At 68.8% G+C, this 57,077-nt stretch carries 51 protein-coding genes, 2 tRNA genes and 1 other RNA gene (1 of these 54 only partly in view); 34 read left to right on the top strand and 20 right to left on the bottom strand.

The window, feature by feature from the left end; genetic code table 11:
- From ACZ6SD_RS17050 to ACZ6SD_RS17020, 7 genes are all read left to right on the top strand, one after another.
- Positions 1–1,915 carry the 3' portion of an ATP-dependent DNA helicase UvrD2 gene (locus tag ACZ6SD_RS17050; protein WP_465317887.1) on the top strand. Its footprint begins 203 nt before the window's first position, so 1,915 of the gene's 2,118 nt are visible here — the last part of the coding sequence; its start codon lies beyond the left edge, outside the window; its stop codon occupies positions 1,913–1,915.
- Between the two features lie 124 nt (positions 1,916–2,039).
- A complete protein-coding gene (locus ACZ6SD_RS17045; protein ID WP_465317886.1) occupies positions 2,040–2,450 on the top strand; it encodes a hypothetical protein in 411 nt (136 codons plus the stop codon).
- Between the two features lie 131 nt (positions 2,451–2,581).
- Positions 2,582–2,971 carry a WhiB family transcriptional regulator gene (locus tag ACZ6SD_RS17040; RefSeq protein ID WP_091457060.1) on the top strand — a complete coding sequence of 130 codons (390 nt, stop codon included), beginning with the start codon at positions 2,582–2,584 and terminating at the stop codon, positions 2,969–2,971.
- Entirely contained in the window at positions 2,968–3,183 is a 216-nt protein-coding gene (locus ACZ6SD_RS17035; RefSeq protein WP_465317885.1) for a hypothetical protein, read from the top strand. Before ACZ6SD_RS17040 ends, ACZ6SD_RS17035 begins: the two co-directional genes overlap by 4 nt.
- Positions 3,184–3,351: 168 nt before the next feature.
- Positions 3,352–4,215 carry a DUF742 domain-containing protein gene (locus ACZ6SD_RS17030; RefSeq protein WP_465317884.1) on the top strand — a complete coding sequence of 288 codons (864 nt, stop codon included), beginning with the start codon at positions 3,352–3,354 and terminating at the stop codon, positions 4,213–4,215.
- Between the two features lie 68 nt (positions 4,216–4,283).
- Positions 4,284–5,153: a class I SAM-dependent methyltransferase gene (locus ACZ6SD_RS17025; protein WP_465317883.1), complete on the top strand. Its 870-nt coding sequence runs from the start codon at positions 4,284–4,286 to the stop codon at positions 5,151–5,153.
- 11 nt (positions 5,154–5,164) lie between these two features.
- Positions 5,165–5,353 carry a hypothetical protein gene (locus ACZ6SD_RS17020; protein ID WP_465317882.1) on the top strand — a complete coding sequence of 63 codons (189 nt, stop codon included), beginning with the start codon at positions 5,165–5,167 and terminating at the stop codon, positions 5,351–5,353.
- Here the strand turns inward: ACZ6SD_RS17020 and ACZ6SD_RS17015 are convergent.
- Positions 5,338–5,733, bottom strand: a complete 396-nt coding sequence (locus ACZ6SD_RS17015; RefSeq protein ID WP_465317881.1) for a winged helix-turn-helix transcriptional regulator — start codon at positions 5,731–5,733, stop codon at positions 5,338–5,340. The genes ACZ6SD_RS17020 and ACZ6SD_RS17015 overlap by 16 nt on opposite strands.
- A gap of 105 nt (positions 5,734–5,838) precedes the next feature.
- On the opposite strand from ACZ6SD_RS17015, the gene ACZ6SD_RS17010 reads away from it, so the two are divergent.
- Entirely contained in the window at positions 5,839–6,660 is an 822-nt protein-coding gene (locus ACZ6SD_RS17010; RefSeq protein ID WP_465317880.1) for an NADP-dependent oxidoreductase, read from the top strand.
- Positions 6,661–7,490: 830 nt separating this feature from the next.
- Here ACZ6SD_RS17010 and ACZ6SD_RS17005 read toward each other — a convergent pair.
- The gene (locus ACZ6SD_RS17005) at positions 7,491–8,798 is read right to left on the bottom strand and encodes an ABC1 kinase family protein (protein ID WP_465317906.1); all 1,308 of its coding nucleotides are present in this window, start codon (positions 8,796–8,798) and stop codon (positions 7,491–7,493) included.
- Positions 8,799–9,152: 354 nt separating this feature from the next.
- Positions 9,153–10,208 carry a hypothetical protein gene (locus ACZ6SD_RS17000; RefSeq protein WP_465317879.1) on the bottom strand — a complete coding sequence of 352 codons (1,056 nt, stop codon included), beginning with the start codon at positions 10,206–10,208 and terminating at the stop codon, positions 9,153–9,155.
- A gap of 110 nt (positions 10,209–10,318) precedes the next feature.
- Here ACZ6SD_RS17000 and ACZ6SD_RS16995 point away from each other — a divergent pair, with 110 nt between their 5' ends.
- The gene (locus ACZ6SD_RS16995) at positions 10,319–10,849 is read left to right on the top strand and encodes a SprT-like domain-containing protein (RefSeq protein ID WP_465317878.1); all 531 of its coding nucleotides are present in this window, start codon (positions 10,319–10,321) and stop codon (positions 10,847–10,849) included.
- A 658-nt stretch (positions 10,850–11,507) separates the two neighbouring features.
- Here the strand turns inward: ACZ6SD_RS16995 and ACZ6SD_RS16990 are convergent.
- Positions 11,508–12,842, bottom strand: coding sequence for a zinc-dependent metalloprotease (locus ACZ6SD_RS16990; protein ID WP_465317877.1), 1,335 nt, complete (start codon positions 12,840–12,842; stop codon positions 11,508–11,510).
- 133 nt (positions 12,843–12,975) lie between these two features.
- Between ACZ6SD_RS16990 and ACZ6SD_RS16985 the strand changes: the two genes are divergently transcribed.
- Complete coding sequence (locus ACZ6SD_RS16985; RefSeq protein WP_465317876.1) at positions 12,976–14,022, top strand: YlbL family protein; 1,047 nt, start codon at positions 12,976–12,978, stop codon at positions 14,020–14,022.
- A 9-nt stretch (positions 14,023–14,031) separates the two neighbouring features.
- Here ACZ6SD_RS16985 and ACZ6SD_RS16980 read toward each other — a convergent pair whose 3' ends face one another.
- Entirely contained in the window at positions 14,032–14,550 is a 519-nt protein-coding gene (locus tag ACZ6SD_RS16980) for a PPA1309 family protein (protein ID WP_465317875.1), read from the bottom strand.
- Positions 14,551–14,804: 254 nt separating this feature from the next.
- On the opposite strand from ACZ6SD_RS16980, the gene ACZ6SD_RS16975 reads away from it, so the two are divergent.
- The 3 genes from ACZ6SD_RS16975 to ACZ6SD_RS16965 all read left to right on the top strand — a co-directional run bounded on the left by ACZ6SD_RS16975 (position 14,805) and on the right by ACZ6SD_RS16965 (position 18,489).
- Positions 14,805–17,828, top strand: a complete 3,024-nt coding sequence (locus tag ACZ6SD_RS16975) for a UPF0182 family protein (protein ID WP_465317874.1) — start codon at positions 14,805–14,807, stop codon at positions 17,826–17,828.
- 68 nt (positions 17,829–17,896) lie between these two features.
- A tRNA-Met gene (locus ACZ6SD_RS16970) sits at positions 17,897–17,970 on the top strand.
- A 445-nt stretch (positions 17,971–18,415) separates the two neighbouring features.
- Positions 18,416–18,489: transfer RNA gene (locus tag ACZ6SD_RS16965), tRNA-Met, on the top strand.
- Between the two features lie 79 nt (positions 18,490–18,568).
- Here the strand turns inward: ACZ6SD_RS16965 and ACZ6SD_RS16960 are convergent.
- Positions 18,569–19,195, bottom strand: coding sequence for an NADPH-dependent FMN reductase (locus ACZ6SD_RS16960; protein ID WP_465317873.1), 627 nt, complete (start codon positions 19,193–19,195; stop codon positions 18,569–18,571).
- Positions 19,196–19,947: 752 nt separating this feature from the next.
- Between ACZ6SD_RS16960 and ACZ6SD_RS16955 the strand changes: the two genes are divergently transcribed.
- From ACZ6SD_RS16955 to ACZ6SD_RS16930, 6 genes are all read left to right on the top strand, one after another.
- Positions 19,948–20,448 (top strand): PadR family transcriptional regulator, encoded by a 501-nt coding sequence (locus tag ACZ6SD_RS16955; protein WP_465317872.1) that lies wholly within the window; start codon positions 19,948–19,950, stop codon positions 20,446–20,448.
- A 228-nt stretch (positions 20,449–20,676) separates the two neighbouring features.
- The gene (gene prfB / locus ACZ6SD_RS16950; protein ID WP_465317871.1) at positions 20,677–21,777 is read left to right on the top strand and encodes a peptide chain release factor 2; all 1,101 of its coding nucleotides are present in this window, start codon (positions 20,677–20,679) and stop codon (positions 21,775–21,777) included.
- A gap of 90 nt (positions 21,778–21,867) precedes the next feature.
- Positions 21,868–22,557 (top strand): cell division ATP-binding protein FtsE, encoded by a 690-nt coding sequence (gene ftsE / locus ACZ6SD_RS16945; protein WP_091457092.1) that lies wholly within the window; start codon positions 21,868–21,870, stop codon positions 22,555–22,557.
- Between the two features lie 41 nt (positions 22,558–22,598).
- Positions 22,599–23,501 carry a permease-like cell division protein FtsX gene (ftsX, locus tag ACZ6SD_RS16940; RefSeq protein WP_465317870.1) on the top strand — a complete coding sequence of 301 codons (903 nt, stop codon included), beginning with the start codon at positions 22,599–22,601 and terminating at the stop codon, positions 23,499–23,501.
- 45 nt (positions 23,502–23,546) lie between these two features.
- Entirely contained in the window at positions 23,547–24,023 is a 477-nt protein-coding gene (gene smpB / locus ACZ6SD_RS16935; RefSeq protein ID WP_465317869.1) for an SsrA-binding protein SmpB, read from the top strand.
- Entirely contained in the window at positions 24,020–24,937 is a 918-nt protein-coding gene (locus tag ACZ6SD_RS16930; RefSeq protein ID WP_465317868.1) for an amidohydrolase family protein, read from the top strand. The genes smpB and ACZ6SD_RS16930 overlap by 4 nt, the downstream gene beginning before the upstream one ends.
- Here the strand turns inward: ACZ6SD_RS16930 and ACZ6SD_RS16925 are convergent.
- Complete coding sequence (locus ACZ6SD_RS16925) at positions 24,930–25,634, bottom strand: hypothetical protein (protein ID WP_465317867.1); 705 nt, start codon at positions 25,632–25,634, stop codon at positions 24,930–24,932. The two genes, ACZ6SD_RS16930 and ACZ6SD_RS16925, sit on opposite strands and share 8 nt — an antisense overlap.
- 133 nt (positions 25,635–25,767) lie before the next feature.
- Here ACZ6SD_RS16925 and lon point away from each other — a divergent pair, with 133 nt between their 5' ends.
- Positions 25,768–28,131 (top strand): endopeptidase La, encoded by a 2,364-nt coding sequence (lon, locus tag ACZ6SD_RS16920; protein ID WP_465317866.1) that lies wholly within the window; start codon positions 25,768–25,770, stop codon positions 28,129–28,131.
- Positions 28,132–28,164: 33 nt separating this feature from the next.
- On the opposite strand, the gene ACZ6SD_RS16915 is transcribed toward lon, so the two are convergent.
- Genes ACZ6SD_RS16915 through ACZ6SD_RS16905 form a run of 3 tightly spaced genes read right to left on the bottom strand, consistent with a single transcriptional unit; the run spans position 28,165 to position 30,606 of the window.
- On the bottom strand, positions 28,165–28,809 hold the full coding sequence (locus tag ACZ6SD_RS16915; RefSeq protein WP_465317865.1) for a response regulator transcription factor: 645 nt from the start codon (positions 28,807–28,809) through the stop codon (positions 28,165–28,167).
- Positions 28,797–29,915, bottom strand: coding sequence for a sensor histidine kinase (locus tag ACZ6SD_RS16910; protein ID WP_465317864.1), 1,119 nt, complete (start codon positions 29,913–29,915; stop codon positions 28,797–28,799). Before ACZ6SD_RS16910 ends, ACZ6SD_RS16915 begins: the two co-directional genes overlap by 13 nt.
- Positions 29,916–29,922: 7 nt before the next feature.
- Positions 29,923–30,606 carry a sensor domain-containing protein gene (locus ACZ6SD_RS16905; protein WP_465317863.1) on the bottom strand — a complete coding sequence of 228 codons (684 nt, stop codon included), beginning with the start codon at positions 30,604–30,606 and terminating at the stop codon, positions 29,923–29,925.
- Between the two features lie 170 nt (positions 30,607–30,776).
- On the opposite strand from ACZ6SD_RS16905, the gene ssrA reads away from it, so the two are divergent.
- Positions 30,777–31,149, top strand: a transfer-messenger RNA (tmRNA) gene (ssrA, locus tag ACZ6SD_RS16900).
- A gap of 19 nt (positions 31,150–31,168) precedes the next feature.
- Positions 31,169–31,738 carry a hypothetical protein gene (locus ACZ6SD_RS16895; protein WP_465317862.1) on the top strand — a complete coding sequence of 190 codons (570 nt, stop codon included), beginning with the start codon at positions 31,169–31,171 and terminating at the stop codon, positions 31,736–31,738.
- Positions 31,739–31,961: 223 nt separating this feature from the next.
- Here the strand turns inward: ACZ6SD_RS16895 and ACZ6SD_RS16890 are convergent, their stop codons facing one another.
- Together ACZ6SD_RS16890 and ACZ6SD_RS16885 are read right to left on the bottom strand one after the other, a co-directional pair.
- Positions 31,962–32,123 (bottom strand): hypothetical protein, encoded by a 162-nt coding sequence (locus tag ACZ6SD_RS16890; RefSeq protein ID WP_465317861.1) that lies wholly within the window; start codon positions 32,121–32,123, stop codon positions 31,962–31,964.
- 628 nt (positions 32,124–32,751) lie between these two features.
- On the bottom strand, positions 32,752–33,699 hold the full coding sequence (locus ACZ6SD_RS16885; protein ID WP_465317860.1) for an abortive infection family protein: 948 nt from the start codon (positions 33,697–33,699) through the stop codon (positions 32,752–32,754).
- 673 nt (positions 33,700–34,372) lie between these two features.
- On the opposite strand from ACZ6SD_RS16885, the gene ACZ6SD_RS16880 reads away from it, so the two are divergent.
- Positions 34,373–34,498: a hypothetical protein gene (locus ACZ6SD_RS16880; protein WP_465317859.1), complete on the top strand. Its 126-nt coding sequence runs from the start codon at positions 34,373–34,375 to the stop codon at positions 34,496–34,498.
- Positions 34,467–34,853, top strand: a complete 387-nt coding sequence (locus tag ACZ6SD_RS16875; RefSeq protein WP_465317858.1) for a hypothetical protein — start codon at positions 34,467–34,469, stop codon at positions 34,851–34,853. The genes ACZ6SD_RS16880 and ACZ6SD_RS16875 overlap by 32 nt, the downstream gene beginning before the upstream one ends.
- 200 nt (positions 34,854–35,053) lie before the next feature.
- On the opposite strand, the gene ACZ6SD_RS16870 is transcribed toward ACZ6SD_RS16875, so the two are convergent.
- The 4 genes from ACZ6SD_RS16870 to hrpB all read right to left on the bottom strand — a co-directional run bounded on the left by ACZ6SD_RS16870 (position 35,054) and on the right by hrpB (position 41,917).
- The gene (locus tag ACZ6SD_RS16870) at positions 35,054–35,515 is read right to left on the bottom strand and encodes a SixA phosphatase family protein (RefSeq protein ID WP_465317857.1); all 462 of its coding nucleotides are present in this window, start codon (positions 35,513–35,515) and stop codon (positions 35,054–35,056) included.
- A gap of 102 nt (positions 35,516–35,617) precedes the next feature.
- A complete protein-coding gene (locus ACZ6SD_RS16865; RefSeq protein WP_465317856.1) occupies positions 35,618–36,247 on the bottom strand; it encodes a DedA family protein in 630 nt (209 codons plus the stop codon).
- Positions 36,248–36,444: 197 nt separating this feature from the next.
- Positions 36,445–38,697, bottom strand: coding sequence for a hypothetical protein (locus tag ACZ6SD_RS16860; protein ID WP_465317855.1), 2,253 nt, complete (start codon positions 38,695–38,697; stop codon positions 36,445–36,447).
- Positions 38,698–39,490: 793 nt separating this feature from the next.
- Positions 39,491–41,917 (bottom strand): ATP-dependent helicase HrpB, encoded by a 2,427-nt coding sequence (gene hrpB, locus ACZ6SD_RS16855; RefSeq protein WP_465317854.1) that lies wholly within the window; start codon positions 41,915–41,917, stop codon positions 39,491–39,493.
- A 66-nt stretch (positions 41,918–41,983) separates the two neighbouring features.
- On the opposite strand from hrpB, the gene ACZ6SD_RS16850 reads away from it, so the two are divergent.
- Together ACZ6SD_RS16850 and ACZ6SD_RS16845 are read left to right on the top strand one after the other, a co-directional pair.
- Entirely contained in the window at positions 41,984–42,439 is a 456-nt protein-coding gene (locus ACZ6SD_RS16850) for a MauE/DoxX family redox-associated membrane protein (RefSeq protein ID WP_465317905.1), read from the top strand.
- 18 nt (positions 42,440–42,457) lie between these two features.
- Entirely contained in the window at positions 42,458–43,276 is an 819-nt protein-coding gene (locus ACZ6SD_RS16845; RefSeq protein WP_465317853.1) for a DsbA family protein, read from the top strand.
- 470 nt (positions 43,277–43,746) lie between these two features.
- Here the strand turns inward: ACZ6SD_RS16845 and ACZ6SD_RS16840 are convergent, their stop codons facing one another.
- On the bottom strand, positions 43,747–44,994 hold the full coding sequence (locus tag ACZ6SD_RS16840; protein WP_465317852.1) for a serine hydrolase domain-containing protein: 1,248 nt from the start codon (positions 44,992–44,994) through the stop codon (positions 43,747–43,749).
- 1,258 nt (positions 44,995–46,252) lie between these two features.
- On the opposite strand from ACZ6SD_RS16840, the gene ACZ6SD_RS16835 reads away from it, so the two are divergent.
- The 8 genes from ACZ6SD_RS16835 (at position 46,253) to ACZ6SD_RS16800 (ending at position 55,035) form a co-directional block, all read left to right on the top strand.
- The gene (locus ACZ6SD_RS16835; RefSeq protein ID WP_465317851.1) at positions 46,253–46,831 is read left to right on the top strand and encodes a TetR/AcrR family transcriptional regulator; all 579 of its coding nucleotides are present in this window, start codon (positions 46,253–46,255) and stop codon (positions 46,829–46,831) included.
- Positions 46,832–46,921: 90 nt separating this feature from the next.
- Positions 46,922–47,965 carry a medium chain dehydrogenase/reductase family protein gene (locus tag ACZ6SD_RS16830; RefSeq protein WP_465317850.1) on the top strand — a complete coding sequence of 348 codons (1,044 nt, stop codon included), beginning with the start codon at positions 46,922–46,924 and terminating at the stop codon, positions 47,963–47,965.
- 30 nt (positions 47,966–47,995) lie between these two features.
- Positions 47,996–49,330, top strand: coding sequence for a carotenoid oxygenase family protein (locus ACZ6SD_RS16825; RefSeq protein WP_465317849.1), 1,335 nt, complete (start codon positions 47,996–47,998; stop codon positions 49,328–49,330).
- 67 nt (positions 49,331–49,397) lie between these two features.
- Positions 49,398–49,832 carry an SRPBCC family protein gene (locus ACZ6SD_RS16820; protein WP_465317848.1) on the top strand — a complete coding sequence of 145 codons (435 nt, stop codon included), beginning with the start codon at positions 49,398–49,400 and terminating at the stop codon, positions 49,830–49,832.
- Position 49,833: 1 nt separating this feature from the next.
- On the top strand, positions 49,834–51,243 hold the full coding sequence (locus ACZ6SD_RS16815) for an MFS transporter (protein ID WP_465317847.1): 1,410 nt from the start codon (positions 49,834–49,836) through the stop codon (positions 51,241–51,243).
- A gap of 440 nt (positions 51,244–51,683) precedes the next feature.
- The gene (locus tag ACZ6SD_RS16810) at positions 51,684–52,040 is read left to right on the top strand and encodes a helix-turn-helix domain containing protein (protein ID WP_465317846.1); all 357 of its coding nucleotides are present in this window, start codon (positions 51,684–51,686) and stop codon (positions 52,038–52,040) included.
- A gap of 700 nt (positions 52,041–52,740) precedes the next feature.
- The gene (ltrA, locus tag ACZ6SD_RS16805) at positions 52,741–54,228 is read left to right on the top strand and encodes a group II intron reverse transcriptase/maturase (protein WP_465317845.1); all 1,488 of its coding nucleotides are present in this window, start codon (positions 52,741–52,743) and stop codon (positions 54,226–54,228) included.
- A gap of 81 nt (positions 54,229–54,309) precedes the next feature.
- The gene (locus tag ACZ6SD_RS16800) at positions 54,310–55,035 is read left to right on the top strand and encodes a hypothetical protein (RefSeq protein WP_465317904.1); all 726 of its coding nucleotides are present in this window, start codon (positions 54,310–54,312) and stop codon (positions 55,033–55,035) included.
- Positions 55,036–55,105: 70 nt separating this feature from the next.
- Here the strand turns inward: ACZ6SD_RS16800 and ACZ6SD_RS16795 are convergent, their stop codons facing one another.
- Genes ACZ6SD_RS16795 through ACZ6SD_RS16785 form a run of 3 tightly spaced genes read right to left on the bottom strand, consistent with a single transcriptional unit; the run spans position 55,106 to position 56,869 of the window.
- Positions 55,106–55,813, bottom strand: coding sequence for a hypothetical protein (locus tag ACZ6SD_RS16795; protein WP_465317844.1), 708 nt, complete (start codon positions 55,811–55,813; stop codon positions 55,106–55,108).
- Positions 55,810–56,268, bottom strand: coding sequence for a hypothetical protein (locus ACZ6SD_RS16790; RefSeq protein WP_465317843.1), 459 nt, complete (start codon positions 56,266–56,268; stop codon positions 55,810–55,812). Before ACZ6SD_RS16790 ends, ACZ6SD_RS16795 begins: the two co-directional genes overlap by 4 nt.
- A gap of 1 nt (position 56,269) precedes the next feature.
- The gene (locus ACZ6SD_RS16785; RefSeq protein WP_465317842.1) at positions 56,270–56,869 is read right to left on the bottom strand and encodes a hypothetical protein; all 600 of its coding nucleotides are present in this window, start codon (positions 56,867–56,869) and stop codon (positions 56,270–56,272) included.
- Positions 56,870–57,077: the final 208 nt, after the last annotated feature.

The following is a 57,077-nucleotide window of genomic DNA, read 5'->3' as shown; positions in this document are numbered from 1 at the left end:
GTTCACCGCGCGCGCGGCGGGGGAGATGCGGACCCGGTTGCGCGCGCTGGACGTGCACGGCGCGCAGGCCCGCACGTTCCACGCCGCCGCCCTGCGCCAGCTTCGCTATTTCTGGCCGAGGGTGGTCGGCGACCACCAGTGGGACCTGCTTGACGGCAAGCTGCGGCTGGTCGGGCAGGCCGCGCACCGCGCGGGGGTGGGCACCGAGCGGGAGACGCTGCGCGACCTGGCGAGTGAGATCGAGTGGGCCAAGGCGTCGCTGGTGGCCCCGGAGGACTATCCGGCCGCCGTCGCGCGCGCCCGGCGGGAGACGCCGGTAGCCGCCGAGCAGGTAGCCAAGGTCTATGCGGCCTACGAGACGGCTAAGAACGCCGCACGGCAACTCGACTTCGACGACCTCTTGTTGCATACCGCCGCGGCGTTGGAGGAGCACTCCGCGGTCGCGGAAGAGTTCCGGGACCGCTACCGCTGTTTCGTGGTGGACGAGTACCAGGACGTCACCCCGTTGCAGCAGCGCGTGCTCGACGCCTGGCTGGGCCGCCGCGACGACCTGACCGTGGTCGGCGACGCGAACCAGACCATCTATTCCTTCGCGGGCGCCTCCCCGCGGCCGCTGCTCGACTTCACCCGCCGCTTCCCGGAGGCCACCGTCGTCCGCCTTGAGCGCGACTACCGGTCGACGCCGCAGGTCGTGTCGCTGGCCAACCGGGTCATCTCCGCCGCGCGCGACCGCCCGGCAGGCTCGCGGCTGCGGCTCATCGGCCAGCGCCCGAACGGCCCGGAGCCCACCTACGCCGAGCACGACGACGAGCCGACCGAGGCCAAGGCGGTCGCCGCGCGGATCAAGGACCTGGTCGACGCGGGCACCGCGCTCAGCGAGATCGCGGTGCTCTACCGGGTCAACGCGCAGTCCGAGGTCTACGAGCAGGCGTTGGCCGAGGTGGACATCCCTTACCTGGTTCGCGGAGGCGAGCGCTTCTTCGCCCGCCAAGAGGTGCGCCAGGCCATGGCCGCGCTGCGGAAGGCGTGCGGCGACCCGCCCGAGGGGGAGCTGCCCGCTGTCGTGCGCGATCTGCTGGCGCCGTTCGGCCTGACCGCGGAACCGCCGTCGGGCGGCAAGGCCCGCGAGCGGTGGGAATCCCTGCTCGCCTTGGTGGAGTTGGCCGAGGAACTGGTGGCTACCGACGCACAGGCAGACCTACCCCGCTACGCCAACGAGTTGGAGATGCGTGCGCAGGCGCAGCACCCGCCCACCGTCGAGGGCGTCACCCTGGCCTCGCTGCACGCGGCGAAGGGCCTGGAGTGGGACGCGGTGTTCCTCGTCGGCCTGGTGGACGGCACGGTGCCGATCCAGCACGCCGATGGCGACGACGCCGCCATCGAGGAGGAGCGCCGCCTGCTCTACGTCGGCGTCACCCGCGCGCGCGAACACCTGGCGTTGTCCTGGGCGCTGTCGCGCACCGAGGGCGGTAAGCGCTACCGCAGGCGCAGCCGGTTCCTCTACGGCCTGATCCCGGAGAACCATCCGACCGCGCGGATAGCGGCGACGCGGCAGCGCGACACCCGGCCCGTCATGGGCCGCGCGATGACGCCGGTCCGGTACTGCCGGGTCTGCGGCGACAAGCTGATCGGCACGATGCCCACCAAGCTGGGCCGCTGCGAGGGCTGCCCGGCCGATCTGGACCAGAGCCTGCTCGACCGGCTGCGCGAGTGGCGGATGGAGCGGTCCAAGGCGCTCAAGGTGCCCGCGTACGTCATTTTCACCGACGCCACACTCCTGGCCATCGCCGAACAACGTCCGGCCGATCGGGCCGCGCTCGTGGCGATCCCCGGCATCGGGGCGGCCAAACTGGACAAATTCGGCTCCGAAGTCCTGTCGCTCATCGACGCGGCCACCCGTTCGAGTGGTGTGTGACTGGGGTCACCGGAAGTTCTGGAAAATCGGTTGCACGGCCTCGGCGGAGGCCAATAACCTGCAAGAGCGGGGCACGAAGTGCCCCGAAGATTTCGGCCCGAGGACAACTGGGGAGGTGGCCAACGTGGAGATCTTCATGATGAAGCAGACCCTTGGCCACGTGCTGTCCAACGGCTTCGCCGCGCCTCTCGGCGCTGTCGCATCCTACGGCGCCACGGGCATCGGTTCTGCCGCGTGCTCTGGCACCGCGTCCACTGGCACTGCTGTGTTCCGTGGCATCGGTCTGCGTCCGTTCGCGGGCGGCCGAGCGGTCGAGGTCATCCGTGTCCAGCGCGAACGGCGCGCCATTGTCGGCGCCACCGCGCGCACGGCCACCACCGTCGCCGCCAAGACCGGCGTCGTCGTGACCAGCCCGGCCATGGCTATTCCAGCCAAGCCGGTCGCGGTCAAGTCGATCGTGCCAGCCGCGTGGACGCACGTCCGCACCCTCGATGTCAGCACCCGCCTGTCCGCATTCTCGGACTGGAGGACTTGACGCGCCGTCAAGCACTCCTGGCCCCGAGGCCGCGGACTCCGACACCGGAATCCGCGGCCTTTTTGTTTGTCGAATTTGGTTCCACCGCAACGGTTTTCCCACTTTTTCAAGAGAGTCAGGAGCTTTACACCATGTCAACCGCCACTGTTCCGCTCACTGGCGGAGCACTCAACGACCTGATGGGCCCTCCGGGTTCCGGCGTGAGCGAGCTGCTGGACGCCGCTCCCGCCGCGGGCATGGACCTGCCCTGCCGGTCGAACGACAACCCGGACCTGTGGTTCGCCGACGCGCCCGCCGAACTGGAGCGCGCGAAGGGGCTGTGTGGGGACTGCCCGGTGCGCGCCGCGTGCCTGGCCTCGGCCCTCGCCCGGCACGAGCCCTGGGGGGTCTGGGGCGGCGAGATCTTCGAACGCGGTGTCGTCATCGCCCGCAAGCGGCCCCGCGGCCGCCCGCGCAAGGAGGACGTCGCCCGCGCGGCGGCCGAGCAGGCCGCCCAGAACCGGGACGAGGTCGCCGCATGAACGCGCTGGTGAAAGACCCGATGTACCGGTTCAAGCCACAGGGGAGTCAGCAAATGCTGATTTATGAAGATCTCGCGAGATCCCGAATGCGCGAGGCGGAGCAGGTGGCGCGGGCGCGTCGCCTGGTTCGCCTGCTGGGCGCGGCCAAGCGCTGGGACCGGCTCGCGAAGTGGGCGGCGCGCCGCGCCGACCGAGTGAACGCCATTCTGTAAAACCCAATCGCGAAAATCCGACACGAAGCCCGCTCCGGCTCACACTGGGGCGGGCTTCGTCCTTAGGGTTGGGAAACGCGATGGAAACTGATCTGTCACCGCTCGCGTGCGGCCCGGCGCTACGGTTGGCCTCCCCTGTTCACGACGCGCCTTGGGGCTGACGTGGTGATGCGAATATCCGACACAGGCGCCGCCGGTGGCAGGCGCAGGCGAAAACGCGGGGTCGAGGTGGGGCGCACCGGTGCGCGCTTCGGCCCTCCCGGACAATGGCGGATCGCGCCAGAGGAACCTGACGAGGCCGATCCGCTGCTCGAACCGCCCGATCCCGAATCCGAGGTCGGCCTGGTCGGCGCCCGATTCGGCGGGCGCAGGCGCAAACGCCGCGATGACGAGGCGACGGACCAGCCCGCTGAGCGACCCGATCAACCGAGAAACCGGCCCTACGACCCGCCGACCGTCCCCGACCTCGCGGGCAACTCCCCGGAGTGGTCCGACGAACTGGACGACTGGCTCGACCCGCCCGAGCCCCGCACCCAGGCGCGGGACCGCGAGTCCGAGCGTGATCTTGGCGAAAACCCCCCGCGCTGGTCCGGCGAACTCGCCGACTTGCCGGAGTCCCGTTCCCCCGAGTGGGAGCCGGAGCCGGCGCGCGGCCTCGGCGAAAGCTCTCGGCCGTGGTCCGAGGAGCACGCCGACTGGCTGACCAGGCCCGAGTCCCATGCGCTGGTCCGGCCCTACGCGTGGACCGGCGGACGCACCCGCGCCCGGCACGACCTCGCCCTGGAAGCCCTGGTCTCCACGGCGGTCCACGGCCCGCCGGTGTCCTGGGAGCACCGCCCCATCGCCGAGTTGTGCGCCCGGCCCCGGTCGGTCGCCGAGATCGCCGCGCTGCTGGGACTGCCGCTGGGCGTGGCGCGCGTGCTCATCGGCGACCTCGCCGACCGTGGCGTGCTTACCGTGCACCAGATAGCGAGCGCGGCGCCGAACCTGGAGTTCATGGAGCGGGTCTTAGCCGGGTTGCGCAACCTCTAAGAGGCTTTAAGAGGTCGGTGAAGGTCGTTCCCACCCGGGTGGGAACGACCTTCACTAACGTCTGGGCCATGGCGCACACCCACGATGGCATCGACTGGACCACCCGACTCGCCCCGATGCGGCGGACCGACGCGATCGAGGCCGAGGTCAACGGCTGGGTCGCCGACCGGCTGGTGGAGCCGCTGCCGCCCGGCGCGACCGTCGTCGACGTCGGGTCCGGCTCCGGTGGCATGGCCGCCGCGCTGGCCGCGGCTCTCGCCGCCCGCTCGGGCGGGCGGATCGTGCTGGTCGACGCGGTCGCGGAATTGCAGGCCGCCGCCGAGGAGCGGGTCGCCGAGGTCGCTGGCGACCGGGTCGAGGTCGTCACCGTCCTGGCCGACGCCGCCGACGACGGCCTCGCCGACCTGGTGCCCGCCGCCGACCTGGTGTGGGCCGCGCGCGTCGTGCACCACCTGCCCGACGAGCGGCGCGGGGTCGCGGGCCTGGTCCGCCTGCTGCGGCCGGGCGGGATGCTCGCGCTGGGCGAAGGCGGGCTCAGCACCCGGTGCCTGCCCTGGGACCTCGGCGTCGGCGAGCCTGGCTTGCAGGACCGGCTGATCGCCGCGCGCGGGGAGTGGTTCGCCGAGATGCGCGCGGGCATCGAGGGCGCGGTCCGCACACCGGTCGGCTGGAACCGGGTGCTGGCCGAGGCCGGGCTGGTCGACGTCACCTCGTTCAGCTACCTGGTCGACCTGCCCGCGCCCGCGTCCGAGCAGGTCCGGCTGTCGGTGGCGGACTGGCTCGGGTTGCTCACCCGGGTCTGCGGCGAGCGGCTGTCGGCCTCCGACCAGGCGGCCCTGGCCCGGTTGCTCGACCCGACCGGCCCAGATTGGGTGGCAGCACGCGACGATGTGTTCGTCCTCGGCGCGTCCACCGTGCACCTGGGCCGCGCGGCGTAGCGTCGGACGGCATGACTCCGGCCTGTTCACCGACCTGTTCGCTCTGCGGGCGCGACCGCGCGGACGACCCGCCGGTCGACGCGCTCGCCTGGGTGCTCGACGGCCCCCGCTGGCTGTGCCCGGCGTGCGCCCGACGGCACGTCCGCGACATCGAGGGCAAGCTGCCCCCGGAGTACTGGCTCGGTCAAGATCGGTCGTAGGCGTCGCGGGCGGCGGCGACCTCGGACATGTGCGACTCCGCCCAGCCCTTGATGGCGCCGATGACCGGGAGCAGCGTCGTCCCCAGCGGGGTGAGCCGGTAGTCGACCCGGACCGGGACACTCGGGGTGATCTCCCGGGTGATCAGGCCGTCGCGCTCCAGGTGGCGCAGGGTCTGGGTGAGCATCTTCTGGCTCACGCCCGCGATCTTGCGCGCCAGTTCGCTGTAGCGCATCGGGCCGTCGCCCAGCGCGCTGACGATCAGGCTTACCCACTTGTCGGAAAGCCGGTCGAGTAGCTGCCGGGCCGGGCAGGCGGCCAGGAAAGCGTCGTACGCCGACCGCGCTTCCGCGCGGATCTCGGCCGCGGTGCGGGTGGGCACACGATCCTCCACGTCAGTTGGGCACTCCAAAGTGCGTACTTCCTGTTGGAGAGTAGCACTCTTTAGGTTCGTGCTACTGGAGATCGAACTCAAGGGAGCGCGGACATGCGTGCGGTAGTGGTGCGAGACGGCGAACTGGAACTGACCGAGGTCGCGGCGCCCGAACCAGGGCCAGGGCAGGTGCGGCTGCGGGTCGAGGCCGCTGGGGTCAACCCCGTCGACCTGGCCACCCGGGCCGGAGTGCTGGTGCGGCTGGGGATCGCGGTCGCCCGGGACGTCACCGGCCTCGGGTGGGATGCCGCGGGGGTGATCGACGCTGTCGGCGCCGGGGTGACCGGGTTCGCGGTCGGGGACCGGGTGGTCGCCCTGGCGATTCCGACCTACGCGCCGTTGGGGGCGTACGCCGAGCAGTTGGTCGTCAACGCGTCGGCGGTGGCGGCGATTCCGGCCAGCGGCTCGGCCGCGGAGTGGGCGACGCTTCCGCTCAACGCGACTACGGCGTACCAGGCGTTGGATCAGTTGGGCTTGGTTCCTGGGGAGACGGTTCTGGTGACTGGGGCGGCGGGCGGCCTTGGTGGATATGTCGTGCAGCTGGCCGTTGCGCGCGGGCTGCGGGTGGTGGCTGTCGCTGGGGCGGATGACGAGGGGTTGGTGCGTGAGTTGGGGGCTGAGGTGTTTGTTTCGCGTGCGGGCACAGTGGTTGATCAGGTGCGGGCGGTGATTCCGGGTGGGGTTGACGGGGTGATCGACGCGGCGGTTCTTGGGATGGCCGCGTTGGATGCTGTGCGGGACCGGGGCGGGTATGTGGCGGTTGTCGCGGGGGCGGAGCCGGTGCCGGTGCGTGGGACTCGGGTGTCGACTGTGTATGTCGCGGCGGATTCGGGGGAGTTGGGGCATGTGGTGCGGCTTGCGTCGGCGGGGTGTTGAGTTTGCGGGTTGGGGGGACGTATTCGTTGGATGAAGTTGGTGCTGCGCATGAGCGGTTGGGGAAGGGGGGTGTGCGGGGGAGGCTTGTGTTGGTGCCGTGAGCTGGGCTCTCTGGGTTCCCTGGGTGGCGTGGGTTGTGTGGGGTTGCTCGATGGGGTGGAGTGGTTTCTTTGGGGCCCCTACGAAGGAAGATCCCGTCGTGGGAAAGACGGGTGGGGAGCCTTCGGCCCCACGACCACGGCGAGTTTAGGGATCTTCCTTCACCCCCAAAGAAACCACTCCACCCCATCGAGCACCTGGCAGGCTCGGGTGCGGCCTGGCAGGGAGGTGGTTAGGGGCGGGTGCGGCTTCGTTGGGGGCGGGTTTGCTGCTCGTTTTGCACCATCGAGCACCTGGCGGGCGCTGGTTCGGCCTGGCAGGGGAGCAGGTTCGCTGCTAGGTCACCCATCTGGCACCTGGCAGCGTTAGGTGCTGGTTGGCAGGGGGGCGCGGGTTCGCTGGTCGGTTTACCCCGTTGAGCACCTGGCAGGGTTGGCAGGTGCTCAAGGGTGTTCGCTGCTCCACCCATCTGGGGCCGGGTGGGTGGGCTTGGTTGGGGTGGGTGGCGGGCGAGGGGGCTGTTGGGGCTGGCTCGCCCAGTGCTCAGTGGGGCAACGAACTCGCCCCTCTTCCCAGGTGGCACCGACGCCACCAGGCGTTTGACGGCCCTGGCGCGAACCCCCTCCCCTGCCAGGCCCACCCCCAGCGCCAGAAGATGAGTCCGGCGTGCGGCTACCTGGTGGGGGCGGGCGGTGGTTGGGGGAAGGTGGTGCTCTCTGCTTTACCCCTGCTCAGTCTTCGTCGGCGAAGCCGGGTTGCCAGCGGGAGATGATGGCTCGGACTGGGACCTTGGCGTCCAGTTGGCAGAGGATGCCGGTGGCGCCTGCGGTGACGCGTTGGACTAGGAGGTATTGCGGGGGGAGGTTTAGGGAGCGGCCGGTTTTGAAGTCTTGGCCGCGTAGGTCGCCGACTCGGCCTGCTTGGCGGCGCATCCAGCGGCGGGTGAAGTGGAAGGTTTCCACCGCCGCTGGTTCGGCGAAGGGGGCCAGGTAGGCCAGGACGTCGTCGGCGTCCAGTTGCATGCCGGGGCGGATGAAACCCTCGTCGCGCATGAGGTTCATCAGTTGGGTGGAGTGGCCCTGGAGGGACAGGCGGGTCATTTGGCCCAGGGGGCGCGGCAAACCCTCGGGGAGGCGGGCGACCGCGCCGAAGTCGATGACGCAGAGGCGGCCGTCGGCGGTGATCATGAAGTTGCCTGGGTGCGGGTCGGAGTGCAGCAGACCCGAGCGGGCGGGTGAGGAGAAGTGGAACTCCGAGAGGAGCGTGCCCGCTGTGTCGCGTTCTTCTCGGGTGCCGTCTTTGATGATCGCGGCCAGGGGGCGGCCGTCGACCCATTCGGTGACGGTGACCTTGGGGGCGCTCGCCACGACCTTCGGGACCAGCACGCGGTCGTCACCGGCGAACGCCTTCGCGAAGACGCGCTGGTTCTCGGCCTCGGCGCGGTAGTCCAGTTCCTCGGTCATCCGGTCGGCGAGTTCCTGCAACAGCGGCTTGATCTCCATGCCCGGCGCGAAGGGCTGGAACAGCCTGCTGAACCGCTGAAGCTGCCGCAGGTCCGACAGCAGCGCCTCATCCGCCCCCGGGTACTGCACCTTGACCGCGACCTGCCTGCCGTCGTGCCACACCGCCTTGTGGACCTGCCCGATGCTCGCCGCGGCGGCGGGAACGTCGTCGAACTCGGCGAACCGCTTCGCCCAGCCCCGTCCAAGCTGCTGCCCGAGCACCCGGTGCGTTGCCTGCGAACTCATCGGCGGAGCCGCGGCCTGCAGCTTGGTCAACGCCTCCCGGTAGGGCTCGGCCAACTCGTCGGGCACTGCGGCCTCGAACACCGAAAGCGCTTGCCCGAACTTCATCGCACCGCCCTTGAGCTGCCCCAACACCGCGAACAGCTGCTCGGCCGTGCGCGCGGACAACTCGGCGCTGACCTGGTCGGCGCTCTGCCCGGCGAGCCGCTTCCCCCAGCCGCCCACCGCCCGCCCCGCCACCCCAAGCGGAATGCTGGCGAGCCGTGCGGTGCGCGCGACAGTCTTGCGTGGCATCTCGGTCACGAGCCGATTCTCCCTTGCCCAGGCGGCGAACCGCACGAAAATACCCGGTGGTCACAGGCGGGCTGCTCACATTCGCCCCTGGAGCGGCTCGCGAACACGCACTGTCGACGGCGCGTTTCCGCCCGCGCGCGCGTTTGGCTGGCCCGCATCAGCTTGCCTGCTGTCCGCCATCACGGCCCGTGGCCGACCTCGGCCGCAGGCGTCCCCTCGCCCTTCGCGAGGGCGGGCCAGTGGTGTGGTCGCGGACTGGTGGACCGGCCGCCGGAGTGTGGATTGGGGGTGCGGCTGGACGGATTTTCGCTGGTGGCGGCGTTGCGGGGCGGTTGGGTCGGCTCGGGGTGGTTGTCATCGTCTGCGGGGGCGGCGGTAGGTGGGGTGGGTGGCGGCTCGACAAGGGCAGGCCGGGTGTGGAGCCCAGGGGCGGTGGTCGACGGTGGCGGCGAACGGGTCGATCTCGACGGCGGCGTTCCAGACGGCGGGCGGGTTGGGGTCGGGGGCGCTCAGCCAGCCGAGGGCGTCGATGACCTGGGCGGCGGCGACGCCAGCGGTGGCGTGGACGGTGGCCAGGTCGGCCAACTGGGCTCGGCCCGCCAACTGGGCGGCGACGGTGGGCCAGCACGGGTCGATGTCGGTTCGGTGGTGGTCGGCGCAGCGGAGACAGCTGGTGATGCCCGGAACGACCAGGGGGCCGACGATGCCGACACCGTCGCGGACTCGGGCGCAGAGGTGGGGGACGGCGTCGGCTGCCAGGGAGATCACCACGCCGGGATCGGGCACCAGGGCGTCGGTGAGGACGACCAGGTCCGGCTGCCTGCGGGTGAAGCGCTGGACGCGGACCGTGTCGTCGACGCGGTGGATGGCGTCGTGGGCCGCGGCTTGGCGGGGGCGGCCGATGTCCTCCTGGCGCAGGCCCGCGCCCACGTCTTCCGCGGTGACCGTGCCTTCCGCCGAGACGTGGAGACGGCCGATGCCCGCCGCGGCGAGCAGGCAGGCCAGGGCCACCGCGATGCGGCCGTTGCCGCGCAGGTGGACGGCCGCCTGGGAACGGTCGGCCAGTGTGGCGGTGGGGGCGCGTAGGGCGGCGGTCGTCTGATCGGCGGCCAAGCGTCGTGGGGCGGATGAACCAGGAGCGGCGGCGTCCTCCACCAAGCCTTGACTCGCCAGGCTCGCCAACAGGGCGCGCATGGTGGACCGGTGCGCTGACCCGAGCGCGGCCAGGAGCTCCGCCGTGGTGTGGCCGCCATCGAGGTCGGCGGCGGCCGCGACGACCGGATCCGGCAGGCCGCTGACGACCGCGGCCCGCCGCGGATGCAGGCCGACTTGGATCTCACCCGCCCGGCGGCGCAGCACGGCCACCCCCGGCCGGAGACGGGGGCGCTGGGGAAGTGTCTGTTCTCGCATGGGCACAGGCTGCCGGCTTGGGCCGAATGGCGTAGCGAGTTATCCACAGGCGAGAGTCACACCCCACCGGTCCTCCCGTTGTGTCGGTGCGGACCTTTACGGTTGGCACCGTGGCCGAACCCCGCGTCGAGGTGCGCAGGAGCAAGCGCAGAACCCGCACCGTCACCGCCTATCGCGAAGGTGACACCCTCATCGTCCTCATCCCGGCCCGGCTCTCCAAGAAAGAGGAAGCCCACTGGGTGCAGGAAATGCAGCGCAGGCTCCTGCGCAACGAGACCCGCAGGCGCTCACCTGCCCGAACCTCCGACGCGGCGCTGCTCACGCGCTGCGGGGAGCTGTCAGCGCTGTACTTCGACGGGAAGTGCGACCCACGCTCGGTCCGCTGGGTGCCGCCAATGCGGACTCGGTGGGCGTCGTGCACTCCAGTGGACCGGACGATCCGGGTGAGTGAACGGCTGCAGGAGGTGCCTGCCTGGGTGCTCGACTATGTGCTGGTGCACGAGTTGGCGCATCTGCTGGTGCCTGGGCATGGGGAGGACTTCTGGGAGTTGGCGCGGCGGTATCCGCGGACGGATCGTGCTGTGGGGTATTTGGAGGGGTTGTCCGCTGCTGCTGGGTGGGGGATTGCTGCTGCTGACTAGCTGGGCTCGGTGGTCCCGGGTTGCGGGGGTTGCTCGATGGGGTGGAGTGGTTTCTTTGGGGCCCCTACGAAGGAAGATCCCGTCGTGGGAAAGACGGGTGGGGAGCCTTCGGCCCCACGACCACGGCGAGTTTAGGGATCTTCCTTCTCCCCCAAAGAAACCACTCCACCCCATCGAGCACCTGGCAGGGTCAGGTGCGGCCTGGCAGGAGGGCAGGTTCGCTCCTTGCCCCTCTGGCACCTAGCAGAGCCGGGCCCGGCTAGCAGGACCGTGTGCTCGTTCGCTCACCCGGTGCCTGGCAGGGCCAGGCTCGGCTAGCCGGGGGTGTGCTGCTCCACCCCGTCTAGCACCCGGCAGGCCTGGGCGCGGGTGGGTGCGCGTGCCGTTCCATCACCCGCTGGGCGACCCGAAGTGCCAGGTCAAGTGGCCTGGGGCAAACCGAGGCACCGCCTTGGTTCCTCACGCTCGCCAAGTGCTGGATCGGGTGGAGTGGTTTCTTCGGGGGAGAAGGAAGATCGCTAAGCTGGCTGCGCGTGTGAGGCCGTAGGCTTCCCACCCGTCTTTCACACGGCGATCTTCCTTCGTAGGGGCCCCGAAGAAACCACTCCACCCGATCCAGCCCCACCAGCCAGAAAACCTCAGCCAGAAACCGGAAACGCTAGTCCTCGGGTTCGGCGTCCTTGGACTCTGGGGACTGTTCGGTCCGCTTGAGTTGGGCGATGGGGTCGTCGTCCAGGTCGGACTTTGTGCCCAGGCGTTCGGCGAACTCCAGGGGATCGTCTAGGTCGGTGGCGGTGGGCATGAGGTCTGGGTGGGCCCAGAGGGCGTCTCGGGCTTCTATGCCGTGTTGGTCGGTGAGCAGGCGCCAGAGGGAGGCTGCTGCGCGGAGGCGGCGGGGGCGTAGTTCCAGGCCGACCAGGGTGGCGAAGGTCTGTTCCGCAGGGCCGCCGGAGGCGCGGCGGCGGCGGAGGGTTTCGCGGAGGGCGTCTGCGCCGGGGAGGCGTTCGCTGACGGCTTCGCCTACGACTATGTCCACCCAGCCTTCTACCAGGGCCAAGAGGGTTTCGAGGCGGGTTAGGGCCGCTTTTTGCTCCGGGGTGGTCTCTGGTTCGAGCATGCCGGACTGCATGGCGCGTTCGATGGTTTCCGGGTTCGACGGGTCGACCTGGGAGGCCAGCTGTTCCAGGGCCGCCGTGTCCACCTTGATGCCGCTGGCGAACTCCTCGACGGTGGCGAGCAGGCGCTGGCGCAGCCACGGGACATGCGCGAAGAGGCGTTGGTGAGCCGCCTCGCGGGCGGCGAGGAAGACGATGACCTCGCTGGCGGGCCGCTCCAAGCCCTTGGTGAACTCCTCGATGTTCGCCGGGAGCAGCGCGGCGGTGGCGGTGGGGCCAAGGGGCAGGCCGATGTCAGTGGAGGTCAGGACCTCGGCGGCGAGCTGGGCCAGCGCGTTGCCCAGTTGCGAGCCGAACGCCATGCCGCCCATCTGGCCGACCATCGCCAGCAGCGGGCCCGCCTGCTGCTTGGCCTCCGCGGGCAGCGCGTCCACCCAGGCCCCGGACATGCGGCGGGCCACCGGGTCGCACAGGCGCTGCCAGGTGGGCAGGGTGTGCTCCACCCAGTCGCGGGGAGTCCATGCCTTGGCCACGGTGGCGCCCGCGGGCAAGGTGGTGACCGGGTCGAGCCACATCTCGGCGAGGTGCACGGCGTCGGTCACGGCCTTGCCGGAGTCCGACGGGGCGACGAAGCCCATCTGGCCGGACAGCTTCTGCACCGCGATCTGTTTGGCGAGGTCGTAGTTCACCGGGCCGGTCGACGTGCCAGCCTGGCTGAGCATCTGCCCGAGTTGGCTGAGCATCTGGCCGAGCTGGCCGAAGGCGTCGAACGGGTTTTCCCCGGCCCCGCCCTTCCCGGGCTCGCCCGAGTTCGGGTCCTTGTTCTTGTCCCGGTCGTCCGGGTCCGGCGCGCTGAAGCCGAACGTGAACTCGCTCATGTGTCCACGGTACGCGGCGGCGCCGTAGGTCTGCCGTCCGGTGATTCGCCGTTGGCGAACGCACGTACTCTGTGACGTCGTGAGCACCCCACCAGATGCCCCAGCTCAGCAGCCAGCGCCAGCGGTCGAACCGATGTCGAGATCGCTGTCCCGACGCGGGTGGACGCTGGTGGCCAGCCTGGTCTGCACGCTCACGCTGCTGCTGGTCGGCGTGCTCGTCCCCATCCCGTACGTCTCGCTCGGCCCCGGCCCGACCTTCGACACCCTGGGCGCGGTCGAGGGCGTGCCCGTGGTGAAGGTCGACGGCGAGCCGACTTACCCGACCACCGGTCAGCTCCGGATGACCACGGTGTCGGTGAACGACGACATCACTCTCTTCGGCGCTCTTGGCCGGTGGGTGAGCGGGCGGTACGCGCTCGCGCCCCGCGAAGAGTACTTCCGGCCAGGGGAGACCGAGGAAGAGATAGACCAGCAGAACACCAAGCTTTTCCAGGACTCGCAGAGCAACGCCGAGGTGGCCGCGCTGCGCTACCTCAAGTACCCGATGAAGGTGATCGCCCAGCAGATCACCGCGGGCGCCCCGGCGGACAAGGTCCTCGTCCCCGGCGACCAGCTCCTGACCGTCAATGGCAAGACCATCGTCACCGCGGCCGACGTGCGCGCCTCGCTCGCGGGCACGGCGCCAGGACAGAGCGTCTCGATCACCTACAAGCGCGACGGCCAGGAGAAGACAGCCACGCTTACCTTGGGCAAGGCAAGCGACCACGGCGCGGAGGACCGGCCGGAGGGGTTCATCGGGCTCGGCCCGGTCGAGCGCCCGGACGTGCCGTTCACCACCACGATCAGCCTGCAGAACGTCGGCGGCCCGTCCGCCGGGCTGATCTTCGCGCTGGCCATCGTCGACCGGCTCACCCCCGGCGACCTGGGCGACAACGCCACCATCGCGGGCACCGGCGAGATCGACATCGAGGGCCGGGTCGGGCGCATCGGCGGCATCCCGTTCAAGATGGTCGCCGCCCGGGAGGCGGGCGCGACGACGTTCCTGGTCCCCGCGGACAACTGCGCGGAGGCCAAGGACAACGCCCCCGCGGGCCTGCGCCTGGTGAAGGTGGAGAACCTGGGCGGCGCCGTGCGGGCGCTAGAGGACCTGAAAGCGGGCCGGGACGTGCCCGGCTGCTAGCGCGCCCCGTCAGTCCCGCAGTGTGTCGAGCAGGGCGGTGGTGAGGTTCGCCGCCAGGTCCCGGTGCTCGATGATCTCGTCCAGCTCGCCCTCGGCGCTGCGCAGCCTGAGCACGCAGGCGACCGTGCCGTCGCGCAGCGCCGCCGCGACCAGCCGGGCCTCCCGGGCCTGCGGGTGGGTCGCGGCGATCCGGCTCAACGCGTCGCTGTCGCCCTCGGGCAGGTCCGCCTCCGCCTCGGGCGGCAGGATCACGATCTCCTGCGCGAGCGCGCACCCGGCCACGACCGGCGGCCACATGATCCCGGCCAGCGCGACCCCGAGATCGGGCTCCTCCAGCGCCTCCTGCGCGACCGGGGTCAGGGTGGACTCGGCGTCCACCTGGCCCGCGAGGTCGGGCTGCTCGCGGAGCAGGTGCTCGGTGGGGACCAGGGCGAACAGCTGCGGCGGCTGGTCCCAGCCGCCCGTGGACACGAACTCCTCGACCTCGCGGGTCACCGAGGGCAGGTCATGGTGGGTGGGAGCGCTCATCGGGCCACCTCACCAGACCGGTGGCCGCGCGCGCCCACGCGCTGTGTCGACTGTCCGCTCGCAAGCTCGCTCATCGGCACATCGTCGCATCTCCCCAACCCCGTGAGTTCACCCGATGGGAAGGCCGGTCCAGGTCATCCGCACATTTCGGGCACCCTCACGGGAACCTGAACCCGTCCTAATAGAGTTGAACAACCAGGGCGGGTCCACGGCTCGCCCGGAGACTCTTTGCCAGCGACTCTGGAGCGTGCCCAGTGGCCACTCGGCCCCCGATCGGCCTGCCGAAGCTGTCCCGTCGCAGCCGGTTCCTGCTTGTCATCGCCACCGCGTTCATCCTGCTCCTGCTGGTCGGGTCGCGGTTGCTCAGCACCTATGTGAACTGGCTGTGGTTCGGCGAGGTCGGGTTCCGGTCGGTGTTCACCACCATCCTGTGGACGCGGATCGTCCTGTTCTTCGCGGTCGGCGCCTTCGTCGGCGGCCTGCTCGCGCTGAGCCTGTGGATCGCCTACCGCTCGCGTCCGGTGTTCGTGCCGGTCTCCGGAGCCGACGACCCGCTCGCCCGCTACCGCTCCACAGTGGTGCAGCGGGTGCGGCTGTTCGGCATCGGCATCCCGCTGGTGATGGGGCTGATCGCGGGCTCGGCGGCGCAGTCGGACTGGCAGCAGACGCAGTTGCTGCTCAACGGAACGGACTTCGGCGTCACCGACCCGCAGTTCAACATCGACATCGGCTTCTACGCGTTCACGCTCCCGTTCATCACCTGGCTGATCAACTGGCTGTTCGTCGGCGTCGCCATCGCCTTCTTCGGCGCGCTCATCACGCACTACCTGTTCGGCGGCATCCGGCTGGCTGGCAAGGGCGGGCAGCTCGCCGCGCCCGCGCGCATGCAGCTGTCGATCACCGCGGGCGTGTTCGTGCTGATCTACGCCGTCGACTACTTCTTCGAGCGCTACGAGCTGCTGTTCTCCCAGCGGGAGAGCTTCAGCGGCGTCAGCTTCAGCGGCGCGACCTTCACCGACCTCAACGCGGTGCTGCCCGCCAAGCTGATCCTGATGTTCATCGCGGGCTTCTGCGCGGTCGCGTTCTTCGCGGGCGCGTTCCTGCGCAACCTCCAGCTCCCCGCGATCGCGACCGCGCTGCTGATCCTGTCCGGCATCCTCGTCGGCGCGGCGTGGCCCGCGGTCATCCAGCAGTTCTCGGTGCGCCCCAACGAGAACGCCAAGGAAGCGCTGTCCATCCAGCGCAACATCGAGGCCACCCGGGCCGCGTTCGGCATCACCGACGAGCAGGTGACCACCGAGGGCTACGCGGGCACCACCGACGTCTCGCCCGCGAAGATCCGCTCCGAGCAGAGCAGCATCAACACCATCTCCAACGTGCGGCTGCTCGACCCGAACATCCTCGCGCCCACGTTCACCCAGCGCGAAGGCCGGGAGAACTTCTACGGCTTCCCGGACAAGCTCGACGTCGACCGCTACACCATCGACGGCAAGACCCAGGACTACGTCGTCGCCGCCCGGGAGATCAAGTCCGACGGCCTGACCGACGTCCAGGGCGGCTGGATCAACCGGCACATGGTCTTCACCCACGGCCACGGCTTCGTCGCCGCGCCCGCGAACACGATCAACTCCGCGCTGCAGGACGCCGAGGGCCAGAACAACGACCAGGGCGGCTACCCGGTCTTCAAGGTCAGCGACCTGAACACCAAGGGCCCGATCGAGGTCAAGGAACCGCGCATCTACTACGGCGAACTCGCCACCGACTACGCGATCGTCGGCGGCAAGGACGGCGACAAGCCGATGGAGTACGACACCTCCGACAAGACCTACGCCTACACCGGCAGTGGCGGCGTCCCCATCGACGGGCTGTTCAACAAGATCGTCTTCGCCGCGCACAACACCGAGCGCAACATCCTGTTCTCCTCGCAGATCGGCGAGGGCGCGAAGATCATGTACAACCGCAACCCGCGGGACCGGGTGAGCATGGTCGCCCCGTGGCTGACCGTGGACGGCGACCCGTACCCGGCCGTCGTGGACGGCCGCATCCAGTGGATCGTGGACGGCTACACCACCCTGGAGAACTACCCGTACGCCCAGCGCACCCCGCTCGGCGAGGCCACGACCGACTCCCTCGCGGGCGTCGTCCGCCAGGAGAACCGGACGATCAGCTACATCCGCAACTCGGTCAAGGCCACCGTCGACGCCTACGACGGCAGCGTGAACCTCTACGCGATCGATGAGAAGGACCCGGTCCTCAAGGCGTGGCAGGGCGTCTTCCCCGGCACGGTGAAGCCGAAGTCGGAAATCTCCAAGGACCTCGAATCGCACTTCCGGTACCCGGAGGACCTGTTCAAGGTCCAGCGCGAACTGCTGTCGAAGTACCACGTGTCCGACGCGGGCGAGTTCTTCTCCCAGAAGAGCTTCTGGAACGTCCCGTCCGACCCCACCGAAGACGGCGCGTCCAACCCCTCCGGCACCGGAGCCAAGCAGCCGCCGTACTACGTCCTCGCCCAGGCGCCCGGACAGGACAAGGCGACCTTCCAGATCACCAGCGCGCTGACCCTGCTCAACCGGGAGTTCCTGGCCTCGTGGGTCTCGGTGTCCTCCGACCCGGGCAGCTACGGGAAGATCAAGGTCCTGCGGCTGCCCACCGCCGGAACGTCCCAGGTGGAGGGTCCGGGGCAGGTGCAGAACCGGTTCCAGACCACAAAGGAGGTCGCGGAGAACCGGACCCTGTTGAACAACCCCAGCGTCTCACCCCGCTTCGGTAACCTGCTGACGCTGCCTGTCGCGGGCGGACTGCTCTACGTGGAGCCCATCTACATCCAACGCAAGGACGCCAAGGCATTCCCCCAGCTCGCGGGCGTCCTGGTGTCCTTCGGCAACAGGGTCGGCTTCGCGCCCACCATCGATGAGGCGCTGGACGAGGTGTTCGGTCCGGGAACCGGTGACTCCGCGACCAAACCCGGCGAGAACACCGCGCCCCCGCCCAGCAGCCCGACACCGCCCCCGCCGACCAGCACCCCGCCTCCGACCGGCGGCGGTGGCGGCAACGCCGAGATGGACCAAGCGGTGCAGGCCCTCAACGCCGCCATCGCCCACCTCCGCGACGCCCAGCGCAACGGCGACTTCGCCGAACAGGGCAAGGCCCTCGCCGAACTCGACGCCGCGGCCAAGCAGTACGACACGGCCAAGTCGAAGGCGGGCCAGACCTCGGCGCCACCGTCCTCACCGTCCGCCACACCGTCGCCAACCCCCGGAGCCACCGGCGGCGGGTGACCCCACTCACCTGACCACCCCCCGATTTGCACCTCGGCGACACACCCGCGTAGAGTCCTATTTACCGACGCGGGGTGGAGCAGCTCGGTAGCTCGCTGGGCTCATAACCCAGAGGTCGCAGGTTCAAATCCTGTCCCCGCTACAAGACTGGGAGACCCCTATCCACGGAAAGCGTGGATGGGGGTCTTTCCGCATTGTTGTGGGGGCGGAGCCCCCACGCCCCGCCCCGGGGGCTTGCCCCCGGACCCCCGTGGGGGGCGGGTGGGCGGGGGAGGTGGCGGTTGAGTGGTGGCACCTTCTGCTCTGCGGTGTGGGGACGTGGCGGTTGAGCGGTGGGGACCCTTTCTGCGGCGTGGGGACGTGGTGGTTGGGGTGAGGCGGTTGGATGGTGGGACTTTTCTGCGGCATGGGGGCGTGGCGGTTGGGTGGTGGGGACCTCTCTGCTCTGTGGCGTGAGGGTGGGGCGGTTGGTGGTGGGGACTTTTCTGCGGTGTGGGGGACGGGGTTTTGGTGGGGTGGGTGGATTGAGGGGGGTGGGTGGAAAAGGGGGTGCGGGGGTGTGTATGGTTCTCCTTGTAAGAAAGCGGCGCGGGGTGGAGCAGCTCGGTAGCTCGCTGGGCTCATAACCCAGAGGTCGCAGGTTCAAATCCTGTCCCCGCTACTACGTGGAAAGCCCGGTCCTTTGTGGACCGGGCTTTTCGCGTTTTGGGGGTTGGGTGTTGTGGGGGTTGGTCAGGTGGTCAGGTGGTGGGGTAGGGGGTTGTGGCGCGGGCCTGGCGGAGGGGGTGGGCCCACCAGGTGAGCTGGTCCAGCAGGAGGGTGGCGGCTGGGTTCACGGCGTGCGGGGCGGTGGGGGCGCCGGTGGGGGTGAAGTGGGTGTGGGCGTTGGCGAAGCTGACGGTTTCGCGGATGGTGACGGTGTGGAGTTCGGCGAAGACTTGGCGGAGCTGTTCCGCTGCGCGTAGGCCGCCGGAGATGCCGCCGTAGGTGATGAAGGCTACGGGTTTGGCTTGCCAGGCCGTGTAGACGGAGTCGATGGCGGTTTTGAGCGGGCCTGGGTAGCCGTGGTTGTACTCGGGAGTGATCACGACGTAGGCGTCGGATTCGGCGATCCTGGTGGGGAAGTCGGTGGGCTCTGCCAGGTCTATCAGGGTGACCAGTAGGTCTGGGCGTTGTTTGGCCTGGTCCAGGAACCAGGTGGCGATGGTGGGGCCGAAGCGGTTCTCGCGGGTGCTGCCGAGGATGACGGCCAGGTTGATGGGGGCTCCTGCGCTGGCGGGGGCGATGGGCTCGGTGGACGCGGTGGGCTCGGTGGCGGACGCGGTGGGGGTGGCGGACGTGGTGGGTTTGGCGGGGGTGGTGGGCATGGTGGGGGTTCTCCCTTGGGGTGGTTCTCCGTGGTGGTGTGGTCGACGGTAGGACCTCCAGTAAAGGCGAGGTCAATGTGAGCGGCGGGATTCCGCCGCACAGGGGGGTTCTGGGGGCTGTGAGGCGGGGCGCTGGGGTGACAGGGTTCTGACTCCGCTGCTGAAATGACCGTGCGGACGGCATGTGCTGAACAACCGTGCAGCTGCACGGTCGGGCGCTCGGTCGGTCGCGGGTGAAACTTGTCCACTTGGGACAATAACGGGCGCGCTCGTTGACAGCCGGGGATGGCGCGTTGGATGGCGGCGCGGCGGCCGAATGGGTGAGCGGCGGGGGCGGCGGGTCTTTGGGGGTGCTTTGGGTGTGCGCGCGGCGGGGGCCCGGGGTCGCCGAGGGTGGTTGACGGGGGGTGTCGAGAGGGGTGCCGGTAGCGGAATTCCGCCGCTGACCTGCGGAATTCGTAGTGATCTGGCGCACATTAAGGGGTGTTTTGGGGGAGTCGTACTGACTACGGTTCGCCCACACCCCTTTGGGCCGAACGGGTATTCCGGGCCGTTGAGATCCACTCCTTCGGGTGAGTGGGGGCGGCCGGTCCACGTGGGACCGTCCCAGTTTGGGCCAGATGGGGTGCCGCGCTTCGGCTGTTCGGTCGCGGACTGAACGCCCCTTCGACAGTGGTTTGCGATCAGCCACTGTGGACTCCGCGACTTGGCCACTGTGGACAGCTTGGCTCACTCGTGGCACCGTGGACAACGTGTCTGAATTGAATGCAACCGCCGCAGCACTCCTTGGTCTGCTGCACGAGGGTCCGCAGACCGGTGGCCAACTCGTGGCGGCCGCGCGTGAACGCTTCGGCTCCTTCTTCAGCGTGACGCGCAGCCAGGTCTACCGCGAGCTGCCCGCCCTGGCCGACAGTGGTCTGGTCCGGCTCGGCAAGCAGGGTCCACGCTCCAGCCAGCAGTACGTGATCACGGCCGCGGGCAAGAAGGCATTCAAGGCGTGGCTCGCGGGCGAGCCGGGCCCCGACCACCTTCGCAGCCCGCTGATCCTGCGCCTGGTGCACGCGAGCACGCTGACCGCCAAGCAGCGCGTCGGGCTGATCGACGCGGCCAAGCAGGTCTACAACAGCGAGCACGAGGCCGCGAAGTCCGCGGTCAAGGTCGCCGAGGACCCGTACGCCAAGGCGATCGCCGAGTTCGGTGTGGCCCGCGCGAAGGCGGTGCTCAAGCTGCTGGACTCCATCCCGAAGTCCTGACCGAGTCCTGACCGGCTCAGGCCCTGTCTCGAAGTACCGGCACGCGCCAGCCGCGCCGGATGCGGCCCCTGACGGCACGGCCGCGACGCCCAAGTACGACACCGGTACGAGCGGCGCCGCGGCCGCACCGCCAGGAACCACCCCGATCACGACTGACACGCACCGGTACTTCGAGACAGGGCCTACCGCTGCGGCGGCGGCGACCGCGCCCGCGTAATCTTGTCCGACGTGAACCCGGACGCCGCCGCTGACCTCAAGGAACTCTCCGCCACGCTCGCCAGCGTCGAGGCGGTGATGGACCTCGACGGCCTGCGCGCGGAGATCGCCGAGCTGGAGGAGCAGGCCGCCCGGCCGGACCTCTGGGACGACCCGGACGCGGCGCAGAAGGTCACCAGCAAGCTCTCCCACCGCCAGGGCGAGCTGCGCAAGGTCGAGGAGCTCCGCTCGCGCCTGGACGACGTCGCGGTGCTCTACGAGCTGGCCGAGGAGGACGGTGGGGACGCCGACGCGACCGCCGAGGCCGAGACCGAGCGCGAGAAGCTGCGCGCGGACATCTCCTCGCTGGAAGTGCGCACCCTGCTGTCCGGCGAGTACGACGGCCGCGACGCGCTGGTGACGATCCGGTCCGAGGCCGGTGGCGTCGACGCCGCCGACTTCGCCGAGATGCTGATGCGCATGTACCTGCGGTGGTCCGAACGCCACGGTTACCCCACCGAGGTCTACGACACCTCTTACGCCGAAGAGGCGGGCATCAAGTCGACCACGTTCAAGGTCGCCGCCCCCTACGCCTACGGCACCCTCTCGGTCGAACAGGGCACCCACCGTCTCGTGCGGATCTCGCCGTTCGACAACCAGGGCCGCAGGCAGACCTCGTTCGCCGCGGTCGAGGTCGCGCCGGTCGTGGAGCAGACCGACCACGTGGAGATCGATGAGAAGGAACTGCGGGTCGACGTGTACCGGTCGTCCGGTCCGGGCGGACAGGGCGTCAACACGACCGACTCCGCGGTCCGGCTGACCCACCTGCCCACCGGGATCGTCGTCTCCTGCCAGAACGAGCGCTCGCAGCTGCAGAACAAGGCCTCGGCGATGGCCGTGCTGCAGGCCAAGCTGCTCGAACGCCGTCGGCAGGAGCAGCAGGCCGAGATGGACGCGCTCAAGGACACCTCCAGCGGGTCCTGGGGCAACCAGATGCGCTCTTACGTCCTGCACCCGTATCAGATGGTGAAGGACCTCCGGACCGAGTTCGAGGTCGGCAATCCGTCCGCGGTCCTCGACGGGGACATCGACGGATTCCTCGAAGCCGGGATCCGCTGGCGCCGCTCGCGCTAGTAGTCGCGGCCGTACCCTGTGTGACCAGCGGAAACCGCTACGGTAGCCAAGGCAACGTCTCGATAACGACCGAAGGTAGACTCGCCCACCGTGATCCGGCTCGAACAGGTATCCAAGGTCTACAAGACCTCCACGCGGCCCGCACTGGAGAACGTTTCCGTCGAGGTCGACAAGGGTGAGTTCGTCTTCCTGATCGGCCCGTCCGGGTCCGGGAAGTCGACTTTCCTGCGCCTGTTGCTGCGCGAGGAGGTGCCGAGCAAGGGCCGGGTCTACGTGGCGAACTTCGACGTCGCGAGGATGGCGCGCCGCCGGGTCCCGCGCCTGCGCCAGTCCATCGGCTGCGTCTTCCAGGACTTCCGGCTGCTGGCGAACAAGACCGTCGCGGAGAACGTGGCGTTCGCCCTTGAGGTCATCGGCAAGCCCCGGCACACCATCCGCAAGGTGGTGCCCGAGGTGCTGGAGCTGGTCGGGCTGGAGGGCAAGGCCGAGCGGATGCCGCACGAGCTTTCCGGCGGCGAGCAGCAGCGCGTGGCCATCGCGCGCGCGTTCGTGAACCGGCCGCTGATGCTGCTCGCCGACGAGCCGACCGGAAACCTGGACCCGGACACCAGCCAGGACATCATGCTGCTGTTGGAGCGGATCAACCGCACGGGCACGACGGTCCTGATGGCCACCCACGACCATTCCATCGTGGACTCGATGCGGCGCCGGGTGGTCGAGCTCGACCTCGGCCGCGTCGTCCGCGACGACGCCCGCGGCGTCTACGGCGTCGGCCGCTAGCCTCCCCACTCCGGCCCCGACAGCAAGGAAGCCCACCTCCGATGCGTGCCAGCTTCGTGTTCAGCGAAGTCGTGACCGGCCTCCGCCGGAACATCACGATGACCATCGCGATGATCATCACGACCGCCATCTCGCTCGCCCTGCTCGGCGGTGGACTGCTGGTCGTGCGGATGATCGACAAGACGAAGACGCTCTACCAGGACAAGGTCGAGGTCAGCGTCTTCCTCACCAACGACGTCTCCTCCTCCGACGACGGCTGTGTCAACGACCCGTGCCGCGCCCTGTTCAGCGCGCTGCGCGGCGACCCGGCGGTGGAGGACGTCAGGTTCGAGAACCGCAAGGACGCCTACGAGCGGTTCAAGCGGATCTTCGAGGCGCAGCCGGAGCTGGTGAAGCTGGCCCGGCCCGAGGCGCTGCCCGCGTCGTTCCAGGTCAAGCTCAAGGACCCCGACCGGCCCGAGGTGATCACCCAGACCTACGGCGGCAGGCCCGGGGTGGACACCATCGCCGACCAGAACGAGTTCCTGGACCGGTTCTTCAACGCGCTCAACGGATTCCGCAACATCACCTTCGCGGTCGCGCTGTTCATGGCCATCGCCGCGCTGCTGCTGATCTCCAACACCGTGCAGCTGTCCGCGTTCACCCGCCGCACGGAAGTCGGGATCATGCGCCTGGTGGGCGCGACCCGGTGGTACACCCAGCTTCCATTCCTCCTGGAGGCCATGGTCACCGGCCTGATCGGCGCGCTGCTGGCGATCGGCCTGCTGGTGCTGGCCAAGCTGTCCTTCCTGGACGACGTCCTCGCCGACCCGATCTCCGCGGGCGTGGTGCGCTCGGTGGAGGGGCTGGACATCCTGCTGGTGTCGCCGTGGCTGCTGCTGGTCGCGCTCGGCGTCTCCGCCATCACCGGCTACGTCACCCTGCGCCTGTACGTGCGCACGTGACAATCCCGTCGCAGCGCCCGCCCGCGCGCACGTAGAGTTTCGGTCATGGCGAAGGAACGCGGGCAGAAGGTGATCGTGTCCAACCGCAAGGCGCGGCACGATTACTCGATCCTGGACACCTACGAGGCCGGGGTCGTCCTGGTGGGCACCGAGGTCAAAAGCCTGCGCGAAGGGCGGGCCTCGATCGTCGACGCGTTCGCGACCGTGGACGACGGCGAGGTGTGGCTGCGGAACCTGTTCATTCCGGAGTACACCCAGGGAACCTGGACCAACCACGAGCCTCGCCGCACCCGGAAGCTGCTGCTGCACAAGGGCGAGATCCTGCGCCTGATCGGCAAGATCAAGGAGAGCGGGCTGTCGCTGGTGCCGTTGTCGATGTACTTCTCCGACGGCAAGGTCAAGGTCGAGTTGGCGTTGGCTAAGGGCAAGAAGTCCTACGACAAGCGGCAGGATCTCGCCAAGCGCGACGCCAACCGGGAAATCGCCAAAGCGGTGGGCAGGCGGGCCAAGGGGCGGGTGTGATCGGGCCGGGTTCGGACGCCGCGGTCGCGGACTGGGTTCGCGCGCTGGGCGTTCCTGGGCTGGTCGATCTGCATCTGCATTTTCTGCCGGAGTCGGTGCAGCGGAAGGTGTGGGCCTACTTCGACGCCGCCGAAAGCAATTACGGGCTCGCGTGGCCGGTGCGGTATCGGCGGTCGGAATCCGAGCGGGTGGAGATTCTGCGGTCGTTGGGGGTGGTGGCGTTCGCGCCGCTGGTTTACCCGCACAAGGCAGGCATGGGGGAGTGGCTGACCGAGTGGGTGCTGGAGTTCGCCGCTCGGGTGCCGGAGGCCGTGCCGACCGCGACCGTTTTCCCGGAGCCGTCCGTGGGGCGGTATGTGGAGAAGGCGCTGCGCTCAGGCGCGCGGTGTGTGAAAGCGCATGTGCAGGTCGGGGAGTACGACCCTCGATCCGAGTTGTTGGAACCGGCGTGGGGGATGCTGGCCGAGGCCGGGGTGCCGGTGGTGGTGCACTGCGGGCATGGGCCGCTGCCGGGGGAGTTCACCGGGCTGGGGGTGTTCGAGGAGGTTCTGCGGCGGCATCCGCGGCTGACGGCGGTGTTGGCGCACGCGGGGATGCCGGAGATCTCTCTGGCGTTGGATCTGGCGGGTCGGTACCCGGGCGTGCACCTGGACACGACGATGGTGGGGGTGGAGTTCACTTCGCGGTCCGCGCCGTTGCCCGAGGACTGGATTCGGCGGGTGGCCGACATGCCCGACCGGATTGTGCTGGGGACGGATTTCCCGAGCATTCCGTATGAGTACGCCGAGCAGTTGCGGGTGATCGCGGAATGGGGGGAAGAGTTGGGGGAGGGGTTCTTGCGCGGGGTTCTGTATGAGAATCCCGCTCGATTGCTGGGGGTCTCGGGCGCGGCCGAGCCGAGTCGATTCAGCTGATGTACCAGGCGATGCGGACGGTGTCCGGTGCGATGGCTCGCAGTTCGGCGCACGTTTCGTGCGGGGTCAGCAGGCCGGTTGTCCGGCAGAACCGCTCGTCGTTGAGACCTGAGTTGGGGTAGGGAGTGAAGCCCTGCGCCGCGAGGTGGCTTCGCATGAGGTCGACCGCGTTGGCTCCGGTGGCGTCCAGTTCCCGCGCGCAGCCGCCGGAGCCGCAGATGTCACCGCGTTCGGTGATCACCAGGCCCGTCGGGCCGGGCAGCACTCCCTCGTCGCCCGGTGGGGCTTCCAGGCGGATCACCAGGACGTACCCGGCCAGGACGAGTCCGGCGAACACCATGCTCAGCAGACGGCCCGCGCCCGCCACGCGCCCGCGGTCCACCAGCGCGCCGATCGCGCACACGACGGCCGCGATGGCGGGATGCAGCCAGAGGACTTCGATGTCCGAGGGGACCCACCGGCCGGAGAAACCCAGGCCGCGCGGCACGACGAACCAGACCAGCAGCGCCAGCAGGATCAGGCCGACCGCCAGTCCGGGGCGTGCGGAGCGGGCCAGGCCCGCGCACCAGATGAGCATCGGAAGCAGGCCGAACAGGGTGAGCAGGGCCGCCTGCGACGGGTCCCAGGGCCAAGCCGCGACGGCCCTCGCCGCCGTGAGCAGCGCGATCTGCCACCAGTGATCCCTCAGCTTGTCCACCGGGTCAGTGTCTCGGAGAGATGTGCTCACCTCGGGTGGACGGGGTGCTCGCTGTGGGCGAACGCGGTGTGGAAACAAAACCTGGCTCAGAGAGGTTGAGCTGTCCAGACTCAACTTCTGGAGAGTGATCAGCATGTCCGAGGCTCTGACGTTGCCGGTGCTGCCGCTGGATGACACGGTCCTGCTGCCCGGCATGGTTGTCCCGATCCAGCTCACCGGCTCCGACAACGCCAACGAGGCCCGGGCCGCCATCGAGGCGGCGCGGGCGGGGGACGAGCCCGCCCGGGTGGTGCTGGCGCCGCGCCTGGACGGGAAGTACGCCCGGGTCGGCACGCTGGCCGTGGTGGAGCAGGTCGGCAGGCTGCCCGGCGGTGAGCTCGCCGCCGTCGTCCGGGGGACCGGGCGGGTGCGGATCGGGGCCGGGACCACGGGGCCGGGGGCCGCGCTGTGGGTGCGGGTCGAGACGGCCGACGAAGCCGTGGACGAGCGCACCCGTGAGCTGGCCCGGGAGTACAAGGGGCTGGTCACGACGATCTTGCAGCAGCGGGGCGCCTGGCAGGTCGTCGACACCGTGAACCAGCTTGACGACCCGAGCGCGCTGGCCGACATGGCGGGCTACGCGCCCTACCTGTCCGACGAGCAGAAGGTCTGGCTGCTAGAGACCACCGACGTCTCCGCGCGGCTGGAGAAGCTGCTGGAGTGGGGGCGCGAGCACCTCGCCGAACTCGACGTTGCCGAGACGATCCGCAAGGACGTCAAGGAGGGCATGGAGAAGCAGCAGCGGGAGTTCCTGCTGCGCCAACAGCTTGCCGCGATCCGCAAGGAACTCGCCGAACTGGACGGCAAGCCCGCGTCCGAGGAGCAGGACTACCGCGCCCGGGTGGAAAGCGCGGACCTGCCGGAGAAGGTGCGGGAAGCCGCTCTGTCCGAAGTGGACAAGCTGGAGCGGACCTCGGACCAGTCGCCCGAGGTGGGGTGGATTCGAACCTGGCTGGACACGGTGCTCGACCTGCCGTGGAACAAGCGGACCGAGGACGCCTACGACATCGCGGGGGCGCGGGCGGTGCTCGACGCCGACCACGCCGGGCTGGACGACGTGAAGGACCGGATCATCGAGTACCTGGCCGTGCGGAAACGGCGCGACGAGCGCGGGCTCGGGGTCGTCGGCGGGCGGCGCAGCGGGGCGGTGCTCGCCCTGTCGGGGCCGCCCGGGGTCGGCAAGACCTCGCTCGGCGAGTCGGTGGCGCGGGCGATGGGGCGCGAGTTCGTCCGGGTGGCGCTGGGCGGCGTGCGGGACGAGGCCGAGATCCGCGGCCACCGGCGCACCTACGTCGGCGCGCTGCCCGGTCGGATCGTGCGGGCCATCGCCGAGGCGGGCTCGATGAACCCGGTGGTGCTGCTGGACGAGATCGACAAGGTGGGCTCCGACTACCGAGGCGACCCGACGGCCGCGCTGCTGGAGGTGCTCGACCCGGCGCAGAACCACACGTTCCGCGACCACTACCTCGAAGTCGAGCTCGACCTGTCCGACGTGGTGTTCCTGGCCACGGCGAACGTGGTCGACGCGATCCCGGCTCCGCTGCTGGACCGGATGGAGCTGGTCCAGCTCGACGGCTACACCGAGGACGAGAAGGTCACCATCGCCGCCGGTCACCTGCTGCCCCGGCAGCTTGAGCGGGCGGGGCTGGCGCCGGAGGAGGTCGAGGTGTCCGAGGCCGCGCTGCGGCTGCTGGCCGGGGAGTACACCCGGGAGGCGGGCGTGCGGCAGTTGGAGCGGGCGATCGCGCGCGTCCTGCGCAAGGTCACCGCCCGGCTGGCGCTCGGCGAGGTCGACCTGCCGCTGCGCGTGGCCGCGGCCGACCTGCGCGGCTACCTTGGCCAGCCCAAGCACACGCCCGAATCGGCCGAGCGCACTGCGGTTCCTGGGGTGTCCACCGGGCTCGCGGTGACCGGGGCGGGCGGCGACGTGCTGTTCGTGGAGGCGTCGCTGGCGGAGAAGGAGACCGGCGCGTCCGGGGTCACGCTCACCGGACAACTGGGTGACGTGATGAAGGAATCCGCGCAGATCGCCCTGTCCTACCTGCGCTCGCACGGGCCGGAACTGGGCCTGCCGGTCGCCGAACTGGCCGAGCGCGGCGTGCACGTGCACGTCCCGGCGGGCGCGGTGCCCAAGGACGGGCCGAGCGCGGGCGTCACCATGACCACGGCGCTGGCGTCGCTGCTCTCCGGCAGGCCGGTCCGCTCCGACGTGGCGATGACCGGGGAGGTGTCGCTGACCGGCCGGGTCCTGCCCATCGGCGGGGTGAAGCAGAAGCTGCTCGCCGCGCACCGGGCGGGCATCACCACGGTGCTGCTGCCCCAGCGCAACGAGCCGGACCTCGACGACGTGCCGGAGTCCGTGCTGGCGGCGCTGACCGTGCACCTGGTCGCCGACGTGCGGGAGGCAGTGGCGCTCGCGCTGGAGCCCGCCGAGCAGGCGCGGCAGGTCGCGGCGTGACTCAGTGGGGGCCGTCCCGGGCGGGACGGCCCCTCAGCCGCGGTCGAGGAAGGTGAGCACCGCCCGGACCCGGCGGTGCTCCTCGCTGCTGGGCTCCAGGCCGAGCTTGGCGAAGATGTTGCCCACGTGCTTCTCCACCGCGCCGTCGGAGACGGTCAGCGACTTGGCGATGGCGGTGTTGGACAGGCCCTGCGCCATCAGGCTGAGCACTTCCCGCTCCCGAGGGGTGAGCAGGTCGATGGGGTTGCGCCGCCCGCGTGCCATGAGCTGCGCGATCACCTCCTGGTCGATGCACGTGCCGCCCGCGGCGACCCGGCGCACCGCGTCCACGAACTCCGCGACATCGGCGACCCGCTCCTTGAGCAGGTAGCCCACGCCGCCCGCGCCACCGGCCAGCAGCTCGACCGCGTAGCGCTCCTCGACGTACTGCGACAGCACCAGGACCGGCAGACCGGGCAGCTCGTCGCGGGCGCGCACGGCGGCCCGCAGGCCCTCGTCGGTGAACGTCGGCGGCATCCGCACGTCCACGATCGCCAGGTCGGGCCGGTGCTCGGCGACCGCGGTGAGCAGCCCGTCGCCGTCGTCGACCGCGGCGACCGTCTCGATGCCCTCGTCGGCGAGCAGGCGCAGCACACCCATCCGCAGCAGCACCGAGTCCTCGGCGATCACCACACGCACGGCAGGTCAGCCCGGATCACTGTCGGCCCGCCGATGGGGCTCACCACGGTCATCACACCGTCAATCGTGGCAGCGCGGTCGGCCAGCCCGGACAGCCCACCCCCCGGCCGCAGCGCGGCGCCGCCGTCGCCGTCGTCGGTGACCTCGACCACGACCTGGTCGCTGTCGGACCGCCACACCTTCACCTGCACAGCGGAGGCGTTCGCGTGCTTGGCGATGTTGCTCAGCGACTCGCCGACGATGAAGTACGCGGTGCTCTCCACCGCCGCGGGCGGACGCGGCTCGACCCGCACCGACACCTCGACCGGGACCGGGCACTTCGCCGCCAGCGCCGACAACGCCGCGTCGAGCCCCCGGTCGCCCAGCACGGCCGGGTAGATGCCGCGCGCCAGGTCGCGCAACTCGGCGACGGCGAGCTTGGCGTCGGCGTGCGCCTCATCGATCAACGCGCGCGCGGTGTCCGGGTCGGCGTCGAGCTTGCCCTTGGCCCGGCCCAACCCGATCGCCACCGCGACCAGGCGCTGCTGCGCGCCGTCGTGCAAGTCGCGCTCGATCCGGCGCCGCTCGGCCTCCGCGGCGTCCACGCCCCGGGCCCGGGAAGCCTGCAACCGCTCCGCCCTGGCGGTCAGGTCGGCGGTGCGGTCCGGGCCCAGCAGCGCCACCGCGAGCCGCGAGTGCAGCCAGGCGTAGCGCGGGGCCACCCAGATCGCCAGCGGCACCAGCGGAATGCTCGCCACGGCCAGCGTGAACCCGAACACCGACAGCGGGAAATCCAGCATCAGGTAGCCGAAGTCGCGCCACGTCCTGGGATCGGTGAGCAGCCCCCGCCACTGCCGCAGCACCCCCTCCTCGGAGACCAGCACCGGCCGCGCGGGCAGGTCCGCGCCCACCAGCGTCCGCGCCCAGAACCGGTGCGCGTTGCCGAACGCCCGGGTCGCCACCGCCGCGCCGACCAGGATGCCGACCCCCACCCAGATGACCACCGTGGACACGCCCACGCACACGAGCACCACGGTCGCCACGAACGTGACCAGGCTCAGCGGGAAACCGCCCAGCAGGTAGGCGATGGCCGCCGCCGGATGCGGGTAGCGCCGCTGTCGGCTCACCCCCGGATCATCCACCGTGGGCCCCCGTGGCCGTCTTGAACCCCGGCTCCCACACGCCGAACGACCGCACCGTCGCAGGCGAGGGCCCCAGCAGCGCCCGCGCGAACACCGCGTGCGCCGTCGCCAGACCCCGGGTCAGCACCACGGAGACGGCCAGCACCAGCAACCCGAGCGCGGCGAACGGCAGCGCCTCGAACACCGAGTCGACCACCAGGACCGGGCGCTCCCAGTCCCACAGCCGCCAGCTCCCAGTCGGCAGGAAGCGGTAGTAGACCGGCAGCGTCACCAGGCCAAGCGACACCGACCAGAACGTCACCATCAGGACGAACTCCGCCACCCCGATCGGGAACAGCAGCAGGAAATACCCCACGTCCCGCCACGTCGCGCCCTCCTTGACCCGCGCCTTCCACTGCCCCTTCGCGGGCAGCGGCGCGTACGGGCTGGCGATGTAGGCGCCCAGCATCGCGTGCACCCGCGCCCGCTCCACCCGCGCCGCGCCCCGGGCCAGCACGATCGCCACCGCCAGCACCGGCAACCCTACCCACACGACCGCCGTGCCCACACCGACGCTGAACAGGGTCACCAAGGCGACGAACCCCGCGATCCCCACCGGGAGATTCATCAGCAGATAACCCAGCGCCCCGAGTAGCGGCGGACTGGGCCGCCTGCCGTCGCTGTGGATCGTGGTCATGGTGTGTGTCCCCTCCTCGTGCCAGTGCGACCAGCATCGCGGGCAGGCGTGGGGGTGGACCATGGGGAGCGCCACCGAGCCGGGGGTAGGGCTGCCCCTACCTGGCAATCGGGATGAAACGGCAGGCGGGTAGCGTTAGACTCAGTGACTGAACGATCCACTACCACCACGGGGGTGAACGGTTTCGACTCTGGACGTCGAGTCAGGGGAAGCGTGCAGGTGCAGGCGAGATGACCACCTTAAGCGTCGCTCGCAAACCAATAAGCGCCAAGACTAACAGTCGCGCTGACTACGCCCTCGCTGCCTAAGCGAGCGCGTGTCTGTCGGCCCGGGGATGCCTCCGCCCCGGTCGCCGGCATCAGCTAGGAGGCTTACCGCCAGACCCGGTCACGGGGTCTACGCGGGAAACCCACAGTGACTGGGCCCGTCACACCGGCTAGTTCGCGTGACCGGTGGGGCCAAGCAGAGACACAGCGAACTGCGCACGGAGAAGTCCTGGTGAAGCGACAGAGGACCCGGGTTCGATTCCCGGCACCTCCACCATCGCGGTCCTACTTGAACCGTGGTCCGCGAGGACCACGCCGAGCGGGCCAGCGTCGATAGCAAGATCGAAAGCGGCTCCATCCTCATCGAGGATAGAGCCGCTTTCGTCGTGTGCGCTGGTCAGGGCCGGTTGCCCGGCCGGTGCTCTGGCCTCAACCAGGCCCTTGATACCGTCCTTGAGATCGTGTCCGGTGGTGTCCTCGGCGTCGATGTCGAGCTTGTTGAAGATGACCTTGGTCGTGGCGCACTTCACGGCGTCGCTGCCGCGCCGGAAGAAGCCTTGAGGGGCCGCGAGGAGCGTGAGGGCAGCCACGAAGAACTCGCGGCCCTCTTCCAAGCTTGTTGGCGGCGGCGAGCTGACCCTGAATCTCCGCGCGCCCCCGCCACCGCGCAGGGCAAACACGCGCTGGACACGGTCGTAGATTTCCTCAAAATGAGCGCCTGGTGCCTGCCGTGGGTACTTGTCGCCGTCGTACGTGACGAAGCCGCAGTAGTAGCGATCAGTCAGGATCTCATAGAACTGACTCAGGGAGAGCGGCTTGGCGGGCGTGCGTCGGGTCGGTCGAGTCCGCAGTCCAGCAGCAAGTGATCCGCGCCAAGGTTTCTTTGGCTGCGTACTGGCCGCTCGCGAACAGGTCGATACCCTTGGCGCGTTCCGGGTCGATTGCGACGGTGCGGATCTCGCCGCTCTCGGGCTTGGGTTCGCGGACGTTGAGGTAGCCCAAAGGGGCCGGACCGATCGTGTCACGTACTTGGCCTTCCGGCTCATCTCGTACTTGATATCCGCGCCGTTTGCTTCCGACTGGTATTGGTCAACAGCGTTGGATGATGGCTTCGACCATCGCGCTCTCCGGGCTCTCGCCCATGTCGAGGTCGGTGGAGACGACGCGGGTGCCGACCTCCTTGATGTCGCGCTTGGTGATCCCGGCGTCAACACCGTTCCGAAAGACTCGGTTGAAGGGATGCACGATCACGTAGTCTGGGGACCTTGGCGCGGTCGTGAACCGGCGCAGTGATCGCACAGCGCTCAATACAGCCGTAGGAGCATGTAGCAACACATGTCAGCCTTGATTTGCGCGTGACACCACTTCGCGTCGACAGCTGCTGGGTGAGCGCATCCCACAGCAGGTCCGCGAGAACGTGCAGCTTGCATTCCTTCAACACTGCGAGATCCCGTCAGACTTAGCCCAGCAGGCGCTCGAGCCACGCTATGTCCTTATATATGGCCGCCGGGCCAACTACCAAGCGAACCGGCGGCGCCAGCAGAAGCGGGCGGAGTTGGCGCGTGAAGACGAACGTCTGCTGTCGTTTGACCGACTCACTCCAGCCAAGAACAGCGTGCTGTACTCGTGTGTAAAGAAGAATCAAGGCGGTTACACGGGCGTTGGCAGTGCCGCCGAGCCTCAAGATCATGAATGCGGAAGATTGGCATCAATCTGTCACGGGCTGGGAAGCGGCACTTGATGCCTGCCCCGACATGGCAAGTAGTCGATTCGAATGCCTTAAGAATGAGTTTCGGCTCCTTATTGAGAACCCAAATTCCTGCGCCAAAACCGAGGGCGGTGCGAGAGTCCGCAAGCCACAGTGGCTTTGGCAATTTGGTCAGAACGGCACCATTAATCTTTCCTCGATGATCTGCCACCTTGCTCTCACGGCTGTTGACATCTGTGAACGCATATCCTGGGCGGCCGACTCCGCTTCCTTCCTGGCAGTGTCGTCGCCTAGCCGTATGCCGTAGTTGGCGACGCGAAGCTTCTCGGCCAACTCAGCGACGGCATCGGTCAGCTTATTGGCCGACGTCTGCAGCAGCAACGCGGCTTGCTTGACACTCCACGGCGTCGCGTCGATGAAGCCATTCGCCGTAAGGAACAGCCCGTTCAGCAACCCGGCGCGATAGCCAAGCGGCCAACGCTCAAGATCGGGCGACTCGGTGCAGGCTTCCACACCCTCCTCCATGACCAGGAAGGTGTCTCGCATGGCCCGACGCGCAACGTGGAAACCCACCTGGTATTGGTCAACTTCTTCATGCTCCGCTAGGCGGGCGGCGGCCAGGCGCTCCGCAAGATCGCCTCGGTAGAAGGTGGCGTCTTCCAGGTCGCGAATGAGCAGATCGGGGCGCCCCTTGATGAGGTGATGGAGCCGGCGAAGCGCCCAACGTACCCAGAGCAGAGCACCGTCGACGGCGACGAGGGCGAGTTCGTCCACAACATCGGGGGCCACAGCGCGGCCGTGGCCGGTCCCGTACTTGTTCCGAAGTTCTGGCAGTTGCGAAGCTACAGTCTTGGCACCTTGGGCGATGTTGCGAACTTGGGCATCGGCGGCCAAGCCCCGGCCAGGCTGGCGATCAAGCGCGACGTGCGCACTACCAAGAACGTCGGGGAACTTGGCTCCGCTGGCCACAGTGTTCCCGCGGGCCACGAGTACCACCTTGGCAACGGACTCGGCCAACTCCTTCGCGCAGCCGATCACCAATTGGAGGTCGCTGGTACCGATAGCCGTGTTGAGCCTGGTAAGCGCCTGCTCAATGGCGGCCCAGGCTGTTTCGTCCAAGCCGTCTGGACGTTCCAGCCTGAAGGGTGTTGTAGGCACCCCGCCGAAGTATCTGCCTGTCACGCGCCCTGTCACTGTCTGTTATCGCCCTTGCTGGTTGTTTCTGTCTCGAACCGTTCAGTACGAGACGCAGCGTTACCCTAAGCGCCTGCGCCACGTGCCGCAGCTCGATCACATCCAGACGTCGTTCACTGGACTCATGCTTGCTCGCAAACGCCTGCGGCGCTCTGGGCTGCTCGGCCACCTGAACGTGCGTCAAGCTGACTTCGTGCCGCAACTCGCGGAAGAGTACGCTTTCTCCACCGGGCAAGACCATCACCAGTATCGTTAATATCTCAAAATCGGATATTGTTCAACGTGTTCCGGTTCACTGATCTTCAATGGGGTGATCCCCATGCGCGTCGCCATCAGCGGTGGTATCTCACCAAGGAGAACCCCCGGACACCGACCCTGTCCAGGGATCCCCACTGTCTATTCAACGCCAGGAGAATTCTTGTTATACTTGATCTTGAATGGCTAACCTGCTTCACCAGCTCTACAAGACCAAACTCCGTCTCGCCGGGTTGGTGACTGCTGTCGCTGGAGCAGGTTTCAAGGCCGTCGAGAACGATCCCACCTGGGGGTGTTATCGCCGTCATCTTCGAGTACTACGCCCCTCAAGGAGTCGCGTGCGTTGGCCGCCGAGCAATTCGGCGCCGTCGTCCGCGAGGAAGCGCCAGCCATCCGCGACGCGGTGCTACACAACCTCGCCTTCAACGCCGACACCTTTGAAGGATGTCGCTTCGCCCGAGACGCTTGATCGGATCGCCACCAACGCCATCGGGCTCCGACTCGAGGACAAGGCGCTCGCCCGCGATGTCTACACCGATCTCCGTGACCAGGTGATCCACGCGCCAGAGGTTGGCATGACGTTGACGTGTCCGTCACGCTCTCACCCCTGGGAGAAAGGACCAGCAACCAGTCGCGGCTCGATGTTCGTGGCCACCATCCGCTGGGAGTACCGCGTCACCCCAGCAAACAGCACCCTGCGCTTCGCCTGCGTCTCTCACCTGGCCGAATACCGTGAAATGCTGCGTGACCCACGAGGCCGGGATGGTTCGAATAACGGCGGAGAAGCTCCACGGCCTCGGCCGACCCGGTTCGCGAAAGCGTGAACCGGGTCGGCCGTCGTTATATCTGGGGGGCGACCCCCAGACCCCCACGGTGCGTTGTCTCCCGAACCAGCCGGTCCTGGTGAGTGGTGTGGCAGATGTCGCTGTGCTCCGGTGGGTGGCCTGCCAGGTGCCACACTGTCCTGCTAGCTGTGTCCCAGGGAGTGGTCCGCTGTGGCTTGGCTGGTGGGTGGGTGTGGTGGTTAGCCGCGGATGGTTTCTGTGGTGGTGAGGGTGGGTTTGGGGGTGGTGGGGGGCCAGGTTAGGAGGGCGAGGCTGGAGGTTTTGAGGGTGGGGCGGGTGCCGGTGAGGGATTCCACGACGTCTTCTAGGTCGGGGTTGTGGCCGATCAGCAGGACGGTGTCGGCCGTGGCCGGGACGGCGGTGAGGACGGTGAGGATGGCGTTGGCGCCTTCGCCGTAGAGTTGTTCGTCGAAGGTTGTGGGGGGTGTGCGGGGCCAGTCGGCGGCTACCAGGTCCCAGGTTTGGCGGGTGCGGGTGGCGGGGGAGACCAGGGCCAAGTCGATGGGGGGCACGTTCTCGGCCAGCCAGCGGCCGACGGCGGGGGCGTCGCGCCTGCCGCGCTCGTTGAGGGGGCGGCGGTAGTCGGGGACGCCCTCCGGCCAGGCGGACTTCGCGTGCCGCAGAACCACCAACCGGCGCATGTGCCCCTCCTCGTCATGGACTCCCATCGAACCAGCTTCCGGTTCGCCCGTGTCGGGGACTCGCCAGTGTGCGCTGGTGGGGGTGTCGCGGGGTGGGGTTGATCACGTCACGGTCGACTTCTTCTTCGCGCGGATTCGGCGGACGACGAACCAGGTGACGGCCACGGCGGCCGCGCCGAGGATCCCGTACTCGAAGACCTGCGCGTAGTCCTCGATGAGGTGCCAACTCTGGCCCAGGGCGTAGCCCGCGAGCACGAACGCCGAGTTCCAGATCAAGCTGCCGGACCCGGTCAGCAGGACGAAGCGCCACAGCGGCATCCGGTGCACGCCAGCCGGAATGGAAATGAGACTGCGGAACACCGGCAGCATCCGGCCGAAGAACACCGCTTTGCCGCCGTGCCGATCGAACCAGCGCGACGTTCTGTCCACATCGGACGATCTGAGCAGCGGCATCCGGTCGGCCAGGGCGCGCAGCCGGTCCTCGCCCAGGCGCGCGCCGAGGAAGTACAGGGCCAGCGCGCCCACCAGGGACCCCAGGGTGGTGAACGCGATCGCCGCGCCCAGGCCGATGCCGCCGCGGCTCGCCGCGAAACCGGCCAGGGGCAGGAAAATCTCGCTCGGCAGCGGCGGGAACAGGTTCTCCGCCGCGATGAGCAGCCCCGCGCCGGGCGCGCCTAGGACGTCCATGACGTCGAGGGCCCAGCCGGTCAGGCCGCTGGTCGGCCCGCTCATCAGGCCACCTCACAAGATCGGTGGTCCCGCGCGCCTACGCACTGTGTTGATGATTCGCTCGCAAGCTCGCTCATCCGGCGGGCTCCTGGTGGGACGCGCACATGATCGCCGATATACCCGCCGGAGCGGGGCGGGGAAACCTGGTGTCCTCGCCCGTCGGAGCGGCCGACAGGAGAGGACACCAGGTCACGGCCGGGTCAGGTCACGCAGGGCGTGTCCTCCACGTTGGCCTTGGACTCCGCGATCACCACATCGGTGAGCAGGGTGTCGAGCACCACGGCCTGCTGGACGATCGTGCCGCCGCTGACCACCTGGCTGTTGAGCCGCAACTCGCCGATGACCAGCGGGATCGTCACCGGTCCGCTGCCCACGGCGATCGGCACGCCGTTGATCCGCAGACCCGCGACGCTGGACGCGCCGTGGAACACCGGCTGGAGCCCGTTCGGGCCCGCAACGCACGTCGCGGACGCCTCCGAGCTGACCACGCCCAACTCGATGGTCACCAGCAGCGCCGCGGTGATCCGGGTCTGGTCGACCCGGGCGTTCGCGTGCGACCCGTCGCCGGGAGCGGGCGGGGTGACCGGGGCGTTGTCCGGCTGCTGCTCGGTCTTGGCGTGCAATGCGTTCGTGCTCACCCGCAGGATGCCCGCGTTGAGCGTCGCCGTCGCCACGGTCTCCTCGTCGTCCACGCACGGCACGTCCGGCGGGTTGGCGCGCGCGACGACGATCCCCGCGACGTTGAGCGCGGTCGCCTGGCAGGAGAACGAGCCCAGCCGCTGGTACGACTTGATCCGCAGATCGGACAGCACCGGGCTGTCGCCTGCCGCGTTGGCTCGCAGCGTCGCCCTGACCTCGATGTAGCGGCCGATCTTGGCGAACTGCACGCCGTTGGCCACCTCGGTGAACGCCTCACTCGCCAGGCCCGCCTCGCTGTCGGAGGCGCGGGCCTCGACGGTGATCGACGTGCCCGCCGGCACCGACCCCTGCGGCTCGGTGTTCCAGGCGACCGTGCCCCAGGCGTGGCCAGCGGCTCCGCCGTCCTGCACGACCGACCAGGTGCCGACCGGCGCGGTGATCTCGCCGAGCACCGACCCGGTCATGTCGCTGTAGTTGTACGGGCCCGCGCCCGCGCCGAGGTCGACGGTCAGGTCCACCGCGCCGACCGGGAAGCCGCCCCCGCCGATCGGGCCCGCGTCCGGGTCGATCCGCATGGCGTTGTTGGTGTTGATGTTGGTGACCCACACCTTGCCGTTGCTGTCGACCGCGACACCGGTCGGGCCGGAGCCGCCGGGCAGGGTGACGTTGCCGACGTAGGTGCCGTCGGTGCGCAGGTGGCCGACCGTGGTGGCCGGGCCGATCAGCGAGTGCGCGACCCAGACGTTGCCGTCCCGGTCGACCGCGACGCCTTGCGCGTTGGCGTTGCCGTGCGGGTAGGCGTCGATCAGCGTGCCGTCCGGGGCGAGCTTGGCGACCCGGTTCCCGCTGACGTTGGTGTGCCAGATCTCGCCGGTGATCGGGTCAAGGCCCAGGCCGTAGTCGCCGTGCGTGCCGTCGAGACAGGCGTTGGCCCCGGTGCCCGGCTCGTAGCGCAGCAGCCCGAAGTTGCGCGCCGACCACAGGGTCCCGGCCTGGTCGATGAGGCCGCCGTAGCCGCCGCAGCCGAAGTTGACCTGGGTGCCCGGCACCGGGGCTCCGGTGCCGCCGTCGACCTTCTCGTGGTCGAGGTCCATGCCGCCGGTCCACAGGTTGTTCTCGCCGTCGACGGCGACCGTGCGGGTGTTGGAGCCGGTGACCCGGGTGTAGTTGATCAGGCACTCGTCCGCGGCCGTGGTGACGCCGCCGTCGTTGTCGACGCCGCCCGCGTTCGTCCACGGCCGGATGTCGCCGAGGCCGCGGCTGGTGGCGTAGCGGCCGTCCTGGTCGCGGTCCTGGCAGGTGTTGTAGGCGAACGGGCCGACGAGGTAGTCGCCCGCGGCGTCCGGGGCGCCGGACGCGTTGACCCGGGTGCCGCCGACGATCACGCCCACGCGGGTCACCGAGCCCTTGCCGCCCGCGCCCTCGTTGCGGTTGGACAGCCAGGTGTTGCCCAGTTTGTCGACGGTGGTGCGGGACGGGTTGCGGCCCCGGCCGTCCGGCGCGGACAGCCACTCGCCGACGATGGCTCCGGTGTCGACGTCGATGCGGACCATGGTGCCGCGCGCGGAGGCGGCGACGTTGACGAACGGGAAGAACGTGCTGGTCCGGTCGAGTTGGAGCTGGTCGCTGTTGGGGGCGTCGTGGTTGACGTCCTGCAGGACGCCTTGGTCGAAGTCCTCGTCGAGGGTGTAGAGGACGTCCACGCCGGGGACGGGCGCGGCTTCGGCGATTGGGGTGGTGATCAGGGGGAAAGTCAGCGCGGTTATCGCGACGACGGCTAATCGGGGGGTCGGTCTTCGCGTTCTGGTACGCATGGTGACCGGATTCCTTTCTGTATCACCGAAAGGTGGGCGGTGAAGGTGTGGGGCCCAGGTGGGGGGTCGCTGTGTGTGAAAAGCTTGTTACGGTCCGTTCGGGGGATTGATCGGTTGGGCGTTCTCCGGAGAGTCACGTTCTTTGGGGCGGACGCGGCTGCCCGATCGGGCGATTTCGCGGGGCTGGCTCGGGTGCGCGGGGTGATCGTCGCTGCTGGCGCGGCCGCGCTCAGGCGTCGTCGTCGGCGAGTTATCCACAGGCGGCGCGCACCCTCTTCCTCCGCCTGACCTGCGCCGATAGAATGGATCAGGGCTCGGCCCCCAGGGTGGGCGGGGCTTGTGGGGTGGGGGTTTTCGGGGAGTTTCGGGGTGGAGTCGGCGCGGGTGTGGGGCGCTGGTGGGTGGTTAGGCCGGGTGGGGGGTTCGGAGTTCGCGGTACTCGGCGAGGGCGGTGATCGCCGAGTTGGTGGCGGCGAGAAGCGGCAGTGCGATGGAGTCGGTTCGGATCGCGCGGTGGATCGCGCGGGCGGCGGCTGCGCGGCAGCGGCGATGGGGTAGGCCGGTGATCTTGCGAAGCCGGGCGAGCTTCAGCAGGCCGTGTGGCAGGTGGACGGTGGTGAAGGTTTGGGTGGCGCGGGACGGTGGGCGCGGTTGTGGTCGCCGGGCAGGTTTCGGGTAGTCACGGCTGTGGCGATTCCGACTGCGGGACTAGAGCCAGGATCGCGGCGCCGAGCGCCTGTGGTGCGCTGTCGGCGCCATTGACCGGCGTGGCGTAGGTGGAACGGCGGTTTCGTCACCGGTCCAGCGGGCGGGCGCGCTGGATGCTGTGCCGGGTCGGCGGCGCGGTCAGCGGGTCTTCTGGCCAGCGGTGCTTCGGGTAGCGGCCGCGGAGTTCGCCGCGGACCTGGGGGTAGCCGGTCGCCCAGAACGAGGCGAGGTCGGCGGTGACGGCCACCGGCCTGCCCGCGGGGGAGAGCAGGTGCAGCACCACCGGCACCCGCCCGTCGACCACCGCTGGGCTCGCTGTCCAACCGAAGACCTCTTGCACCTTCACCGGCAACGCGGGCACGTCCCCCGAGTAGTCCAGGCGCGCCTTCGAGCCGGACGGCACCTCGACGCGCTCGGGGACCAACTCGTCCAACCGCGCCGCGGCGGGCCAGGGGAGTAGGGCGCGCAGGGCCGAGGTCATGTCCAGGCGGCGCAGGTCGGCGCGGCCGCGCGCGTCGCCGATCCAGGACTCGGCCCGCGCCAGCAGCGTCTCGTCGTCCACGGCTGGCCAGGGGGCGCCCAGCACGCGGTGCAACAGCGCCAGCCGCTGCCGCAGCGACCGGGCCGCGTCGGAGAAGTGGACCAGCGCCAGCCCGCCGCGCCGCAAGCCGTCGAGCACCGCCGCCCGTACCGCCGCGCCCGGCGGCTGGGCCAGCGGCTTCTCCCGCAGCACGATCGCGCCCAGCCGCCGGACCCGCCGCGCCACGACGTCGCCGTCGACCCAGGCCACCTCGTCGGCGGTCGAGACCAGCGCGGGCGCGGCGGCCACCGCCAGGTCCTCGTCGGCGCGCGCGGCGAGCCGGACCCGGCCGTGCGCGGCGCCCGGCGGACGGTCGGCCACCGCGACGGCCAGCCACTGCGGGTCGCCCAGGCCGCTGCCGGGCGGCAGCTCGACGGCGGTGCCGCCCGCCATCAGGTAAACCGGCGCGTCACCGGAGCGGCGGCGGGCGAGCCGTTCGGGGTGGGCGAGCGCGGTGACCAGGGCCGCGTCGGCGGGCCGGTCGCGCGGGCCGTCGACCATCGCCGCCAGTCTGCGGACCTCGCGCCGCCAGCGCGCGGTCGAGGGGGAGCCGTTGCGCAGCGCGCGCAGGCTCGCGTCGAGGTCGGTGCTCGCCGCCAGGCCGTCGTCGTCGAGGACCGCGACGACCTCGGCGGCGTTGTCCGGGCCCACTTCCGCCGCGCCGTCCAGCAGGGCGCGCGCGAGCCGGGGGTGCAGGCCCAGACGAGCCATCGCTTTCCCGCGCTCGGTAACGCTGTCTCCGTCGAGCGCGCCCAGCGCCGTCAGCGTTGTCCGGCCCGCGGAAAGCGGACCGGCGGGCGGGGCGTCCCACCAGCGCAGCCCGCCGCCGTCCGGGGTGCCCCAGCAGGCCAGTTCCAGGGCGAGCCGGGTCAGGTCGGCGGTGCGGATCTCCGGCTCCGGGTAGCGGGGGAGCGTGCCGTGCTCGTGCTCCGGCCAGCACCGGTAGACCCGGCCGGGCGCCTCCCGGCCCGCGCGGCCCGCCCGTTGCTCGGCCACCGCGGCCGACACCCGCACTGTCGCCAGCCCGGACAGTCCGCGCCGGTGGTCCACTCTCGGCACCCGCGACTGGCCCGAGTCGACCACGACCCGCACGCCCGGGACGGTCAGGCTCGACTCGGCGACCGCCGTGGACAGCACCACCCGCCTGCGCGGCCCCGGCGCCAGCGCGGCGTCCTGCTCGGCCGCGGCTAGCCTGCCGTGCAGCGGGAGCACGTCCACGTCAAGACCGTGCAGCGCGCTGGCGACCCGGCGGATCTCGGCCGCGCCCGGCAGGAACACCAGCACGTCACCATCCACTTCCGACAGCGCCATGCGGACCGCGCGGGCCACGCAGCCCTCTATCCGCTCTCCGCGCAGCGGTGGCACATAACGGTGATCGACCGGGTAAGCCCGCGCCTCTACGCGAACCACGGGCGCACCGCCCAGCAGTTCGGCCAGCCTGCCCTCGGCGACCGTCGCGCTGGTCGCGAGCAGCCGAAGGTCCGGGCGCACCCCGTCGCGGGCGTCGAGGAGCAGGGCCAGCAGCAGGTCGGCGTCGAGGTGGCGCTCGTGGCACTCGTCCAGCAGCACGGTGTCCACTCCGGACAGCTCCGGGTCGTTCTGCAGGCGCCGCACCAACAGGCCCGAGGTGACCACCTCGACCCGGGTGTCCTTCGACGTCTTTCGGTCTCCGCGCACCGCGTAGCCGACCGTGCGCCCGACCGGCTCGCCCAGCAGCGCGGCCATCCGCGCCGCCGCCGCGCGCGCGGCCAGCCTGCGCGGCTCCGCGACCACGACCTTCCCCGACTCGGCCAGCGCCAGCGGCACCAGCGTCGTCTTGCCGGTGCCCGGCGGCGCGACCAGGACCGCGGCGCCGTGCTCGGCCACGGTCCGGGCGATCTCACCGAGGGCGGCGCGGACCGGGAGATCCGGAAGACGGTCGGGCAGTCGCATGGGACCAGCCTCTCAGCTTGCCCTCAGCGTGCGCGGGTAGCGTCGGAAAGCGTGACGAAGGGGGCCGTGCTGGACTGGGTCGGCACGCTGCTCAGGCTCGGATTGGCCGCGGTGTGGCTGGTCTCGGGCTGGATCAAGGTGCGCGACCCGAACCAGACGTTCATCGCCGTGCAGGCCTACGACCTGCTTCCCGGCGCGCTGGTAAGCGTGGTCGCCGCGGCCATGCCGTTCCTCGAACTCGCGCTCGGGCTGCTGCTGTTCGCCGGGCTCGGGACCCGGCTCACCGCGGTGCTGTCCGGCCTGGTGCTGCTCGCCTTCATCGGCGCGGTCGCCCAGTCGTGGGCGCGCGGGCTGAGCATCGACTGCGGCTGCTTCGGCGGCGGCGGCCAGGTCGCGGCGGGCGACACGCGGTATCCGCAGGAGTTGGCCAGGGACATCGGGTTCCTCGCCATGGCGGTGTGGCTGGCCGTGCGGCCGCGCACCCGTTTCTCGATCGACTCCCGGTTCGCCGGGACGAGTTAGGAAGGCCAGGGCAGACAGGTGGGTGGAGCGGAACGCAGCGCGCGCAAGCGGCGGCAGGGCCAGACCGGCGCCACACCCGCGGCCAGGAACGTGGTGGCCGCGGCGCGCGGCGCGAAGACCGACCGGAACAAGATCATCATCGGGGTCTTGGTGGTCCTGGTCATCGCGGGCGCCGTCATCGGCGGCGTGGTCTACACCAACAGCAAGAAGAACGCGACAGTCGGCCAGAGCATCCCCGTGCACCAGGTCAGCCTGGCCGTGCCGACCGTGCGCGAGGACGCGGCGGTCGTGGTCGGCAAGGACACCGCGAAGGTCACCGTCGACGTCTACGAAGACTTCCTGTGCCCCGTGTGCGCCTCCTTCGAGGACCGCTACGGCCAGCAGATCGACCAGCGGCTGGAAGCCGGGACGATCAAGGTCCGCTACCACCTGGTCAACATGCTCGCCAGCAGGTCCGACCCCGAGGGCTACTCCACCGACTCCGCCAACGCGGCGCTGCTGGCCGCCGACGAAGGCAAGTTCCTCCCCTTCCACAAGAGCCTCTTCGCCGAACAGCCCGAGGAAGGCGCGCGCGGCTGGACCAAGGACCAGCTCATCGACCTCGCCCGCGCCGTCGGCGTGACATCCCCGTCCTTCGCCGACGGAGTGAAGACGGGCAAGTACGACCAACTGATCACCGACGCGTACCGAAAAGCCAGCACCACGGACTACCTGTTGCAGGACCTCGGCGACGGCCGCAAGGGCTTCGGCACCCCCACCATCGCCGCGAACGGCAAAGCCCTCGACATCTCCGACCCCAAGTGGCTCGACAACCTGATCGCCGCGTCCCAGGGCTGACGGCCCTTTTGGGATGGCCTTGATCGGGGTCGAACCATGTCCGCGGCCGGGAACATGTCTCGCGGCGGGAGTCCGCGTGCCGGAGTGTTCGCTTGATTGGCCACCGGTTGCCGCGTGCGCCCCTCACACAGGTCCGGCTTTGGACGTCCCAGGCGCCGCCGTGTGCAGCCGCTGATCCAGCCAGCTGGTGAACTCGTGTGGTCCGTCGTCCACCTCGTCCGGGGACGAGTTGTGGGTGCTGACCTTGCCGAAGCGGAGAGCCGGGCAACGTGCTTGGCGTCATCGGGCAGGAGTCAGTCTGCCCAGACTGGGGTGGTGATAGTCGTGCTCCTGCGCTCCGGGGATCTGCTGTGGACGGTGCCATACGGCTGTCCACGGTGGGACACCACGCTTGCGTCGAATGCCCGACCACTGGCCGACTGGAAGTCCGAGATCGCGGGCAGGGCGCGCGATCTCGGACTTCGCCGCGGTTACTGGCTCGCGGCTGCCGACCACGGGAAGCGCAGCGCGGGGGCGTACTGGCTGCGCTGGTAGGCGGCGCAGAACCCGGCCTCGTCGCCCGCGAACCGCTGGTCCAGTGCGACCAGGGCGGGCCGTATGGCGTTCCACACCCGTTTGTGGCCCTCGTTGGTGCTGTCGTCCCGGACGGTGATCACCAGGTCGAGGCCGCGGTGGAGCGACACCCGCTGCCCGCCCGCGCCCGCGGCCCAGGCGAGACCGATGTCATAGCGCTCGTCGGTGTGCGGGGTGCCGCCGTAGTTGTGGGTGGTCGCGTTGAACGGGGCGTGCGGGTGGCGCGGCCAGGTGCTGTACGGGGAGCACGCGGTGTCGTTGGTGCCGGACGAGTAGCGCCATCCCTGGTGGGCGTTCATCTGGGTGAGGTAGCCGTAACCGGTGTTGGTGTCCTCGAACGCCGGGTGCGTCATCCGGTAAACGAACTTCTCCTCAAGCAGTTGGACGCCCTGCCAATTGCCCTTCTGCATCAACAACAGCCCGAGGCGGGACAAATCTTGGGTGGTGCTGTTGAGGCCGTACGCGATGTTGGCGCCATTCCAGTTCGACGCGCGCATGCCGAGCACGTCGAACAGGTAGCGCTGCGCGAATTGCTGAACGTTGGTGACGCCGGGGAACGCGGCGGGCTCGCGCTGAATCGCCCGGTTCATCACGGTGATCAGCTGGTTGATTTCCCGCAAGCCGAGCGCGTCGTAGCTCCAGCCGCCCTTCTGATCGGTCGCCAGACTGAACTTGGTCGACGTCATCGCGAGCACGTGCGCCAGCGTGGCCCGCGGGTTGATCGTCAGGGTCTCCCACGCCGACAGCCATTCCCGGACCGAGTCGGTGTCCTCCAGGCTGCTGCTGCGCTGCGCGATCATGCCGAACAGCGTCGCGGCGAACGTCTTGGTCACCGACGCGACGTGATAGGTCGATGTCGTGTCGGCGGGCCGATTGACCCAGCACAGCTTCCCGTGCCGGACAATGGTGAACGGGATGCTCGGCAGCGCGGCGTTGGCCTGGTCCAGCAGCGCCGGGTCCAACCCGCACCGCGCGGCGACCTGATCGCGTGGCACCTGCGCCCAAGCCTCAGCCCCCGGCTCATCCGCGGCGACGGCGGCGCTCACCGCACCAGGCACGGCCGCCGCGTCGCCGACCAGCGGCACGACCACCGCCGCGCTGAGCGCCACCACCACCGGACCAAGCCACCTGATGTGTCTCCGCACCGTCTGACTCCTCGCAGTGGGTCGAGATTCGATTAATGGACAAGCCTGCCCGAGTGCGATGTCACACACAATGGCATCGGCAACAACATCTCCCACGAATCGTTATGACCGAACACAAACCGGCCGATTGTCGGATTATGTGATATCGTCCGAGAGCGTATTCCACGGACTGCGCCACAGGCCCAAGCTGGAGTGCCGCAGAAAAGAAGAAAGCCGCCCCCGGCCGACTCATGCGGCTGGGACTGGCCGTCGCCGACAGCCTGGTAGTGGCCGAGCGCCACGAGCGCCCGCGACGCCGATGTCGGCCAACCGCCTGAAGCCCGCCGTCCGAAAGCGGGCGGCGCGTTCCACGGATCCCGCGTACGGACCCGCAGTCGGTTAGCAGTTCGTTCACATCCAGGCCGAGGGCCAACGACAGGTCGAAGGTGCCGTCCACGCCGTCCACAGCCGCGAAGTCGTCGTCCGCGTCGAGGCCGCGCGCCGTTTCGATCATCACCAAGCACAGGACGTGCGTTCGCTGTTCCGATACCGTGGTCGTCAACGCGTCGGTGGAGCGAACCGCGCCGCCGCCGCGGCCCCGCGTGCCCGTGGGCGGCCCCCGTCGTCGCTCGTGGCTGGTGTCGCCCTGGTCGCGCCACGCGCTGGCGGGAGGCCGACCGCCAACGCCTGACGCCACCGGGCGAACGATCCAGAGAGTCCAGCGACACTCGTCACACTCCGCTCTATTGGCCGCGAGCGGAAAGCACAAGTGGCCGTGAGCGGGGCGGGCTATCTGGCCGTACTCGGGGATCTTGAGTCGGCCGCTGACAACCAGACCACCAACGGTCAATCACAGCTGGTAGCTGTCTTCAAGTACCAGCCGATCGGCTGTTGATGTTGCCCATGTTTGCGGTGCCCCGGGATCGGCTCGTACAGGACGCACACCGGGCCGCGGTCTGCGAAGGGCTCGATCAGCCGGGTCAGACACCGCACCAGAGTGGACTTGCCCGACCCGGACAGGCCCATCACGACGCGGGGGTGGTCCGCCATGGTGAGACGGGTGAACTCACCGACGGTGAGTTGGTGGCCTTCATGCCCGATACGTATGTTCGGCTTTCGTGTTCCCGTGGGAGCTTCGCCGATCCACCTCGGACGGCGCTCGCGCCTTCGTCGCTAACTTGAGGTCAGGCACTCTCACGGTCGTCGACCTGGCCGCCGGAGAGATCCCGCGGGTCCTGGGGTTGACACTCCAGCGGGGAGTGAGTGTACAGTCACTCACATGACAAAACGACGTGCCACGCTTTCGACATCGGACGTCCGGCGCGACGCCGTGATCGAGGCGGCCGTCGTGGAGTTCGCCAAGGGTGGGTATCACGGCACGGCGGTCAGTGAGATCGCCGCGCGAGCGGCGATCTCGCCCGCGTATGTGTTCAAGCTGTTCCCCGCCAAGGTCGCATTGTTCGTTGCCGCGCTCGATCACTGTTACGAACTGGTGGAGCGTGCGCTGGCGACGGGAGCTGCTCGAGTGGGAAGTGGCGATCCCGAGCGGATCCTGCACGAGATGGGCGGAGCGTACGCCGAGCTGATCTCGGACCGGAATCTGATCATGCTGCAGGTGCATGCCCAGTCCGCCGCCGACATGCCGGAAATCGCCGATGCGGTTCGTCGGGGGCTGGCCAAGGTGACCGCCTTCGCCAAGAGTCGGTCCGGTGCCGAAGGCGCGCAAGTTCAGCGGTTCATGGCCTACGGGCAGCTTTGTCATCTGATCGCGACGCTCGATCTCGATGGTGACGAAGGAGAATGGTCCGCCATCCTGAGTGAAGGCATCCGGCATCCGAAGGTGCACGGGAAAGTCTGATCGGCCTCAACGGTCGCGTCTCGGTGACGGGGCCGTCTTTTTTGGCAAGCGAGTGATTGACTAGTCACACACTAGCGAGGGGGTAAGCGGATGAAGGAAGACACTGTCACCGCCGTGGAAATCGTCCTGCCTGGGCGGGTCGATCCGGCGGGATTGGTGACCAGTAGCAGGGAGCTGGCGGCGCCAGCGCCCGGAGAGGCACTGGTCCGGGTCGAGGCCGCGGGTGTCTCGTTCGCTGAGCAGCAGATGCGGCGCGGGAAGTACTACGACCAGCCGCCTTTCCCGTTCGTGCCCGGCTACGACGTCGTCGGCACCGTGGCCGCCGTGGGCCCGGGTGTCGACGCGGCCCTGGTCGGTCGTCGGGTGGCGGCGTTGACGAAGACCGGCGGCTGGAGCAGTCATATCCTGCTCGACACCGCGGATCTCGTCGGTGTCCCGAGCGGACTCGGCGCGGATGAGGCGGCGACGTTCGTGGTCAACGGGATTACGGCGTGGCAGATGCTGCATCGGATTGCCGGGGTGCGGCGGGGACAGACGATTCTCGTTCACGGGGCCAGTGGTGGCGTGGGTTCGACGCTTGTCCAGCTCGCCCGGCTGGCCGGGATCCGCGTGATCGGCACCGCGTCGGCCCGCAACGCCGTGAAGGTGGAAGCTCTTGGCGCGACCGCTGTCGACTATCGGGGTGACGTGCCGCGACGGGTCCGCGAACTGGCGCCTGACGGAGTGGCCGCCGTGTTCGACCACGTAGGCGGGCCTGGAATCATCGAATCGTTCCGGCTGCTGGCCTCCGGTGGCACGTTGGTCGCCTACGGGAGTGCGTCCACTAAGGACGAAGAAGGCGCTTCCCGACTGCCGGTGCTGAAGCTGTTCGCGCGGCTGTTGTGGTGGAACCTCCTGCCCAACAAGCGAAACGCGCACTTCTACAACGTGTGGGCGGGCAAGCGGAACGTCACCAGGTTCCGTGCCCGGCTCGCCGAGGACCTTGATGCCGTCTTCGATCTGGCCGCCCGAGGGCTGCTGCGCGCCCAGATCGCGGCCCGTTTTCCGCTGACCGAAGCCGCGGACGCCCTGGCACTAGCCGAATCTGGCACCGTCGCTGGGAAGGTCGTGCTCGTTCCCGGTTCCGAGAACTGACCGAATCCCTACACCGTAAGGAAGAACGTCATGATCAAGCCCTATCTGTCCGCGCATTACGAACCCGTCGCCGATGAGGCGACCGCGCACAACCTTACCGTTCGCGGTGCCCTTCCGCCCGAGCTGAACGGCCGCTACTTCCGCAACGGGCACAATCCGAAACCGGGTGACGTGCCGACGCACTGGTTCAAGGGCGCAGGCATGATCCACGGCCTGAGGCTTCGCGATGGCCAGGCCGAGTGGTACCGGAATCGGTGGGTCAAGACGCCTGCCCTGGACGGTGCGTCGTATATCCGTGACGACGGCAGCGTCGACTTGACGGCCAGCGTCGCGGGCACTCACATCATCGAACACGCAGGCCGCATTCTCGCCTTGCAGGAGGCCAACCTGCCGTTCGAGATGACGCCCGATCTGGACACGGTCGGCCCGTACGACTTCGGCGGAAGGCTGGCCACGGCGATGACGGCACATCCGAAGGAGGACCCGGCTACCGGGGAGCTGCACTTCTTCGCGTACTCGCCGATTCCGCCGCACCTCGTCTACTACGTGGCGTCGGCGGAAGGCCACATCGTCCACCAGCGGGTAGTCGAGGGAGCAGGGCCGTCCCTGATGCACGACTTCGCCATCACCGAGCACTTCGTGGTGTGGCTGGACATGTCGGTCGTCTTCGATATGGCCGAGACCTCCGGGATCCCGTATCGCTGGAGCAACACTTACCGGCCGCGGATCGGCGTGCTGCCGCGGTCCGGCGGCGCCGGGGTGACCTGGTATGACGTCGAGCCTGGCGCACTGCTGCACGTTTCCAATGCCTATGAGGACGGGAACGGCCGCGTGGTCGTCGAAGGTCCGCGTTTCGACCGGTCGGCGTGGGAGACGTCGTGGAAGTGGTGGATCGGTGCGCCGGGACATCCTGTCAACCCCAACGGAGGTGCGACACAGCACCGCTACGTCCTCGATCTGGCGACCGGACGGGCGAACGAGTCCATGCTGGACAGCCTGATCACGGACTTCCCGACCATCAATGAGGACTTTGTCGGCCGCCGCAACCGTTACAGCTACGCCGTCGCCTTCCCGGGATCCGGGCTTGATGGCATCGGAATCGTCAAGTACGACAACGAAACCGGCGAGCGGATTCTCGCGCCGACCGGGACGGGAAGGATTCCGGGTGAGGCGGTTTTCGTGCCGTCCGAAGGCGCGACCGCCGAAGACGACGGCTATCTACTGACCATAGTGGGAGACGCCGCGACTAGGTCGTCGGAGTTGCTCGTCCTTGACGCCCGCGATTTTACCGCGTCTCCTGTCGCGGCAGTCGAACTGCCTCGGCGTGTGCCTGGCGGTATCCACGGATCGTGGATCGCCGACTGAGTTTTTTTCGCATCGCAAGTGAGTGACCAATCAGTCAACGGAGGACATCATGACCTACCCAGATCGAGTGGACGAGAACGCGCCCGTCGTCGTCCGGCTCAGCACGCGGATCGCGGCGCCGATCGAGCGAGTCTGGACATTGCACATCGATATCGGTGGCTGGCCGGACTGGCACACCGGGATCGACACCGCCGAGCTGGAAATGCCGCTCGCCGAAGGCGCCGTGTTCCGCTGGCGTACCTCGGGGCTGACGATCGTTTCGACCGTGTACCGAATCGATTCTCCGCAGAGGATCGTGTGGGGTGGCTCCGCGCACGGGATCATCGGAATCCATTGCTGGACCTTTGAGTCCGACGGCGAAGGCACAACCGTCCGTACCGAGGAATCCTGGGACGGTGACCCCGTCAGCGCCGATCCGGAAAACATGCGAGTGGCGCTTGAGGACTCGCTGCGCGATTGGCTCGAAATCCTGCGCACGACAGCGGAATCCGGCCGGTCGTGACGTGGCCCCCGCTCCCCGCGGCGCTGTCGCGGTACTGGCCACGGCGCAGTTCCTGGTGGTGCTGACCACCTCGATCGTGAACGTGGCACTGCCGGAGATCGACCTCGACCTGTCCGCCACTGGGCAGGCCTGGGTCGTCAACTCCTACGTCCTGGTGTTCGGTGCGCTGCTGCTCTTGGGCGGGCGGCTCGGCGATGTGCTCGGGCGGCGTCGGATCTTCGGCGCGGGCGCCGTGATCTTCACCGCAGGCCTGCTCGCGGCCGGTTGGGCGGGAAGCACGGCGGTGCTGATCGGTGCGCGCGTCGCGCAGGGAGCAGGGGCGGCGCTGCTCGCGCCGACAGCGCTGGGCATGGTTCTCGCCCTCGCTCCATCCGGCGCCGCACGGGCCAAGGCGTTGAGCGCCTGGGGTGCGGCATCCGGAGTCGGGGGAGCGGCGGGAGTGCTGTTCGGTGGCGTGCTGACTGATGGGCTCGGCTGGCGTTCGGTGTTTCTCGCCGGTGTCCCGGTGGCTCTCGCGATCCTGGTCGCGACCTGGAAGCTGGTCCCGGCGGACTTCCCGGCGGGCGGCCGGATCGATCCGTGGGGGGCAGTGACGGTCACCGCCGGGCTTGTTGCCTCCACCTATGGTCTGTCCACCGCGGGTGCTCTGGGGTGGGCCGCACTCGGCCTGGGAGTCGTCCTGCTCGCTGTGTTCGCGGTGCTGCAGGTCCGCGGGGCGGATCCACTCATCCGTATCGCGCTCATCCGCTCGGGCGACGTCGTCCTGGCCAACGTCCTGATGGCGCTGCTGGGTGCCGCGTGGCTGGGTTTGTTCTTCTTTCTACCGCTCTACCAGCAGAAGGTGCTCGGATACCCGCCGGTGATCGCGGGTCTGACACAGCTGCCGTTGGCGGTCGCGATCACGATCGCGTCGGCGCTGACACCTCGGATGCTCCTGGTCGCCAATGCCAAGGTCTTATTGACTGGTTCGCTGCTGTTGGCGGCGGTCGGTTTGCTCTGGCTGGCCCGGATGCCTGCCGACGGCATGTTTCTCACGGACATCGCGGCGCCGTCTTTGCCGGTCGGGGTCGGGCTGGGAGTCGCGTTCGTGGTGCTGACCGGGCTCTCGGCGAGTGGGGTGTCCACAGGAGACGCCGGGCTGGCAGGTGGGCTCGTCAACACCACCCGCCAGGCTGGGGGAGCGGTGGGGTTATCCGTGTTCGTCGCGATATCCGCTTCCGCGGGATCCGCCGACGTGGCCGCATCCGCCCAAGTGCTCGCCGATGGCTACCGTGCCGCGTTGGTAGCGGCGGCAGCGGTCCTGGCGCTCGCGACGCTGGTGGCGGGCACAGTGAAGTACCGGACACTTGCGAAACAGACCAGCCGTAGGCAGGAGAAGCAGCTTCGTTCCAACAGAATCGCACGACACTAGGAGCGGGGTTCAGGATGGTCCGCAGCTGAGCCGTGCGCCGGGCCCGGACGACGCCCTCCGAAAAACTCAACGAACTCCTGATCAACCACAGTGTCGCACCACCACTTGAGACCAAGCTCCCCTGGCACAAACAACTCAGTGCCCCCCACATACACAGTCGGCATGAGGGGCGCCACAATCCAGCAGCCCAACCGGCAGGAGACGATCAAGCTGGAGAAACTTCCTCCAGAACTCCTCCATGGGGGCATCATGACCCCAACAATCCGACGATCGAGCGTCAAATACAAAAACCCGTCTGATCAGCAGAAACTCCATGATCAGACGGGCTCAAACACCTTGTGGAGGTTAGGGGACCTTACTCGAACATAAAAGACCAGGTCAGAGCACTGGAAGAGCTCCGTGAGAAGCTCCCAGGCCTCGATACCCCCGAGCCACCGTCGATGAAGCGCGACCGCCCCGGCCGTGCTCGGCAACTCGGCTCCGAACAAGTCGAGCAGCTGATTACCGGTTACCAGTCCGGCGCGACGGTGTACGAACTCGGTGACCGGTTCGGCATCGAACGGCGAACGGTCAGCAACATCCTCCACCGGCACGGCGTGCCGATGCGCCGCCGCAGCCTCACACCTGACCAGGTCGATGACGCCATCCACCTCTACAACCTCGGCTGGTCCCTGGCCCGAGTCGGCGACCACCTCGGCGTCAACCACACCACCGTGCGCAACAAGCTCCGCGAACGCGGCATCGCTACCCGAGACACCCACGGGCGCCCGCGCGTCGAAGCAGGTGATCCTCGGTGACCCGGCCAGCAGCTCGGTCAGGTTCGGAGGGGGCCACCGTCGTTCAGGCCGTCACCGTGATCATGGGCGTCGTCGTTGGACTCACCTTCCTCTTCGGCTTCGGGTGCGCCACGAGGCGCTGTTGTTTACGGATGGAGGTGGAAGACCGTCCATCGCTTCGTCGTCGTAGCGGCGGGGTGAAGCTGGAGGCAGCCTGATCCAGGGGTCGCTGGGGAGGGTGGGAGCAGCCTCGACAAAGTCGCGTCGGCCGGGTACTGCCGGACGGGCCGGGCGCGGTGAGCGAGACGGGAAGGTGTACGCGAGGAACCGGTTTCGTTACGCCTCTTCACGAATAGCCAGCTCTAACCCGGTGGATTTGGGCTGGTGGGCGGTGCGCACCCATTCCGGCAACGGGGTGGGAAACTTCAGGTCGGGTCTCCGAAGTCTGGGCCTGGAGGCCACGGTGAAGGTCTACGGCGTAGCCGTGGCGATGCCGCAGGGGTATAGCCGGGCGCCTCACCCGTCGACCGGACAACAGTGAACGTGGGAACCACCCCGGTCGCGTTCCCCGTCGCGCTGCGCAACCAGCGCAGTGGGCGGGGATAGACGCGACGCCTGTCGAAGGGCCGGGATTGGGGCGGAGTCGCCGTAGTACTCCGAGCCGGGGAAAGCCCGTGCGCATGGGGAAGGGCGACAGTGCGTCAGATAGAGAGGGAATGCAATGTCCGAAGACGCGCCGGTGAATACCGGCGCCGTGGTCTGGCCGGATGCGGAATCCGCGGCGATCACGGTACGGAGGATGCAGACCAAACTACATCGCTGGGCGACCGAGCAACCGGGTCGCCGGTTTGGTGATCTGTTCAACCTCGTTCATGATCCGGCGTTCCTGGTGTGCGCGTGGGAACGCGTCACGACCAACCAGGGCGCGCGGACCCCGGGCATCGACAAGGTCAGCGCTGGCTTGGTCGAGACCTGGGTGGGGGCCGAGGCTTTCCTGAGCCAGATCCGGGACGCGCTGAAGTCGGGCGCGTTCCGTCCGGTCGCGGTACGGCGGGTGATGATCCCCAAGGGGAGCATGGGGAAGTTCCGGAAGCTCGGGATTCCCACCATCACCGACCGGGTGGTCCAGGCAAGCCTGAAGTTGGTGCTCGAACCCATCTTCGAGGCAGACTTCAAACCCTGCTCGTATGGGTTTCGCCCGAACCGGCGCGCGCAGGACGCGGTGGCCGAGATTCATTACTACGCCTCGAAGCCCCGGAACTATCACTGGGTGCTGGAGGCGGACATCGAGGCCTGTTTCGATGAGATATCGCATCGGGCGCTGATGGACCGTCTGCGGGCGAGAATCGCGGACAAGCGGATGTGCGCGCTGGTGAAGGCGTTCCTGAAAGCCGGTGTTCTGACCGAACTCGGAAACCGGGAAGAGACACTGACAGGAACACCGCAGGGCGGAATCTTGTCCCCGCTGCTGGCCAACATCGCCCTGTCCGCGCTGGACGATTATTTCGACCGGCAGTGGCGGGAGATGGGCAGTAGATACCAGCGGGCCAAACGCAAGGCCGCCGGTCAGGGCGTGTGCAGACTCATCCGCTATGCGGATGATTTCGTCCTGATGGTGTCGGGAGACCGGCACCATGCCGAGGCATTGCGGGAGGAGGTGGCACTCGTGCTGGCTCCGTTGGGGCTGCGGCTGTCACCGGACAAGACCCGTGTGGTCCACATCGACGAGGGCTTCGATTTCCTCGGGTTCACCCTGCGCCGCCAGTGGAACCGAGGGACTCGCAAGTATTGTGTCTACACCAGACCGTCCAAGAAGGCCATTCAATCGGTCAAGGACAAAGTAAAGGTCAGGACGTACAGATCAACCCGAAATCAGGACCTGGATGTGGTGTTGAGAAGTGTCAACCGGGTCTTGGTGGGGTGGGCGAACTACTTCCGGCACGCAGTGGCCAAGACGGTGTTCAGCGCGATCGACAACCATGCATGGGGTCGATTGATGCGCTGGACACGCGCCAAATATGGCGGCCAGCGCCGGATCGGAATGGTCGAACTCCGACGTCGCTTCTGCGACAAGGGATGGCGGTTCGCCTACAACGGGGTCGTGTTCACCGGCGCAGCCAGCGTCGCAGTGACTCGCTACCGCTACCGCGGCAGCGCCATCCCGACCCCATGGACTCTCAAACCGGCAGCTGCCGCTATCAGTAGCTGACCAGCGGCCAAGGCGCATGGAGCGCCCGGTGCGGTGAAAGCCGCACGCCGGGTGCGGGAGGGGGCCTGCGGGAAACGGCCGGTGGCAACACCGGCACCGCGCCCGCAGGCCTACCTCACCAACGTCCTCAGTCTCGCGCTCCAGCTCGGCGTGCCCGCTTGGGTCGCGCCGCTCGTGGCTCCTGCGGTTGATCTTTCGATCCTCGGGCTGCTGCTCGGCACGCGGCATCTGGCGCTTGCCGGTGCATCCCCCGAGGTGCTGCGGCCTGCTCGTCGGCTGCTGATCTTCGCGAGCGTGGTCACGCTCGCGCTGAACGTGGCAGAACCTCTGATCGCGGGCGAGTTTGGTAAGGCGGCGTTCGACGCGGTAGGGCCGCTCCTCCTGATCGGTTGGTCAGAGGTCGGCCCCGGCCTCTTGCAAGCAATCGGCGCCACGAGTCGTGTGCCGGCCGCACGCGAAGTCAATCGGCCTGAGCGAGCTGTCCATGCTGACTCGGATGAGGGGGCGCCGGAGACGAGGCCCGAGCTCGACGAGGACGTCCCGCAGCAAGGTGACGAGCGAGCAGTCGTTGGGCGCACGCCGGAGGCTCTCTTGGCTCAGGCCCGGCGAGAAGACGCGGCTCACCGTGCGGCTCATCAGAAGCCGATATCCGCTGACACGTTGCGCGTCCGACTCGGGGTGGGGGCCGCTCGGGCCCGTCAGCTCGTCAAGATCGTCCGGTCCGAGTTCGAGGAGCAGGTCGCCGCCCAGCGAGCCGCGGGTGACGTGGTGCACGAAATGGAGGAGGCAACCACCATGGCCGCATGAACCGACCGTGTAGTGACCTGGAGCAGCCGTTCCCTGCTGGTCTTTCGCCGCGGTTGTCGACGCGGGGCAGCTAGCGAGGAACCTGCCAGATCTGCTGGCTTGCCGGATCCCAGTACCAGCGTTCCACGGCGGCGGTCCACAGGTACGGCAGTTCAGGTACGTCGACAATCTGCGGATGACCAGGCTGTCCGGGCGCTGCCAGCATGCCGTAATGATCGACGAAGACGGTGCGCTGGACCAGCGCTGTGGGCTGCCATTGCGGGTCACCGACGAGGATCACGGGAACGGAGTCGGGTGGAAGAGGCAGTACAGGGTTGTCGGGTGGCACGGGGATGCGCCACTCGCGCTCGTGCAGCCAGTCCGATCGGTTGGCCCCGGCCTCGAACCGTACGGCCCAGCCGCGGAGCTCCTCCGGCAGCGTCGCCAGGTGCTCGGTACGGGCGTACCAGACGGGGCCACCGCCGAGGTCGTACACGGTCTGCCGTCGCAGCAGCAGGCCCCACGGCGGCCACTGACGATGCAACAGCAGCCAGCGCAGATGCTCCAGCGGGCTCTCCGACAGGCACACCATCGGCGAGTCGGAGCCGAACGGCGCGAAGCCTCGGATTTGGCCTTCCCACAGGATGTTATGCAGCCGCTGCCATGGCTGTAGGTCTCGGATCGTCTGGGGCACCGTCGGCGTCATGGCTGCGGAGCTCGGCCGCCCGCAGAAATGGATCAGGAACTCGAACTGCGCCGGGCCTGCGGCGCCGAGCAATCCCGGCGGTTGCACCGTCATCGGACCGCGCCAGCTGCCGCAGCTGGGCGTGACAGCTCGCTCAGCACTAGGTGAAGCGCCCGACCAACCACGATACCAAGGTCCTCAACGAACCGGGCGAGGTCTTCAGTGGTTGCTCCATGAAGGAGCGTCATCGATCGGCGGACGGGATGGTCGCCATGAACTTCCGCGTTCCGCAACCGGTACGCAGCCCTGACGAACCGCTCCACCGACTCACGTCCGACGTTCAGCAGCGGGTCGTCTGCCAGGAGCCGTCCGGCGTTCCTAGCCGCAGGCGCGCCCTTCTGCGACCCCTCGATCCCGTGTCGCTTCAGGAACAGAGCTTCGCAACAGATGACGAGGTCGATGAGCCGGTCCCCTGGCTGGGCCTTGGAGCCGGCGAACACGAATCGACGCAACGCGACCTGCAACGACCGGTCCTCTTGAACTACTGAGTTCCCGAGCATCTCGTACACCTCACGTACGGCCTCGACCTGCTCGCCGGTTGTACGACTGGACCGGGTAGCTCTGCTCCCGCGTCACGGCCCACTGGTGAAACCGGGAGACCTGCACGCTGTTGGGGCCGCCGCTGAACTCCGCCGGTACCGCTAGGACCTGGATGGCTCGGCTGACCTGGCGGTCAGTCATCGGGCGCAGGGCCACGCCGTCTGCCAAGGCGATGTCGGTCATGCTCGACGTGAAGCCGTTGAGCGGGATGAACTCGACGAAGCGGAGGGTATCGGCCCGCAGGCCAGCATCCAGTCGGTTGAACTGGAGCTCGAACAGCGCCTCGTCGAACTCGTACGAGCGGCTGGCAATGATCATGGGTTCGAGCAAGTGCTCCACCAAGAGCCAGTCGAGCGGTCGCTGATTCAGCGAGAACTCGGTGCCGACCATGGTGTCGAGACGAGTGCCCAGGACGGGATCCGCGTCGATCGCCTCGCGAACGGCGGTCATCTCGGCGAAGGTGTTCAGCCAGCCGACGACTGTGACCCGCTCGGGCATGTGCCAGGCGTTGGGTCGCAGTGCGACGAAGGACTCTTGGCCATACCGCCACCAGTTCCGCACGTCCGCCATCGCGCCAACCCGTGGGGCGCCGTCGCGCTCCGCCAGGTCGCGCAGTGCGGCACCGAGCAGCGCGGCAACAGCGTTTCGGATCTTGTCTCTCGTAGGTGGTTGCATCGGCCCGTACCTCGCCGTCGACGTCCTGCTCGCGGAGGACCGGTCAGGCGCGAGCCGCACAGAATACAGTCGGCGTCCGCTGAGGACACGCGAAAATCGTCCG

It is taken from the genome of Actinokineospora sp. NPDC051303, from assembly GCF_055586285.1.
The sequence above is the reverse complement of the archived record's forward strand: the minus strand, read 5'-3'. Positions and strand labels throughout refer to the sequence as shown.

Coding starts and splice junctions, on each gene's coding strand:
- hrpB (WP_465317854.1), bottom strand. CDS start 41,917: ATGCGACTGCCCGACCGTCTTCCGGATCTCCCGGTCCGCGCCGCCCTC.
- ACZ6SD_RS16835 (WP_465317851.1), top strand. CDS start 46,253: ATGACAAAACGACGTGCCACGCTTTCGACATCGGACGTCCGGCGCGAC.
- ACZ6SD_RS17005 (WP_465317906.1), bottom strand. CDS start 8,798: ATGCCACGCAAGACTGTCGCGCGCACCGCACGGCTCGCCAGCATTCCG.
- ACZ6SD_RS17000 (WP_465317879.1), bottom strand. CDS start 10,208: ATGCGAGAACAGACACTTCCCCAGCGCCCCCGTCTCCGGCCGGGGGTG.
- ACZ6SD_RS16860 (WP_465317855.1), bottom strand. CDS start 38,697: ATGCGTACCAGAACGCGAAGACCGACCCCCCGATTAGCCGTCGTCGCG.
- ACZ6SD_RS17020 (WP_465317882.1), top strand. CDS start 5,165: ATGACTCCGGCCTGTTCACCGACCTGTTCGCTCTGCGGGCGCGACCGC.
- ACZ6SD_RS16990 (WP_465317877.1), bottom strand. CDS start 12,842: ATGAGCGAGTTCACGTTCGGCTTCAGCGCGCCGGACCCGGACGACCGG.
- ACZ6SD_RS17030 (WP_465317884.1), top strand. CDS start 3,352: ATGCGAATATCCGACACAGGCGCCGCCGGTGGCAGGCGCAGGCGAAAA.
- ACZ6SD_RS16795 (WP_465317844.1), bottom strand. CDS start 55,813: ATGACGGTGCAACCGCCGGGATTGCTCGGCGCCGCAGGCCCGGCGCAG.
- ACZ6SD_RS16980 (WP_465317875.1), bottom strand. CDS start 14,550: ATGAGCGCTCCCACCCACCATGACCTGCCCTCGGTGACCCGCGAGGTC.
- smpB (WP_465317869.1), top strand. CDS start 23,547: ATGGCGAAGGAACGCGGGCAGAAGGTGATCGTGTCCAACCGCAAGGCG.
- ACZ6SD_RS16830 (WP_465317850.1), top strand. CDS start 46,922: ATGAAGGAAGACACTGTCACCGCCGTGGAAATCGTCCTGCCTGGGCGG.
- ACZ6SD_RS16785 (WP_465317842.1), bottom strand. CDS start 56,869: ATGGCGGACGTGCGGAACTGGTGGCGGTATGGCCAAGAGTCCTTCGTC.
- ACZ6SD_RS16870 (WP_465317857.1), bottom strand. CDS start 35,515: ATGCGCCGGTTGGTGGTTCTGCGGCACGCGAAGTCCGCCTGGCCGGAG.
- lon (WP_465317866.1), top strand. CDS start 25,768: ATGTCCGAGGCTCTGACGTTGCCGGTGCTGCCGCTGGATGACACGGTC.
- ACZ6SD_RS16905 (WP_465317863.1), bottom strand. CDS start 30,606: ATGACCACGATCCACAGCGACGGCAGGCGGCCCAGTCCGCCGCTACTC.
- ACZ6SD_RS16825 (WP_465317849.1), top strand. CDS start 47,996: ATGATCAAGCCCTATCTGTCCGCGCATTACGAACCCGTCGCCGATGAG.
- ACZ6SD_RS16865 (WP_465317856.1), bottom strand. CDS start 36,247: ATGAGCGGGCCGACCAGCGGCCTGACCGGCTGGGCCCTCGACGTCATG.
- ftsX (WP_465317870.1), top strand. CDS start 22,599: ATGCGTGCCAGCTTCGTGTTCAGCGAAGTCGTGACCGGCCTCCGCCGG.
- ACZ6SD_RS16985 (WP_465317876.1), top strand. CDS start 12,976: ATGTCGAGATCGCTGTCCCGACGCGGGTGGACGCTGGTGGCCAGCCTG.
- ACZ6SD_RS17025 (WP_465317883.1), top strand. CDS start 4,284: ATGGCGCACACCCACGATGGCATCGACTGGACCACCCGACTCGCCCCG.
- ACZ6SD_RS17040 (WP_091457060.1), top strand. CDS start 2,582: ATGTCAACCGCCACTGTTCCGCTCACTGGCGGAGCACTCAACGACCTG.
- ACZ6SD_RS17035 (WP_465317885.1), top strand. CDS start 2,968: ATGAACGCGCTGGTGAAAGACCCGATGTACCGGTTCAAGCCACAGGGG.
- ACZ6SD_RS17010 (WP_465317880.1), top strand. CDS start 5,839: ATGCGTGCGGTAGTGGTGCGAGACGGCGAACTGGAACTGACCGAGGTC.
- ACZ6SD_RS16960 (WP_465317873.1), bottom strand. CDS start 19,195: ATGCCCACCACCCCCGCCAAACCCACCACGTCCGCCACCCCCACCGCG.
- ACZ6SD_RS16810 (WP_465317846.1), top strand. CDS start 51,684: ATGAAGCGCGACCGCCCCGGCCGTGCTCGGCAACTCGGCTCCGAACAA.
- ltrA (WP_465317845.1), top strand. CDS start 52,741: ATGTCCGAAGACGCGCCGGTGAATACCGGCGCCGTGGTCTGGCCGGAT.